Annotated in this window: 49 protein-coding genes (2 of these 49 running past the window's edge); 32 read left to right on the top strand and 17 right to left on the bottom strand. The window is 58.0% G+C overall.

All coding sequences use genetic code 11. The features are described from left to right. The 3 genes from RQ935_RS01765 to rpmB form a co-directional block, all read right to left on the bottom strand. On the bottom strand, positions 1-508 hold the 5' end (the start) of the coding sequence (locus RQ935_RS01765; RefSeq protein WP_311496944.1) for an inorganic phosphate transporter. It extends 989 nt beyond the left edge of the window; the window shows 508 of its 1,497 coding nt (coding positions 1-508); its start codon is at positions 506-508; its stop codon lies off the left edge, out of view. 232 nt (positions 509-740) lie between these two features. After that, positions 741-2,039 (bottom strand): hypothetical protein, encoded by a 1,299-nt coding sequence (locus RQ935_RS01760; RefSeq protein ID WP_308535680.1) that lies wholly within the window; start codon positions 2,037-2,039, stop codon positions 741-743. A 457-nt stretch (positions 2,040-2,496) separates the two neighbouring features. Then, positions 2,497-2,694 carry a 50S ribosomal protein L28 gene (gene rpmB, locus RQ935_RS01755; protein ID WP_036324183.1) on the bottom strand — a complete coding sequence of 66 codons (198 nt, stop codon included), beginning with the start codon at positions 2,692-2,694 and terminating at the stop codon, positions 2,497-2,499. A 270-nt stretch (positions 2,695-2,964) separates the two neighbouring features. Between rpmB and aspA the strand changes: the two genes are divergently transcribed. The 4 genes from aspA to RQ935_RS01735 all read left to right on the top strand — a co-directional run bounded on the left by aspA (position 2,965) and on the right by RQ935_RS01735 (position 11,217). Continuing rightward, positions 2,965-4,410, top strand: coding sequence for an aspartate ammonia-lyase (gene aspA / locus RQ935_RS01750; RefSeq protein ID WP_311496943.1), 1,446 nt, complete (start codon positions 2,965-2,967; stop codon positions 4,408-4,410). Between the two features lie 172 nt (positions 4,411-4,582). Further along, positions 4,583-6,202, top strand: a complete 1,620-nt coding sequence (locus tag RQ935_RS01745; RefSeq protein WP_311496942.1) for a DAK2 domain-containing protein — start codon at positions 4,583-4,585, stop codon at positions 6,200-6,202. 86 nt (positions 6,203-6,288) lie between these two features. Beyond that, positions 6,289-8,739, top strand: coding sequence for an ATP-dependent DNA helicase RecG (locus tag RQ935_RS01740; protein ID WP_311496941.1), 2,451 nt, complete (start codon positions 6,289-6,291; stop codon positions 8,737-8,739). Between the two features lie 42 nt (positions 8,740-8,781). Further along, on the top strand, positions 8,782-11,217 hold the full coding sequence (locus RQ935_RS01735) for a tellurium resistance protein TerC (RefSeq protein ID WP_311496940.1): 2,436 nt from the start codon (positions 8,782-8,784) through the stop codon (positions 11,215-11,217). Here RQ935_RS01735 and rsmD read toward each other — a convergent pair. Then, a complete protein-coding gene (gene rsmD / locus RQ935_RS01730) occupies positions 11,189-11,749 on the bottom strand; it encodes a 16S rRNA (guanine(966)-N(2))-methyltransferase RsmD (RefSeq protein WP_311496939.1) in 561 nt (186 codons plus the stop codon). The two genes, RQ935_RS01735 and rsmD, sit on opposite strands and share 29 nt — an antisense overlap. A gap of 38 nt (positions 11,750-11,787) precedes the next feature. Between rsmD and coaD the strand changes: the two genes are divergently transcribed. The 6 genes from coaD to RQ935_RS01700 are packed head-to-tail and all read left to right on the top strand — an operon-like array spanning position 11,788 to position 16,131. Further along, positions 11,788-12,330 (top strand): pantetheine-phosphate adenylyltransferase, encoded by a 543-nt coding sequence (gene coaD, locus RQ935_RS01725; RefSeq protein ID WP_311496938.1) that lies wholly within the window; start codon positions 11,788-11,790, stop codon positions 12,328-12,330. A gap of 8 nt (positions 12,331-12,338) precedes the next feature. Beyond that, positions 12,339-13,106, top strand: a complete 768-nt coding sequence (locus RQ935_RS01720) for a hypothetical protein (RefSeq protein ID WP_311496937.1) — start codon at positions 12,339-12,341, stop codon at positions 13,104-13,106. Next, positions 13,099-13,740, top strand: a complete 642-nt coding sequence (locus RQ935_RS01715; protein ID WP_311496936.1) for a YceD family protein — start codon at positions 13,099-13,101, stop codon at positions 13,738-13,740. The genes RQ935_RS01720 and RQ935_RS01715 overlap by 8 nt, the downstream gene beginning before the upstream one ends. Further along, positions 13,737-14,501, top strand: a complete 765-nt coding sequence (gene rnc / locus RQ935_RS01710) for a ribonuclease III (RefSeq protein ID WP_311496935.1) — start codon at positions 13,737-13,739, stop codon at positions 14,499-14,501. The genes RQ935_RS01715 and rnc overlap by 4 nt, the downstream gene beginning before the upstream one ends. After that, the gene (gene mutM, locus RQ935_RS01705; protein WP_311496934.1) at positions 14,494-15,456 is read left to right on the top strand and encodes a bifunctional DNA-formamidopyrimidine glycosylase/DNA-(apurinic or apyrimidinic site) lyase; all 963 of its coding nucleotides are present in this window, start codon (positions 14,494-14,496) and stop codon (positions 15,454-15,456) included. The genes rnc and mutM overlap by 8 nt, the downstream gene beginning before the upstream one ends. Positions 15,457-15,468: 12 nt before the next feature. Further along, the gene (locus tag RQ935_RS01700) at positions 15,469-16,131 is read left to right on the top strand and encodes a response regulator transcription factor (protein WP_311496933.1); all 663 of its coding nucleotides are present in this window, start codon (positions 15,469-15,471) and stop codon (positions 16,129-16,131) included. A 33-nt stretch (positions 16,132-16,164) separates the two neighbouring features. Here RQ935_RS01700 and RQ935_RS01695 read toward each other — a convergent pair whose 3' ends face one another. From RQ935_RS01695 to RQ935_RS01675, 5 genes are all read right to left on the bottom strand, one after another. Next, positions 16,165-17,436, bottom strand: a complete 1,272-nt coding sequence (locus RQ935_RS01695; RefSeq protein ID WP_311496932.1) for a histidine kinase — start codon at positions 17,434-17,436, stop codon at positions 16,165-16,167. A gap of 49 nt (positions 17,437-17,485) precedes the next feature. Beyond that, positions 17,486-19,432 (bottom strand): thiol reductant ABC exporter subunit CydC, encoded by a 1,947-nt coding sequence (gene cydC, locus RQ935_RS01690; RefSeq protein WP_311496931.1) that lies wholly within the window; start codon positions 19,430-19,432, stop codon positions 17,486-17,488. Beyond that, positions 19,429-21,213: a thiol reductant ABC exporter subunit CydD gene (gene cydD, locus RQ935_RS01685; protein ID WP_311496973.1), complete on the bottom strand. Its 1,785-nt coding sequence runs from the start codon at positions 21,211-21,213 to the stop codon at positions 19,429-19,431. The genes cydC and cydD overlap by 4 nt, the downstream gene beginning before the upstream one ends. A gap of 136 nt (positions 21,214-21,349) precedes the next feature. Then, positions 21,350-22,504, bottom strand: coding sequence for a cytochrome d ubiquinol oxidase subunit II (gene cydB / locus RQ935_RS01680; RefSeq protein ID WP_311496930.1), 1,155 nt, complete (start codon positions 22,502-22,504; stop codon positions 21,350-21,352). Between the two features lie 15 nt (positions 22,505-22,519). Next, positions 22,520-24,127, bottom strand: a complete 1,608-nt coding sequence (locus RQ935_RS01675) for a cytochrome ubiquinol oxidase subunit I (RefSeq protein ID WP_311496972.1) — start codon at positions 24,125-24,127, stop codon at positions 22,520-22,522. A 981-nt stretch (positions 24,128-25,108) separates the two neighbouring features. On the opposite strand from RQ935_RS01675, the gene RQ935_RS01670 reads away from it, so the two are divergent. The 9 genes from RQ935_RS01670 (at position 25,109) to RQ935_RS01630 (ending at position 37,258) form a co-directional block, all read left to right on the top strand. Continuing rightward, positions 25,109-26,890 (top strand): Rne/Rng family ribonuclease, encoded by a 1,782-nt coding sequence (locus tag RQ935_RS01670; protein WP_311496971.1) that lies wholly within the window; start codon positions 25,109-25,111, stop codon positions 26,888-26,890. Between the two features lie 68 nt (positions 26,891-26,958). Continuing rightward, a complete protein-coding gene (locus RQ935_RS01665) occupies positions 26,959-28,761 on the top strand; it encodes an ABC-F family ATP-binding cassette domain-containing protein (protein ID WP_311496929.1) in 1,803 nt (600 codons plus the stop codon). Positions 28,762-28,816: 55 nt separating this feature from the next. Beyond that, positions 28,817-29,752, top strand: a complete 936-nt coding sequence (gene rapZ, locus RQ935_RS01660; protein WP_311496928.1) for an RNase adapter RapZ — start codon at positions 28,817-28,819, stop codon at positions 29,750-29,752. Between the two features lie 18 nt (positions 29,753-29,770). Next, entirely contained in the window at positions 29,771-30,796 is a 1,026-nt protein-coding gene (gene yvcK / locus RQ935_RS01655) for a uridine diphosphate-N-acetylglucosamine-binding protein YvcK (RefSeq protein WP_299294270.1), read from the top strand. A 73-nt stretch (positions 30,797-30,869) separates the two neighbouring features. Beyond that, the gene (gene whiA, locus RQ935_RS01650; protein ID WP_311496927.1) at positions 30,870-31,850 is read left to right on the top strand and encodes a DNA-binding protein WhiA; all 981 of its coding nucleotides are present in this window, start codon (positions 30,870-30,872) and stop codon (positions 31,848-31,850) included. Between the two features lie 73 nt (positions 31,851-31,923). Beyond that, complete coding sequence (gene uvrC, locus RQ935_RS01645; RefSeq protein ID WP_311496926.1) at positions 31,924-34,005, top strand: excinuclease ABC subunit UvrC; 2,082 nt, start codon at positions 31,924-31,926, stop codon at positions 34,003-34,005. A gap of 3 nt (positions 34,006-34,008) precedes the next feature. Continuing rightward, positions 34,009-35,280, top strand: a complete 1,272-nt coding sequence (locus tag RQ935_RS01640; RefSeq protein ID WP_311496925.1) for a methyl-accepting chemotaxis protein — start codon at positions 34,009-34,011, stop codon at positions 35,278-35,280. Next, positions 35,277-36,458: a methyl-accepting chemotaxis protein gene (locus RQ935_RS01635; RefSeq protein WP_311496924.1), complete on the top strand. Its 1,182-nt coding sequence runs from the start codon at positions 35,277-35,279 to the stop codon at positions 36,456-36,458. The genes RQ935_RS01640 and RQ935_RS01635 overlap by 4 nt, the downstream gene beginning before the upstream one ends. A 50-nt stretch (positions 36,459-36,508) precedes the next feature. Then, positions 36,509-37,258: an HAD-IIB family hydrolase gene (locus RQ935_RS01630; RefSeq protein ID WP_311496970.1), complete on the top strand. Its 750-nt coding sequence runs from the start codon at positions 36,509-36,511 to the stop codon at positions 37,256-37,258. Here the strand turns inward: RQ935_RS01630 and RQ935_RS01625 are convergent. Then, positions 37,255-38,142: an RNA methyltransferase gene (locus tag RQ935_RS01625; protein WP_311496923.1), complete on the bottom strand. Its 888-nt coding sequence runs from the start codon at positions 38,140-38,142 to the stop codon at positions 37,255-37,257. The two genes, RQ935_RS01630 and RQ935_RS01625, sit on opposite strands and share 4 nt — an antisense overlap. A gap of 206 nt (positions 38,143-38,348) precedes the next feature. Between RQ935_RS01625 and RQ935_RS01620 the strand changes: the two genes are divergently transcribed. Then, on the top strand, positions 38,349-39,008 hold the full coding sequence (locus RQ935_RS01620) for a hypothetical protein (RefSeq protein WP_311496922.1): 660 nt from the start codon (positions 38,349-38,351) through the stop codon (positions 39,006-39,008). A 46-nt stretch (positions 39,009-39,054) separates the two neighbouring features. Here RQ935_RS01620 and RQ935_RS01615 read toward each other — a convergent pair whose 3' ends face one another. From RQ935_RS01615 to RQ935_RS01605, 3 genes are all read right to left on the bottom strand, one after another. Continuing rightward, a complete protein-coding gene (locus tag RQ935_RS01615; RefSeq protein WP_311496921.1) occupies positions 39,055-40,101 on the bottom strand; it encodes a quinone-dependent dihydroorotate dehydrogenase in 1,047 nt (348 codons plus the stop codon). A gap of 36 nt (positions 40,102-40,137) precedes the next feature. After that, on the bottom strand, positions 40,138-41,142 hold the full coding sequence (locus tag RQ935_RS01610; protein WP_311496920.1) for an aldo/keto reductase family protein: 1,005 nt from the start codon (positions 41,140-41,142) through the stop codon (positions 40,138-40,140). Positions 41,143-41,238: 96 nt separating this feature from the next. After that, on the bottom strand, positions 41,239-41,874 hold the full coding sequence (locus RQ935_RS01605) for a DUF3043 domain-containing protein (RefSeq protein ID WP_311496919.1): 636 nt from the start codon (positions 41,872-41,874) through the stop codon (positions 41,239-41,241). An 83-nt stretch (positions 41,875-41,957) separates the two neighbouring features. On the opposite strand from RQ935_RS01605, the gene RQ935_RS01600 reads away from it, so the two are divergent. The 6 genes from RQ935_RS01600 to RQ935_RS01575 all read left to right on the top strand — a co-directional run bounded on the left by RQ935_RS01600 (position 41,958) and on the right by RQ935_RS01575 (position 47,046). Further along, on the top strand, positions 41,958-43,331 hold the full coding sequence (locus RQ935_RS01600; protein ID WP_311496918.1) for a dipeptidase: 1,374 nt from the start codon (positions 41,958-41,960) through the stop codon (positions 43,329-43,331). A gap of 10 nt (positions 43,332-43,341) precedes the next feature. Then, positions 43,342-43,851, top strand: a complete 510-nt coding sequence (locus RQ935_RS01595) for a hypothetical protein (RefSeq protein WP_311496917.1) — start codon at positions 43,342-43,344, stop codon at positions 43,849-43,851. A 122-nt stretch (positions 43,852-43,973) separates the two neighbouring features. Further along, positions 43,974-44,318 carry an iron-sulfur cluster insertion protein ErpA gene (gene erpA / locus RQ935_RS01590; RefSeq protein WP_311496916.1) on the top strand — a complete coding sequence of 115 codons (345 nt, stop codon included), beginning with the start codon at positions 43,974-43,976 and terminating at the stop codon, positions 44,316-44,318. Positions 44,319-44,521: 203 nt separating this feature from the next. Next, a complete protein-coding gene (locus RQ935_RS01585; RefSeq protein WP_311496915.1) occupies positions 44,522-45,406 on the top strand; it encodes an FKBP-type peptidyl-prolyl cis-trans isomerase in 885 nt (294 codons plus the stop codon). Positions 45,407-45,458: 52 nt separating this feature from the next. Next, on the top strand, positions 45,459-46,514 hold the full coding sequence (locus RQ935_RS01580) for an FKBP-type peptidyl-prolyl cis-trans isomerase (protein WP_311496914.1): 1,056 nt from the start codon (positions 45,459-45,461) through the stop codon (positions 46,512-46,514). Between the two features lie 127 nt (positions 46,515-46,641). Then, entirely contained in the window at positions 46,642-47,046 is a 405-nt protein-coding gene (locus RQ935_RS01575) for a DNA-binding response regulator (RefSeq protein WP_311496913.1), read from the top strand. 5 nt (positions 47,047-47,051) lie between these two features. On the opposite strand, the gene RQ935_RS01570 is transcribed toward RQ935_RS01575, so the two are convergent. Further along, positions 47,052-47,396: a hypothetical protein gene (locus RQ935_RS01570; RefSeq protein ID WP_311496912.1), complete on the bottom strand. Its 345-nt coding sequence runs from the start codon at positions 47,394-47,396 to the stop codon at positions 47,052-47,054. A 45-nt stretch (positions 47,397-47,441) separates the two neighbouring features. On the opposite strand from RQ935_RS01570, the gene RQ935_RS01565 reads away from it, so the two are divergent. From RQ935_RS01565 to RQ935_RS01555, 3 genes are all read left to right on the top strand, one after another. Then, positions 47,442-48,251, top strand: a complete 810-nt coding sequence (locus tag RQ935_RS01565) for a lysophospholipid acyltransferase family protein (protein WP_311496911.1) — start codon at positions 47,442-47,444, stop codon at positions 48,249-48,251. Between the two features lie 36 nt (positions 48,252-48,287). Next, positions 48,288-49,487 carry a pyrophosphate--fructose-6-phosphate 1-phosphotransferase gene (locus RQ935_RS01560; RefSeq protein WP_311496910.1) on the top strand — a complete coding sequence of 400 codons (1,200 nt, stop codon included), beginning with the start codon at positions 48,288-48,290 and terminating at the stop codon, positions 49,485-49,487. 102 nt (positions 49,488-49,589) lie between these two features. Continuing rightward, the gene (locus tag RQ935_RS01555) at positions 49,590-50,984 is read left to right on the top strand and encodes a class II 3-deoxy-7-phosphoheptulonate synthase (RefSeq protein WP_311496969.1); all 1,395 of its coding nucleotides are present in this window, start codon (positions 49,590-49,592) and stop codon (positions 50,982-50,984) included. Positions 50,985-51,069: 85 nt separating this feature from the next. Here RQ935_RS01555 and pknB read toward each other — a convergent pair whose 3' ends face one another. Beyond that, positions 51,070-53,187, bottom strand: a complete 2,118-nt coding sequence (gene pknB, locus RQ935_RS01550; protein ID WP_311496909.1) for a Stk1 family PASTA domain-containing Ser/Thr kinase — start codon at positions 53,185-53,187, stop codon at positions 51,070-51,072. An 80-nt stretch (positions 53,188-53,267) separates the two neighbouring features. Here pknB and RQ935_RS01545 point away from each other — a divergent pair, with 80 nt between their 5' ends. Then, positions 53,268-53,639: an Rv2175c family DNA-binding protein gene (locus RQ935_RS01545; protein WP_311496908.1), complete on the top strand. Its 372-nt coding sequence runs from the start codon at positions 53,268-53,270 to the stop codon at positions 53,637-53,639. Here RQ935_RS01545 and RQ935_RS01540 read toward each other — a convergent pair. Then, entirely contained in the window at positions 53,636-54,721 is a 1,086-nt protein-coding gene (locus tag RQ935_RS01540; RefSeq protein WP_311496907.1) for a polyprenyl synthetase family protein, read from the bottom strand. The genes RQ935_RS01545 and RQ935_RS01540 overlap by 4 nt on opposite strands. A 97-nt stretch (positions 54,722-54,818) precedes the next feature. On the opposite strand from RQ935_RS01540, the gene RQ935_RS01535 reads away from it, so the two are divergent. Beyond that, complete coding sequence (locus RQ935_RS01535) at positions 54,819-56,645, top strand: RNA polymerase sigma factor (RefSeq protein WP_311496906.1); 1,827 nt, start codon at positions 54,819-54,821, stop codon at positions 56,643-56,645. A 103-nt stretch (positions 56,646-56,748) separates the two neighbouring features. On the opposite strand, the gene RQ935_RS01530 is transcribed toward RQ935_RS01535, so the two are convergent. Continuing rightward, positions 56,749-57,225, bottom strand: a complete 477-nt coding sequence (locus tag RQ935_RS01530; RefSeq protein ID WP_311496905.1) for a GNAT family N-acetyltransferase — start codon at positions 57,223-57,225, stop codon at positions 56,749-56,751. Positions 57,226-57,360: 135 nt separating this feature from the next. On the opposite strand from RQ935_RS01530, the gene RQ935_RS01525 reads away from it, so the two are divergent. Further along, on the top strand, positions 57,361-57,671 hold the start of the coding sequence (locus RQ935_RS01525; RefSeq protein WP_311496904.1) for a DNA topoisomerase IV subunit B. Its footprint extends 1,801 nt past the window's final position; the window shows 311 of its 2,112 coding nt (coding positions 1-311); the start codon lies at positions 57,361-57,363; its stop codon lies off the right edge, out of view.

Raw genomic sequence — 57,671 nt, 5'->3', positions numbered from 1 at the left:
GGGCAGTAGCTGTGGCGGACACGCCGGCCGCGATGAGGGGAGAGACCACGGCAGGAATCACAATCTTGCCCAGGATAGAACCCCATTCCACGCCCCCGGCACCCATCGCCGCGAACGCCGCGCCAATCATGCCGCCGAACAGGGCGTGGGAGGAACTGGAAGGCAACCCCAGCAGCCACGTAAACAGGTTCCAGATAATGGCTCCTATCAGGGCGGAAAACACCACCATCAACAGGTTGATACCCTCGGCCTGGTTGGTGAGGTCATAAGAACTCAAATCGACAATGCCGCTGGCGACTGTGGCGGCGACGTTCACGGAGAGGAACGCTCCGACCATGTTCAAACCGGCAGAAATCGCCACCGCTTGAAAGGGCTTGAGGGCACCGGTCGAGATAGAAGTGGCCATAGCGTTGGCGGTGTCGTGGAAGCCGTTGGTGAAATCGAAAGATAGCGCCGTGATGATGACGATTGCAAGCACAATAGTGGCAGTAATTTCCAAAATTAGCATCCTTAGGATTGTGAGTGTGACTGTCGGAGGCTCAAGCCGTCGTATTAGGCCTGCGGCCCGCGCCCGGCAACCAGAGAAACTCTACCTTTTGACTGTTAACTGAACATTGCACGGATGTTAAATGCGTGTAAATTTTGGGCGGAATTTCTGTTAAAAATCTTTTGGGGAGGCTCGCCGTGGCGAACCTCCCCAAAAGATTATTTTCTAAGCAAATTTTTGCATACAGGCAGGCTTAGAAAACCCCCAGATTTGCTTTGGCTTTGCGGCCATCAGTCAGGGTGACACCCAAGGTGCGGGAATCCAGGTAACGGTCATTGCTGATGGAAACATCTTTCGCCAGGCGACCCAGCTGAGAAACCTCAATCCAGTTCTGCAAGCGCTTGTGTTTGCCATTCGCGCTGCCGATGTAGCCGTCGCCGAAGTTGAAGTTAGCGAGCAGCATCTCCTGCTGGGGCTTAATCAGGTTAGACATCGTGACGCGGAAGGTGCGCGTGGAGGAGGCGCGATCGAAGCCCAAATCCTCAACGGTAGAACCCTTGAACCGGCCGGTGGTGATGCGACGGTCAACGCCCTGCGGGCCGGAAACCTGGTGAACCTTCACCAAGAAAGACACCGTCGGGAACTCGCCATAGTAGTTTTCGGTACCCACGTTCTTGACACGCAGAGCTACAGTACCGGCGTAACCGGCAGCCTTAGCGGTTGAAACCGTGAGGAAGGGAGCCAAGTCGAGCTTGCCGTCGTTTACGGCGTCCGGATCAACGGGCTTCAGCTCGGTGGAGGCCACGAACTTTTCGGTGGGTTGGGGGTATCCCGCGTCCTGAGAAGCGTTGGTGTCGCCGTTGCCGCCCAGAGCGCCGTCCGGCGTGGCGTACATCTTGACGACAACTTCGTTCTTAACCGGGGCTTTGGAGGTCCAGGCGAAAGCATGGCCCCAAGTCCCGTTAGGCTTGCATGCCTGCTGAGTGCCGGTCATGGTGATGGTACGGAAGCCGTAGGTGGCTTCACCAGTGTTGCCGGCAGGAACCTGGTAAGGGCCAATCTGTTGACCAGCGGTGTAGGACAGGGAGTACGAGATGGAGTAGCCGATAGTCTTGGCCAGTGAAGCGGTGATGGAAGCGTTGGGGCCCTGACCTGCGGGTGTGTTGGTCGAAGCGGTGGCGCTGACGCCCGCGTTCAGGTCACTGTGGTAAGTGAAGCTAATCGACTCGGTCTTTGACAGAGTCTGGGTCAGCGGTACCGAAGCGTTGGTGCGGTTGGTGGTGGAAATCGTACCTTTCGGCTCGAAGTTGGTCGAGACTTTGTAGATGACGGTACGCAGATCCTCGCCGGCGTTGCACACCGGGTAGGCGTTCAAAATGTTCGCCTTGAGGTAGTTGTTTGCCCGGTAGGTGTTGACCACGGGCAGCTTGTCGTTATTCTGAACTGTTTCCGGAGTGAAGTCCTGGAAAGTGTCGGCCTGAGCCGGAACTAAGAAGGCGCCGCCCAATAACGCTGCGCCCGCCACAGAGGCGAGAATGTGTTTTGCTTTCATATTTTTCTCCATACTTAGTAGCTATATTCACCGCTGAATGTTTAGAGTCAGAGAAGTCCTGCCGCCGCGCACCCAGCTTACGGAGAGACTATCATCAGGCAACGCTCAGGAAAAATTCAGAGAAATTTGCCTGTTAAATGTTCGGGATACAGTGAGTAAACCGCTAAATAATGCGGAAAAATCAGGGTCTGAGCGAGGTGAAAATCTGATTTTTGCGAAAAATCGACGCGGGGAAGCCTAATCGCCTGAAATGGCCACAAAATGCCGATTGAACTGGTATTTTGCTCAATTTTACGGGAGTTTATGAGGTGAATACAACTGTACGAAAACTCATAATTTATTTACAAGAATTTATCATTCAGAGCTACGGCAGAAGCGGGTTTGTACTGACGATGCGAAAAAACAAAAACCGCGCCAAGGAAAAACCTTGACGCGGCATTCAAGAAGTGAATCGGGTTTAGCGACCCGTGTTGCGCACCACGCGATTGGACTTGATGCACTTGGTGCACACGTTCAAATGCCGGGGAGTACCTTCGACGATGGCGCGAACCCGCTGAATGTTCGGGTTGAAACGACGCTTGTTACGCCGGTGAGAGTGAGACACACTCATCCCAAAACCGGGACCTTTTCCACATACATCGCATACCGCAGCCATGTTCTTACCTCTGATTTCCTGTAATTCTTCAAAGTCGTTCACGGGCTTTGAACCCGCAGCTCTCAACGAGCAACCTCACTATGATAAGGCAAACCGGACCGATTCTCAAATCGAACCCCGCTTTTGAAAGCACTTTCGTCACGTGTACCTAAGACGTCGGTCGTTCGGAAACACGACGCTGAACCCGCAGATTAGAATAGAACTACCAGAACGCCGTTGTTCTGGCAAAACGGTGGACAAATCCTTTTTCCGGGGAATAGATTAGGAGCGATGATGGCTGGACGTATCGAAGAGGACCTGCTGGGGAAACGTGAAATTCCTGAGGATGCTTACTACGGGGTGCAAACCCTGCGGGCAATCGAGAATTTCCATATATCGGGCAAGAAAATCCAAGACGTTCCCGAATTTGTCAGAGCCATGGTACAGGTTAAGAAAGCGGTGGCACTGGCCAATGAAGAGCTACACGTACTTCCGCACGACATTGTCGCCGCTATCGTGGCGGGCTGTGACGAAGTGCTAGAGAAGGGCCGAGCCATGGATCAGTTCCCCGTGGACGTGTTCCAAGGCGGGGCAGGCACCTCGGTGAATATGAACGCTAACGAAGTCGTGGCGAACCTGGCTCTGGAACTGTTGGGCTATGAAAAAGGCCGCTACGACATAATCAACCCCAACGATCACGTGAACAAGAGCCAATCGACCAATGATGCTTACCCGACCGGGTTCCGGGTAGCAGTGTACACCCTGCTTTTAGAAGTCGAGCGGGCGGTGCAGGAGCTGTCTGACGCCTTTGCTCGCAAAGGTGAAGAATTCAAAGACATTCTTAAGATGGGCCGCACGCAGCTGCAGGACGCTGTCCCCATGACGTTGGGCCAGGAATTCAACGGTTTTTCGGTCAACATCGCCGAGGAACTGACGCGCCTGAGTGTCGCCGGGGCTTTGCTGCTGGAAATGAACTTGGGAGCGACCGCTATTGGCACCGGCGTGAACACACCGGAGGGCTATCCGAAAGTCGCGTGCCAAAAGTTGGCTGAGGTGACCGGCTACGACATTGTTCCGGCGACGAACCTGTTGGAGGCCACTTCGGATAATGGCGCCTACCTGGCAGTCCACGCGGTGCTGAAACGGCTGGCATCCAAGCTATCGAAAATTTGTGACGACCTGCGTTTGCTTTCCTCGGGACCGCGCTGTGGCTTACATGAAATTAATCTTCCCGAGATGCAGCCGGGTTCCTCGATTATGCCGGCAAAAGTTAACCCGGTCATTCCCGAGGTCGTTGACCAGGTTTGTTTCAAGGTCATGGGCAACGATGTCGCCCTCACCCACGCTGCCGCCGCTGGTCAGCTGCAGCTAAACGTCATGGAACCAGCCGCAGCTCAGTGCATGTTTGAATCCATTGAGCTGCTGACCAACGCTATTAACACCTTGCGTACCAAGTGCATCGACGGTATCACCGCCAACCGCGAAGTCTGCGAGGCTTACGTGCATAACTCCATCGGAATCGTCACCTATCTAAACGACATCATCGGTCACCATAATGGTGACTTGATTGGGAAAGAAGCCGCGAAGACCGGCAAGTCAGTCAAGGAACTGGTCATTGAAAAAGGCTTGATGAGCGCTGCGGAAGTCGACGAAGTCCTCAGCGTAGAGTCCCTCATGAGTCCCCACTATACCGGCAAGGTTTGGGGCGACGATGAACGGGGTCTGCCCCAGCGTTGATTCCGTGGAGAGGATAATTCCCAAGTTTGGTTGGTCCCATTGTTGCTTCGGGTAGCGGCAGTGGGACCAACATTTAATTCCAAAATATGCAAAGCCGCCCCGAATCGGGATGGGAACCGATAAAACTGGTCTGCGGCGGGTAACTTGGGAGGAAAGCAGGGAGGAAACAAGTTTGGATACCGCGCGACAAAAGCTGGAGACTAACGACCTTCGCGAATGGTGCGTGCGCACGGGGGAGATCCTGAATCAGGCGCGGGATTTGCTGGACGACCTCAACACTTTTCCGGTGCCGAATTTCAACACTGGAGCCAATTTGGCGAACTCTTGGGCGGCGGCTACGCGTGCGGCGCAAGCCCTGCCCCTCTCCCTACGTCCCGCCGAATTTATGGCGGCGCTGAGCCGGGAAATCGCGAAATTCCCCTACGGTTCGGTCGGGATTTTCCTTGCTTCCGGTTTTGCCGCCTGTGCCGAGGCCTGGGGGGATGCGTCGGTGGTGCGCCCGGCTGATTTGCTGATGTCCATCGATGCCATGGATAGGGCGTTCCAGGAAGTCAGCGGGTCGGATACCTGTGAATTCGGGTTATCGCGACTCGTTTCTACCGTCTCGGAACAGCTTTCGGAACTGGAACTGTTGACGTTGTCTCAAGTCGTGGACACGGCTTTGGTTTGCGCGCAGGAAGCCACCGTTGATTCCGCTGATGCTCACGGCGGGGTGGGGGATGCCGGTCTGGCGGGGGCGTGTCTGATTTTTGCGGCCCTGGCAGATTTGGCCGCTGCAGCCGAAGGCGACGCCCCCACAAATGTTTCCACGGTGCAAGCCATGTTGAGCGATTGGGCTGATCGGTCGCGTATCGTTGCGGAAAGTCTGCGGCACACGGTGCCGGGCGGTGAATTTGCCGCCACTTTCCATTTTGAAGCCTTGGATATGCCCACCGGAAAACTGTGGGAAAGCCTGCGAGCGGCCAGCTCCGAAGTGCTGGTTTGCAAGATTTTAGATGAGATCGGAGTGGGACGTTTCGTGGCTCACGTACATACGCCCTCGCCTCTGGCAGCCCTGCCATACCCCCATGGAGCTGTGCTGATTCATCATCTCGGCTTGCGTCCCGAGCCTTTTGAAGGCGACGAAGACCCCCTAACTAGACTCACTGCAGATTTTGACAACGTGGTGGTTTTGTCTGACTTTGCTGCCCGCCAGGCTCCGCTGGTGACTCCGGGCTTGCTGGTCCTCAGCACCGCGCCGGCACTGGTAGAGACCTATGCCAGAGCGGGAGCCACGGTCCTTTTAGGCACGGAAAATCCCGAACAGATTTGTTGGGCGTGGCGCGCCCTCCCGAAAGGCCGCTCTGCACTCATCATCCCCGCCACCCCTGAATCGCGCGAAATGGCTCTGACAATGCGCGATTCCTTGGGTGATACCGAATTTTCCGATGCTCCGGTAATAGTGGCAGACACCGAAGATGAACTGAGCGCTGCGTGGCTGGTGCAATCTCTGCAGGGAAAGCGGTTTCGTGGTGCAGGCGCGGAACAGCTGCGCGATTTGGAAACCGCTTGCCGGGAGTTGAAAGCCAGCATCCGGGTTGAACCCCTGTCAGACCATGACCTGGACACCCAAATCCGGGACCTTGCCAATGACGTGGGGCCAAACCGAGAACTCCACGCGGTCATCAGTTCCGAAAACGTCAGCACGGACCGGATGAATCTGCAGCTTGCTTTGGCGAACTATGCCGACATTGAGCTGGTCGCCTACTACGGAGGTCAACCCGGCCCTACCTGTATCGGAGTTCGTTTTTGAAGTCTGGCGTTTCTTTGTCTGCATTGACCTTCGAGTTCCCCAAACTTCCGAATTTTCACCGACAGGCTCCCTGATAAGGTGAAACCATGGTGAACTTGCAGACCCCTCTGGAACGGATAGTTAAGGCGAAATCCGTCGTCTCCAAGTTTGCTCACCTGGGGGTGTCGACTTTAGGTGACCTGCTGTGGTACCCCCCGCGGCGAACCTATCGATGGGGGGAGCTGACCCGTTTTGACTCGCTGACACCCGGGGCGGATGTCACAGTGTTTGCAGTGGTGATGGATTCACACTTGGGCTGGACCCGCCGCCACGACAAAGCCATGCTCTCGGTAACCCTGCAGGACCAGCTGGAAACGGGCGCCCCCGACCAGGGGGGCTTCCGTCCGGACTTGTGGGGTCGGAGAGCCAACCGCCTGACCGTGCGTTTCTTTGCGAAACATCCTAACGCTTTGAATATGCACGCAAATCGCCTGGAAAAGGGGACTTTAGCGGTTTTTGCCGGGCGGCTTTCGGGCAAGCCGGGCAGCCGAGCCAGTGAAGCTTTCCTGGCGCATCCGGAATACCGGGTGCTGGCCGATTATGACCCGGAAGTGGTGAAAACGCTCTCGACCCGACCCCAGCCGCTCTATCACGCCACCGCGGGTCTGCCCTCGTGGAAAATTGGGAAAATCATCGACGCGCAGCTGCTGATGCTAAACCCCGCGGAGATTCCCGAAGCAATTCCAGTATCCCTGCGCAGCGAGAGGAACCTTCCCGACGCTTACACAGCCTTGCTCGGTTTGCACCACCCGGAAACCGATGCCCAATACCAGGCCGCGGTGGATTATCTGCGGTTCCGCGAGGCGTTTACCCTAGGGGCGGCTCTGGCGAAAGCCCGCAACCAGATCCAATCGCATCCCGCCTGGTCCTTGCCGGTTTCCTGGGAAGTTTCCCCGTCGAGTTCGGGGGAGCGCGGGGAGCCTGGCGATTTGGTTTCACGAGTCGTGGCGGGGCTACCTTTCCAGCTCACTGCCGGGCAGCGCCAAGTTTGGGATGAAATCGCCGGGGACATTGCCCGCGAAGTCCCCATGAATCGGCTGCTGCAGGGGGAAGTTGGGTCGGGCAAGACCGTGGTGTCGGCTTTGGCGTGTGTCGCCGCGGTACAAAACGGTTTTCAAGCCGCTTTCATGGCTCCCACCGAAGTCCTGGCCCAGCAGCATTTTCAGACCCTAAATCGGCTGTTGGGGTCGCTGGCGGATCCTCTGAGCGGGCTATCGGGGTCACAGCCCGGTACGGATAGTGTTCCGCTGCGTTTGTTGACCGGGTCGACGCCCACCCCGGAAAAACGAGAAATTGCCGACCGGGGCGCGGCCGGTGAGCCGATGCTGGTGGTGGGCACCCAGGCCCTGCTGACCCAGTCGCTACAATTTTCTCGCCTTGCCCTGGTTGTGGTCGACGAACAGCACCGTTTTGGGGTGGAACAGCGCGGCGCTCTGCTGGCCAAAGGGGAGCGAGCCCCGCATTTCTTGACGATGACAGCTACCCCGATACCGCGAACCGTCGCCATGACCGTGTTTGGGGACCTGGATGTTTCCGTACTGCGCCAGCTCCCCGCGGGACGCGCCGAGGTTCAGACGTTCCTGGTCAACGAGGCAAATGTGCGGTGGGTTACGCGCGCCTGGAGCCGAGCCGCGGAAGAAATCAAACAGGGAGGGCGAGTTTATGTACTTTGCCCCAAGATAGCGCCTAATGCCTCCGAACAGGACCCCGCCGCCTCCGCTGAGACTCAAAATCCGCCGGAACCCGGGCGGAAAACGCGAAAAACCGCTGCACAAACCAGCTGGGGTGACGATTTAGCCGGGTTTGGTGAACTCGAGGAGTTAGAGCCTGGCCGGATTCTGCACACCGTCACCCAGACTGCGGCGCAACTGGCTGCCCTGCCCGTATTTAGGGATATTCCTATCGGAGTGGCACATTCCAACCTGGATTCCGGCGCCAAGCAACAGGCCGTGGCGGACTTTGCCGCGGGCCGCACCCCGCTGCTGGTGTCCACCACGGTTGTGGAAGTCGGCATGGACGTGCCCGAAGCCTCCATGATGATTATTTTGGATGCCGACCGTTACGGGATTTCGCAGCTGCACCAGCTGCGGGGGCGGATTGGGCGCGGTTCTCGCCCCGGCGTTTGCCTAGCCATTGCCCCCCTGGATTTCCCGCCCGCGTCGGATAACCTGGCGGATTTGATGGCACAAGCGGGGTCGGGGACGCTGTCTCCGGCTCAGGCGCGCCTGCTGGCTTTTGCGGCGAGCCGGGACGGATTCGCGCTGGCTGAGGCTGATTTGAGTATCCGGCGGGAGGGCGACGTGCTGGGGCAAAGCCAGTCGGGCCGCCGCTCCCGGCTAAAGGTGCTTTCTTTGGTCAGCGACGTGGAAGTCATCACGGCCGCGAAAGCCGCGGCGGCCGCGGTGGTGGCGAAAGATCCCCAGCTCAGCAAGCATCCGGAGTTGGCTCGACTGGTGTTTGACCTGGGAGAAGGAGCCCAGAATCTCACAAAGTCCTAGGGGAGTACGGTAGGTGTGTTTAAACTTGGTAAAATTCCACCTGTGTATTCATGGTGGCGGCGTCTGGGAGCATTTATCGCGATGCTGACAGTGACGCTGGTGGCACTTCCTCAGGCCAGCGCGATACCTGCCGCTGCCCGCGAGCCACTGGCCACACCCGACCTGTGGACGCAGAACGCGAAGACCGCGGAGCCTTCCCCCGACGCACCCGGCGTGCTGTTTTTGGGGATGAGCGGCCTGAAGCCCAGCGACCTCGATTTACAGGGTAATCAGCTGGGGGAAATGCTGGTTCCGTTTACGTTTTCGGCGCTGAGTACGCGGTCATTTCGGATTTACACCTGCCCCACCGAAGGGTGGATGCAGCTGCGCGCCAGTGGCGATGTTGCTGACGAAGAAGGGCGTCGTCTGGCTAAAACCGTAGGGTCGCAGTGCCTGGGGATGAAGCTGTTGAAGGGCGATGGCACAGTCGCAGAAACCCCGGTTCGGGTCGGGTCCGGTGCTGCACCTTTGCCAAAAGCCGCAGCCGTCACCTACGCCCAGTTCAAGGGTCGCACCGAAAACATTACCTGGCCCGCTCGCGGGATTTTCGCTGCGGACGCTTGGGCGATAGGACGAAATGCGGGCATACCGTTAGCGAATCGGCGCGGTCAGGTCGCCCATTGGCAGCCACTGCCGGTTATCCCCGAAATGGCGCGGATTAACCCTTCCGCACTTGATTCCCTCTATAACGAGCGAACCGGTGCTGGCGCCAGAGCCGCCCTTGATGCCAAAGCGCAACAGCCTGCCTTGCCGCTGGGCGAGACTCTGCAGAACCGGGTGGTCCTCGAATCCGCGTGGCAGGACCTTCTCGCCGCCGCCCCCAGCGACGTCGTGGTGGACTTGGACACAGTCGACACCGCCGTGCTGAACCAGAACACCTACGACACGGCAAAGACCCTGTCCCTACAGCAACTGTCCGCCATTTTGCGCGCAAATCAGGGGGCGGCGCACCCTCGGCCGGTGATTATCGCTTCGTTGGGTGATTTTGAAGGGGCCAGGTCCCTGCAGCTGTTGGCGGCTCAGACTCCGGGATTGGCGCTGACGGGCGGGAAACCGGCCGCAGTTTCTGGCGCCGGAACTGCTGGCACCACGGGAGTGCTCTATACTTCCACGACTCGCGCTGCCGGTTTAGCCACCATTGCCGACGTGCGCGGTTTAGTTCTCGATGCTCGCACCTACCTGAACCCGAAACTCGTCCCTCCGGCGAATCTCACTCTTCCGGAACTGAGCGTGACCCCGGTCGCCAGCGTTGCCGAGGCCTGTTCCATGATTACCGAGCAGCAACGTCACGCTACCTCCGCCCTGCGCGCCAACTCGCCGTGGTATCAGGTCTTTCACCTGTTTTCTTACCTAGCTATCGGGGCGTTGCTAATCTGGGCTTTCGCATCGCGCGGAGTGCGACGGTTGTCAAGCAGTTGGTGGGTGGTACGACTCCTGGGTCTTATCGCCTTCGCTATGCTGCCCGCGGCGCTGATTCTGAACTGGATTCCGTGGTGGAATTTGCCTGTGGTTGACTCGGCTGTTGGAGCAATCGGGGTCGCTCTAGCCTTGACTGCGGTAATTGCGGCGGTTTTGGTGGCTTCCCTGTGGCGCAGCTCTCACGCGGTGGCCATCCTAGCGGGGATTTCGTGTTTTATTTTGGCGCTGGACATCGTTTTGGGTTCAGCTCATCAGCGCAACGGATTCATGGGTTCTCTGGTGCTCAGTTCGCGGCGCTACTACGGCATCTCTAACCGCACTTACATCATTCTCATTGCCGGGGCCCTGCTGGCGTTACTGCCGGTTCTGCAACGGTTTTGGGGTCAGCGCCGGGCCGCATGGATCACCGCGGGGCTCGGTGCCGCTGTTCTCTTGGTCGATGCCTTGCCCCGTTGGGGCGCGGATTTTGGGGGGCCTCCAGGAATTATCTTGGCTTTCGGCATTGTCGCCCTAATGGCGTCTGGAGTGCGACCGCGCTGGTGGCACGCCGGTGCTTGGGTGGTGCTCACGCTGGGGGTGATGGGGACTATCGGCTGGTTCTCCCGCGGTTCAGGCACTCATATCGGGAACTTTTGGTCCAATCTGGGCAGCAGCGAAAGTCAGGAGTTGATTGCTGGAAAGGTACGTGACGTGCTGCGTTCCTTTGTGAATAACCTTGGGGTCGTCATACTTTTGGTGCTGGTAGCGGCGGCGCTAGTGGCGTTCACGGTGATTGTAAAACGTCGCCAGGTATCCTGGCCGCGGTGGGTGTCCTCCTGGGACCAGCTCACTGACCTGCCTGCCCTGCGTGTGGTGGCTTTAGGTATTTTGCTGGGCATGGCGGTGGCGGTACCTATCAACGATTCCGGGGTAATGATTGTGAAAGAAGCTATCTATCTGGTGCTTCCGGCTCTTGGCGCCGTCATTGCGCAACGCGCCGCCCAACTCAACCTCAGCCCTGAGCCTGCTGCAAATAAGTGACCAGGGTATCGCCGTAGCTCTTAGCGGCGTAGGCTTGCAGCCCCGAGGGAATCTCAGGAGGGGGAAACTTCTTCGACGTCTCCAGGACCATGACGCCCTCCGGGCTGAGATGTGCGGTTAGACCTGCCAGAATCTCTGAGAGCACGTAAGGCGCCAAAGCGTAGGGGGGGTCCAAGAAAATCAGGTCAAAGCAATCCGCGGGTTTCAGTTCGGAAACAAACTTGGCGGCATCTTTCACCAGGACACGGACGCGGTCCCGGTAGTGCAGGGCATCTATGTTCGCACGCAACACTTTTGCTGCCGATCCGGCGGCATCTACAAACACCGCGCTAGACCCGCCGCGGGACAGCGCCTCCAAACCGAGGGCTCCTGAGCCGGCGAACAAATCCAAAACCATGGCACCTTGTGGGAACCCCGAACAAAGCAGGTGGGAAAACATCGCTTCGCGAACCCGCTCCGAAGTGGGACGGGTCCCCGACTTAGGCACATTCAGGCGCAAGCCCCCTTTTTCGCCAGCAACAATTCGTGTCACAGACGACAGCCTAGCCGAATTGCCGGTAATCTGGATACGTGACTCAAGCGCTTTGCCCCGGAACTTTTGACCCATTCACCTATGGGCACCTCGATATGGTGCACCAATGCTTGACCTTTGCCGACGTCGTAGTGATTGGAATTGCCAAGAATTCAAAGAAAACCCCGTTGCTTTCGCTGCCGAAACGTATCGAACTGGCCCAGACCACTATCCGGGAAGCGAAACTCGATACCCGCGTCAATGTGGAAATTGTGGATGGATTGTTAGCTGATTTTTGTAAAGAACATCATATTGACGTCATCGCTAAGGGGTTGCGCACTTCCCAGGACTTTGACTATGAAAATCCGATGAGTCAGATGAATCGCCAGATTGGGGCTCCTCCGACCGTGTTTGTCGGCTGCAAACCGGCGTTGATTCACGTCTCAAGTTCTATGGTTAAGGAAGTCGCCAGTTACGGAGCCGATGTCTATACGATGGTCAGTGCCGACACCGCGCAGGCTCTGTATGAGGCGTACCAAGTCAGACCCCCAAACCGGGATAATAATGTCATAGCAGCCCGTTTCGACAAGTACAACAGCTAGGGAGAACAATGAGCGAGGAAAACAGGGACGACCAAATAATGGAATCGGTGGTTTTGCCTACCGCTGCTGAGGACAGCTCAGACGAACCCGCTGTCGGGCAGGAGACCTCCGCGGCCCTCAGTCCGGATTCGGACTCGACAGCGGCGGATGACGCTGGCGAAGCGGAGTTTGTGGAACCCGAAGCCTTAACTTCAGAGCAAATGGTGGCTGCGCTGAACGCTCAGGATTACAAAGGCTCCGAGCTGATGGACGTATTAGCCCAGATGGAAGCGTTAATCTCACAGGCTCGTTCCCTGCCGATGAGCTCGTCCGTGCTGGTCAATAAGGCCCAGGCCCTTTCCCTGCTGGAGTCGGCGCGCGAGGCGATGCCGACTGATATCCGCATCGCGAACCAGATTGTGGCCGGAGCCAATGCGGTCATTGCCCGCGCCCAAGAGGAGGCTGAGACAGCCTTGGCGCAGGCCAATTCCACTTCTGAACGTATCCAAGCCGATGCCCATGCAAGGGCCGACGAATTGGTCAACCAAGAACGCATCGTCGTCATGGCTAAGGAACGTGCCGAGATGATTATTGAAACCGCGACCCGTCAGGCGACCGACCTGGCTGCGGGCGCCGACCGCTATTGCGAGGAAAAGCTGACAGAGTTGGAAGGAACCCTGGACAAGCTCAAGGAACAGTCCGCGGCAGGGCGGCGGGTCTTGAGCGAACGCGCCCGGTTTAACCCCGACGATTTGCCCCAACCGGAGGCGGAAAACCCGGAGGCCAAACATGACTAGCAGCTCCAAAGCGCAGGGTGCCGGGAAAAAGTCGGCTCGGTTAGACAATCACGAGGCTGCGTCCGACTATCGCATCGGCTTAACCTCCCTGCCGGGCAATCCCGGAAAGACCCTCGAACTGCACGATTACCTGTTGCCGTTGCCCGACACCTGGACGAACGGAGTCGTGACCCCGCGGGAGTCCGAAGGCCGTTTCGAGGTCAGTTTGCAGTCCTTGCACGAGGGGATTTTGGTCACCCTGCGGGGCACGGTACCGACTGATGCTCAATGTTCGCGCTGTTTAGACCCGGTTGCTGGAACGGTAGAAGTCAACGAAACCCAGATGTTTTTCTATCCCGGTGCGCGCGAAGCGGCTCGCCAGGAAGGGGACGAAGAATGGGAGGATATCCTCGAGGTGAGCGCCGAGGACGAGGTCGACCTCGAGCCAGTGCTGCGAGATGCCCTGGTACTGGGCATGGAGACTTTGCCGCTGTGCCGGCCCGACTGCCAGGGATTATGCCCAGATTGTGGGGAAAAGTTTGCGGATTTGCCCCCCAATCATCATCACGAAGTCTTGGATCCCCGCTGGGCCGTGTTGGGGGATTTAGCCAATGAGCTGCGAGCCCAGGAAGCCGGAGGGAACGAAGCCTCGTGAACCAATCCCCACAAAACACAGACGACACCGGCGAACCGGGTCAGAGCCGAGCCACTCTGGAACGTTTACTTGCGGACTGGGGACAACCGGTCGATAAAGAACTTTTGGTGGTCGCGATGACCCACCGGTCTTTTGCCCACGAACACGGGAAAACCGGCTCGACCGGCACGAATGAAAGGCTGGAATTCCTGGGGGACGCGGTGTTACAAATCGTGGTCACCGAATACCTGTTCCGTAACTTCCCCGATGTTCCCGAGGGCGAGTTGGCCCCAATGCGCGCCGCCACCGTCAGCCAAACCCCGCTGGCGGAAGTCGCGCGACGGCTGCACCTGGGCGACTACATCTTGCTGGGAATCGGCGAGGACCGTCAGGGAGGCCGAGAAAAGGACTCCATTCTGTCCGACACGTTAGAGGCCCTGATTGGCGCGTCCTACCTCACGTCAGGCTTGGAATCTACACGGGTCACCATAGAGCGTCACCTGAGGCGACACTTGCGCAACGCGCCGCGCCGGGCGGTCGGCATGGACTGGAAGACCCATCTCAGCGAGTTTGCGGCCGCCAACTCCTTGGGTGAACCGGAATATGTGGTGCAGGGCAGTGGGCCGGATCATGCCCGCGTGTTCAGGGCCGAAATTCGCTTGGATGGTGAGGTTCTGGGCGAAGGCCAGGGCACTTCCAAGAAATCCGCCGAACACAGCGCTGCCGAGGCCGCTTTCGAGGCGCTGCAGGATCGTTTCGGGGATCAGGTGGCTGATGCCTGAGCTTCCCGAAGTGGAAACGATTCGCCGGAATCTGGAACAAACCGTGGTGGGATCGCGGGTCCTGAGCATCAGCGACCCGACCCATGAGCGGACTTTACGCAATCAACAGGGGGGAATCGCCGGGTTGCGTGCGGGACTGGAGGGGATGCGTCTGGGCGCAGCAGTCCGGCGCGGAAAGTTTTTGTGGTTTCCCTTAGCGGGGGATGTCACAAGTGCAGAAGGCTCGCTTGCCCTCGTGATGCACCTGGGCATGTCGGGCCAGCTGCGAGTCGAATCCGGGGATGCGGCTCTGCACAGCGCCGGTTCAGCCGCGCCACCGCCAGCTCAGCAAGGCCTCGGGGAGGCTCGTCCCTTCGCCCATGAGCGCCTCCGTTTCGCCCTCGACAACGGGAAAGACCTGGTGTTTTGCGACCAACGCACCTTTGGACACGTCGAACTCAGACCGCTGCGGCCCACAGCGGACGGTGCGCCCGGAGGGATGGGGGCACCGGAACCGCTGCTGCCACAGGGCGTGGAACATATTGCCCGCGATGTGCTGGATTCATGCCGCGACACGACGAAATTCGTGGAAAAAACCAGCTGTAGCGCCAGAGCGATAAAAACCAAGCTATTAGACCAAAGCATTGTCTCCGGTATCGGCAATATTTATGCAGATGAGGGCTTATTTGCTGCCCGGATACATCCCGCTGCCCCCGGCCGGTCACTGAGTGACAGGAAACTGCGGAAATTACTCGGTGCGGTGGCGGCGGTGATGGAGCAGGCTTTAGACTTCGGCGGTACTTCGTTTGACCGCCTGTACGTGAATTCTTGGGGTAATCCAGGCGAATTTGCAAAAGAATTGCAGGTTTACGGTCGGGGCGGCCAAAGTTGCCGCCGCTGCGGGACCCGGCTCGATAAGATGATTATTGACGGCCGCTCCAGCGTGTTTTGTCCACGTTGCCAGCGAAAGCGTTAGGAAGGACCAAAGATGACTGAGCAGTCGGAGATTCGCGTCATGATTGTTGACGACCACGAGATTGTACGCCGGGGAATCGCCGAGCTCGTGGATAGAGCAGCGGACTTGCGAGTCGTCGCCGAAGCCGGTTCGGTTGCCGAAGCCCTGTCGAGGGCCGAGTTGGCCAACCCGAACGTGGTCTTGGTGGACTTGCAGCTACCCGACGGCACCGGTATCGATTTGATTCGCCAACTGCGAGTTATGACGCCAAACGCCCGCATGGTGGTGCTGACCTCCTTTGACGATGACGAGGCGCTAGCGGAATCCCTGGAAGTGGGGGCGGCCGCTTATCTGTTGAAAACCGTCGCCGGGGTGGAAATTACGAACGTCATCAAGGCCGTGGCGGCGGGGAGGACCCTGCTCGATGAGCGTACCGTGACCCGCACCAGCGCAAACCGCAGCGACCCTACCGAACACTTGACCCCTACTGAAAAGAAAATCCTGGGATTAATCGGCGATGGCCTATCTAACCGGGAAATTGGGGACACCCTGGGCGTGGCCGAAAAGACCGTGAAAAACCACATTACGGCACTGCTGTCGAAAATGGGTCTGCAGCGGCGCACCCAGGTGGCGGCGTGGGTAGCATCGCAGCGTTCTGCAGAGTGGCGCAAGAACTCTCCGCGTCCGGAACTGTGAGCCCGGCAGGCAACCGGCAGCAAAATCCCGAAATTAACTAAGCGGAATACACCACGTCAAAAGGGTTCCGCTGGCGCCGTCGGGGCGTTTACCGATGCGCATCATCCCCAGGTGAATCGTGGCGCGCGCGGTCATATTGGCTAAGCCCGAATGGTGGTCAATTTTGGAATTAAGTCCGCACCCGTCATCTTGAATCTCCACTCGTAGCAGTCCGTTGGGCTGGGTTGGCGTGGGTACGCTCGCGTCGGTGAGGGCGCATCGGGGTGGAATCAACTCAGGATTGAACCAAATATCGACTTCCAGACGAACCTCGGTGGCGTGGGCGTGGCGAGCCACGTTCGTCAGGCCCTCGCGCACGACTGCCAACACATCCGAGATGAGGGTTTCCGGTAGCCTCCGGCGCAGCAGTTCCTCCATTCGTTCCATATTGTCCAGGGTGCAAACTTCATCGTCTACGCGCACAATGAGCGAGGGCGCGAATCCGAGGGAACGCCGAGATAGTGAGGCCTCCATCCGCAATCCGCCCAACAGCTCCGGTTCCGCGCTGTCTTGATCTTTTAGTTCGCTGACGATCCGGCGGATTTCCCCCACAGAGTCGCCCACTGAACGCAACGCCTCATCCAGGGTGGTGCGAATCGTCTGAGCTGTGAGTTCCTGATCGCTGAGGTCTTCTTTTAAGGCTTCGAGGTGCAGGGAGGTCGCGAACAGCTGCTGTATAGCCAGGTCATGCAGGTCACGAGCAATGCGCTGGCGTTCTTCCAGCAGCTCCGCGCGGTCCTCGGACTGTCGCACGCCGGACAGGCGCAGCGCCAAAGTAGCTTGTGCCGCAAAATTCTCGGCGGCTCGCAAATCCGGCACGGTAAATTCGGGGCTGCCAGGGTTGCGAAACAGGATAATGACCCCGCTGGCGGCTCCGCGCTCGCTCATCGGGGCATAGAGAGCCGGACCAAAAATGGACAGTTCGGGAATCCGCAGTAAGTTGGCGCGTTCCATAGACTCCACGATGATGCCGACATTGTTGCGAATGACCGCCTGGGCGCGCCCCTCGGGAGGAAATTCCATCCCAATCATCTGTGTGGCAGCTTCGCCGTCAGCAATTTCACAAATGTATTTTCCGCCCAAGCTGGGTAGCACAATCAGGGTCGTATTGGCTTCCGCCACCCGGCGCACAGAAGAGGCGATAAGGGACAGCGCTTCCTCTTCATCGGTGTCATCCAGCAGCGCCGTGGTAATGCTTTGGCTCATGCGGTTCCACCGCTGCAAAGTTTCGAGCTCCAAGTTCAGCGCATAGATTTTTTCACGCAAAACTGCGTGGCTTTCCCCCAAATATTTATTAACCTTGAGGCTTCTTAGCTCAGACGTAGCTCTTCTCCTGTTCTAGGTTCCAACGGTAGGTGGGGTTGGTTTCGACCAAACTGGCGTGCGTTCCGCGAGCGGTGATACGGGTCACGTCGTCCTCGTCTTCGCTATCCAGCTTACCAAGAACGATGACTTCATCGGCTTTGTCCAAGGCACTGAGCCGGTGGGTGACCAACAGCACGCCGCGTTCCCCGCTCTTGCCGGTCGCCAATAGATCCGACACCAGCTGGTCGGCTAGAGCCCCGTCCAGGTGCTCTCCGGGTTCGTCCAGGGCGAGGAGCTGCGCCGGGGTCGCCAAAGCCCGCGCCAACAGGATGCGTCGACGTTCTCCACCGCTCAGTGCGGCTCCGTCCATGCCGAGCACAGTTTCCAGGCCGTCCGGGGCGGCCTTAAGCCACGGTCCCATTCCTGCCTCTTGCAGCAGCTTTTCTGCCTCCACGGTTCCCACATTGGCTCGCGCTACCCGAATGTTCTCTAGGGCGGTGGTGGCAAAAATATGGGCGTCCTCCGCGGTCATCACGATTTTTTCGCTCACGGTGGGGCGCGGAAGGGTGGTGATGTCGATTCCTCCCAGCGTCAGGCTGCCACCCCGCGGTGGAATCAAACCTGCCAAGGTATAAAGCAGCGTGGATTTGCCGATTCCGGAACGACCCACAATCGCTAAAGCCTTGCCGGGGCGCAGTTCCAGGTCAATTCCGCTGGCAATAATCGGCCCGCCGGGCCACCCAATCTCCAGGTCTTTGGCCACCAGGTGAGCCTCAACTTCGGTGACGGGCGAGAGCTCCGTGCGGTGCCCCTCTGCGTTGACTGCCACCTCCGGGACGGCATCGCTGTTCGGGGTGGCGTCCGCTGCGTAAATCTGCTTCAGGGCGGCCTCGACATAATCAGCTCCCCCCATCAAATCCACCAGACGGGTCGCGGCGGCTCCGGAGGACACCAGCTGTACCGCGGCGGCAGCCAGTTGGGAGGTCCCTTCAAAAGCTGCTAGGGGAGCCAGCACCAGAATCGCCAGGTTCACGTCCCACAGCTGGCCGCTGACGACCAGGGGAGTGCCAATCAGGAAACCGCACAGGACGGCCGCCCCCATCGAAATATTGTCAATAAAAGCGGCGATGGCAGAAGGGCGGGCGGCCTTGTCTTTCAGGCGTTGAATGACTTGTTCGACTTGGTTGAGGTGGTCTTGCGCGGCCTGCAGACGCCCGGAAACCGCCAGTTCGCTGGCGTTCATCATGAGGTTTTGGGCGCTGGCAGTCAGCTCAATCTGAGCCTGCTGGGAAGCCAACTCGGCGATACGGGCCGACCGAATCGTCAGCAAAGGCCCTACCACTCCGGCCATCAGCAGGCAGATCAGCAGCGTGAGCGCCGCTAGGGGAGCCAGGAACCAGAACAAAATAACGGTGGCGATGGCGGTGATAGCCGTAACCATTCCGGGAAGGACAGACTTCACCACGAAGTCTCCGACCGAATCGACGTCGCCGCCCGTGCGGGCCAGGATTTCCCCGCGCCGCAAGGCCGCGATGTTCTTGGCCGGACGACCTGCCAGAATCCGGTAAACCGTGTGCCGCAAATCGGCTACTCCCAACAGGGCGACTTTGTGAGACGCTAGGCGTTCCAGATAGCGGAACAGCGCCCGGCCAATCCCAAAGAAACGCACGGCTACGGCCGCGACCGCCAAGTCCATCCACAGAGCGTCAATCTGGGCGGCACGGGCAATGAGCCAAGCCGCCACCACCGACAGCCCGATGGCGCAGGCCAACGTCGAGACGCCCAGGAGGATAGCCAGAGCCATATTGGCGCGATTCAGACGCATCATCCGATAGGTCAGGCGCAGGTTGCGCAGCTCTTCGCGCGATATAAACGCCGTGCTTTGCATGGGGGGACTATAGGACTCAGCAGAGGATTCCATGACTTCAGCGGGGAAAGTTGACTTGTTGCTGCTCATGCGCGCACCTCGTTATCGGCAAAATCTAGATTCAAAATTAGCGGGGGCAAATCCTCACGCCCATCTGGTTTGCGTTTGCGTTCCCGCGGTTTCGGTTTCGCGTCGGCTGCCGCCTGGGCTTCCTGTTCTGCTTCGGCTGCGGTGAAAGTTCTGGTTTCGACCGGAATAGACACGTCGGCAACATTCAGCACAGCTTGGCGGTGGGCAATGACGACCACCGTTTTCCCTTGGGCTTTCAGGGCTTTAATCCCGGCAATGACCTGGGTTTCCAGGTTCGCATCCAGGTGCGCGGTCGGCTCGTCCAACACGATGAGCTGCGCTTTTTGGGTTAGGGTGCGGGTCAGTGCCAAGCGTTGCCGCTGACCGACTGACAAACCCAAGCCGCCAGCGCCAAGCTGGGTCAGCCAGCCTTTTGATAATCCCTGCACCACCGTATCGAAGTGGGTGATACGGCTGGCTTCCATCAGGGCGGGGCTGGGGGTGTCCCCGGTCTCGCCCAGGTTTTCCAGGACTGTACCGGGCAGAATAGCCGGGTTTTGGGGAACCCAGGCACATTGTTCCCACCACGATGCCGGGTCGATGTCGTACAGGGGTACGTCTCCCGCGGGTCCGCTCACCGTCAGCTCGCCCTGATCCACAGTTTGCAGCCCCAGAAGGCTCATAGCGGTGGTCGTTTTCCCGGAACCGCTGGCGCCGGTCAGGGCGTAAATTTTTCCCGGTTCGAGGCTGGCCGTGAGGCTGGCGGGAGCCCACATACCACGAGCTTTCACGCCTAGGTCATGCAGCTGGATGGTGGCTTTGGTCAGGTCAGGAGCCGCGAGGTGCCCGGTTTTCGGCAGCGGTTCCTCAAGGATGGCAAAGGCTGCTTCCGCGGCGGTGACCCCGTCGGAGGAAGCGTGGAATTGTTTGCCGACTTCGCGCAGCGGGCTAAAGACCTCTGGAGTCAGCATAATGACCAACAGTCCGGTGAACAGGTCGAGTTGGTTATTCAGCAGGCGAATCCCGACTTCTACCGCAACCAGCGCCACGCACAGGGTGGTCAGGAATTCCAGGGCGCCGCCGCTCATGAACGCGACGCGCAACGTTTGCATGGTGGAACGGGAGTATTCGTAGCCGACTCGTTTCACCTGCTTGGCGGGGTCTTGCTCGCGTCCCAAGGATTTCAGGGTTGCTAGGCCGGCCAGGAGGTCCACCAGTTGACCGCCCATGCGTTTCATGGAAGCTAGGCGTTTGTCGGAGTATTCCTGGGTCAAAATCCCGATGAGAATCATGAACAGGGGGATGAGTGGAATGGTGGCTAGCACGAAGATGGCGCTGATCCAGTCCAGATAAACAATCACCAACAGGGTCAGGGGAGTGACTGTCACCGAGAGCAAAAGTTGGGGCAGGAAAAAAACGAAGTAAGCGTCGAGGTCTTTCAAGGCGCGCACGACCGTGGTCACGGTGTCTTGACCGTGCTGAGTTTGCCAGCGAGGGCCGAGTTTGGTGGCGTGGGCCAAAACTTTTTCTCGGATTTCTTTGATGGCGCCCGTTGCTGCCCGGTGTGCAAACCACTGCCTAATCAGCAGGGACAAGCCCCTCCCCAACAGGACCAAAACCAACACGCCGAGGGTGGGAAGGATGAAAGACAAGGGCTGGTGTTCCATGATGACCGGGGTCGCGGCCTTCGAGATGAGCCAGTCTTGAGCGATGATGAAAACTGCCGAGAAAAAACCAAAAACAGTGATGAAGATAATGTATCCGCGTGCAGTTTTAGCGTATTTCAGCAGTCGGGGGTCCATGGGTTTCACCCCCTCAGCTTTCCACATTTCAGGGAAAATCTCCACAACGCGGGAGGGGCGAAACCCCGGTTAAACTGGTGCGGGCGGGCCACCGTAGTGACCCGCCCGTAACGGTTTCAGACCGTCGTCGCTTTATTTAGCCAACCAGGAAGTTCGCGCCTTCGCGAATCTTATCGGGCTCCAAGCCGCCTGCAGGAGCCACGCTGATACGAGCGCGGAACATGTAGACAGACCAGATGGTGTAACCCAATACGATCGGGACCAGGATGATGGCCGCTACGGTCATCACAACCTGGGTTCCGGCGGAAGCCGCAGACTGAGCAATAGTCAGCGAATAAGCCGGATCAATCGAGGACTTCATCACGTTGGGGAAGAGCATGGCGAACACCCAAGCCACAGCCATAGCAATGGCGATGGAATTGAAAGTGAAAGCCTTTGCCGAAGCACCCTTGAACGCGAAGAGCAGGCTGATAATAAGGCAGAGTGCCGCGATAACCAGGAAGATCAGCGCGAAGAGGAAACCAGCGCCCTTGAAGGCGAAGGTGCCCCACACCGCAAAGACTGCGGTCAGGACGGTCGAGATAAGACCCAACTTCGGGGCAATCGCGACCGCGCGTTCCTGAACAGCTCCGTCGGTCTTGAGAGCCAAGAAGTTGGCCCCTTGAACCAAGGATAGGGAGGCAATCACCAAACCGCCGAGAATCGCGAAGCCGGAACCGCCAATCAGCAAGCTCACCAGCTGGCTGAAGGGGAATTCGCCCAGACCGATGAAAGAGTGAACCTGAGACATGCCAGCATTGGCAATGTCAACGTTCTCAGGGCCAACTTCGGTGAACGGAGTCTTGGGATCGGCCACGATAATCTTCATGCCGGCCACCAGGTTGCCGAAGGCTACACCCAGCAGAATCGGAACCAGCCAAGCCGTGATGGTTTGGATGGTGTCCCAGGTGCCGCGCCACTTCAGCGTGTCCACCTTGTTGCGCCATTCGATAGCCGCGATACGGCCAATCAAGCACAGCAGGACCAGGAACAAAGCGATGTACATACCGGAGAACATCACGGCGTACCACTCGGGAGAAGAAGCGAAGGTCGCGCCACCAGCGGTGAGCAGCCACACTTCGTTGCCGTCCCAGTGCGGGCCGATGGCGCGAACCATCTGACCGCGCTCGTCATCGGTCTTACCGATGATACGCAGCAACATACCGGTGCCCAAGCCGTAGCCTTCCAGGACGAGATAGCCAGCCCACAGGACCGCTACGAGGATAAACCAAAGGATTTGCAGAAAAGTCATTGTCTGATTTCCTCCTTAGTAAGCGAACGACAACTCTTGAGAGGCAGCGTTCGGGCCACCATCGGAGGCCGGGGTGTTGATGCCCTCTTTGGAGTAACGGACCATGAGCTTGAACCAGATGATACCGAGCACCAAGTAAACCAAGGTGAACAGAATCAACGAAATCAAGAACTCAAGCGGATTGACTACGCCAGACAAGCCGTCGCCAGTCAGCATGAACACGCCGGCGGCGTCTGTCTTAACCGCAAGGTCAGAACCGAAGGCATCCTGGTTCGGGTACACGATGAACGGCTGACGACCGAACTCGGTCATGATCCAGCCGAAGGACGCCGACAGGAATGGCATCGGCAGCGTAATCAGGGCGAGACGCTTCAGACCCTTAGAGGTCGAAACCTTGCCGCCGCGAGTCTGGTACAGACCGACCAGTGCCAAGGCTGCACAGAACAGACCCAGGCCCATCATCAAGCGGAAGGACCAGAACACCAGCAGGACGGACGGTGAATAAGGAGCCCAGCTGTAAACGCCGGTTTCGCCCTTAATCCCAGAAGTGCCAGCGGTGTCGATGTTCGGAGCCTTGTCGCCGTACTTGTCCGCGGCGTTCTCTAGCATGGTCTGGGTGCGCTCGGAGGAGTCAGCCATACCGGCGATGGAACGGGAGAACGAATTGTGCGCGACAAAACCGAGCAGACCCGGAATCTTGCCGACACCGACTTCGGTTAACGGCCAAGAGCCGTCGTCGTTCTTTTGGATGTCCTGCGGGCAGTCCGAGAAAGCCACCAGAGCCAGGGCGCCGGATTCACCAGCGCACAGACCCTCAGCGGCAGCCATCTTGGCCGGCTGGTAGTAAACCAGATGCTGGCCCTGCAAGTGGCCCGAAGCAATGGTCAAAACGCCAGCAACCAGCATAATGGTCATGCCCCAGCGGGCAATCGGACGCCAGACTTCGCGGGCTTCGGTGTCACCAATACCGCCAGCGTTGGCGGCGCGAACCATCCACCACAGAGAAATGCCGGCCACGATGGTGGAGGCCAGCAAAATAGAAGAAGTTACCACGTGGAACACCGCGAGCCACATGGTGGAGTTGGTAACAACTTGGAAGAACGCGGCGGCGCCGTTCAAGGTAGCGCGACCGGTAGCCGGGTCAAAGACCGCACCAACCGGGCGCTGCATCCAGGAGTTAGCGCCGATAATCCACAACATAGAAGTGTTGACGCCGACCATTACCAGCCAAGACACGACAACGTGAGCTTTCTTGGAGATCTTGCCCCAACCGAAGATCCACACCCCAAGGAACGTGGACTCCATAAAGAATGAGAGCAGAGCCTCAAAAGCCAGAGGAGCGCCGAAGATATCACCGACGAAGCGGGAGTACTCGGACCAGCCCATGCCGAATTGGAATTCCTGCACGATACCGGTTGCAACGCCCAAGGCAAAGTTAACAATAAACAGCCTTCCAAAGAACCGTGTCGCCTTTAGCCAGTATTCCTTGCCGGTGCGGTACCACAATGTTTCCATCAGTGCTACCAGCAAGGACATGCCAATGGTGAACGGAACCAGGATAAAGTGGTAGACGGTTGTGATACCGAACTGCCACCGCGCCAAATCGAGGCCTTCAAGCCCCATTGAGACGACGGTCACCTTTTCCGCCTTTCCGTAGATTTATAGAAATTGCATTTAGGAACAGATTTACTTCGTGGTCACATAGCGTAATCGCCAAGCGAACCTGAGCCACTTCCTAAATCTACCCTAAAATTTTACCAACTTGTACATTTCGCACCCCATCGGAGGTTTTTCTGGGCAAAAAATCCGACTGTGCGATAGGATGTTCCACAGAGATAGGAGTGTCTTGAGCAGCCCAAGTCGGCAACTCGGAACCTTTTGTGAGCCCAGTCTCACGGTTTCATTAGCCCGGTCTATCCCTTATCTCTCATAGACTTTCCACCGTTTGGTGATGACTGACAACTAAATAGATCGGTTGGTTGCTGGCCGGTCTCTTGCAGGAGCTTTAAAGTGAATAAGACAACAGAATCCGAAAAAACTGCGGTTGCAAAGAAAACATCGCGTAATTCCGGTACGGCACGAACTCGTACCCGGTCCTCCGCCGCTAAAGATACGAAAGACGAGACTTTTCAAAAAGTAAATGCTTCCTCAAAGAAGGTAAAGGACCCCAGTCCGACTTTCTCGGCTTCAGAAGCGTCGTCTGCCGCCAGCGCCCCCAGCGCGGGGGTGTCTCTGCCGGCTGCTAGCCTGCTGTTCCAGGCTCCGGACCTGTCCACCTTTACTTCGGCGCCGCCAGCGGAAGAAAAACCGGCTCGCAATACTCGTTCTAATCAGAGTGCCACCGCTGAGCCGGAAAATCGCAGCCGGAGAAAATCCTCGACCACTAAGGGCGAGTCGACGTCGAGCTCTCGGTCCGGTTCGAAAACCTCTAGCCGTAAGAAAACCCCGGCGCACAATAATGCGTCTGAGAGCGGGAATACCCCCGCCGCTGAGAAAGACACGACCCCGGAGGATGAAAACAGCACAACCCGCCGGCGGCGGCGCCGGACTCGTTCCGATGGTGGAGAAGGTGAGGAAGTCAAGACTCTTGACGGTTCCACTCGGTTGGAGGCGAAACGGATTCGCCGCAAGGCGGGACGTAAGGAAAGCCGCAAACGGACTCCGATCACAGAAGCGGAGTTCCTGGCGCGTCGAGAAAACGTGAAACGAGAGATGGTCGTGCGCGAACGCGACGGTTTGAACCAGATTGCCGTTCTCGAGGACGGGTTGCTGGTTGAACATTACGTTTCCCGACACACACAAGAAACTGCCGTGGGTAACGTTTACCTAGGTAAGGTGCAAAATGTCCTGTCCTCGATGGAGGCGGCTTTCGTCGATATCGGTAAGGGACGCAACGCCGTGCTCTATGCCGGGGAAGTGAACTGGGACGCTGCCGGTTTGAATGCTAAAACCGGGCGTATCGAGGATGCGCTCAACCCCGGTGACCTGGTTTTGGTGCAGGTCACAAAGGATCCGATTGGTCATAAGGGTGCCCGTTTGACGTCTCAGATTACTCTGGCCGGTCGTCACTTGGTGTTGGTGCCCAGCGGCGCGATGACCGGAATCTCGCGCAAGTTGCCCGAGGAGGAACGCAAACGTCTCAAGGCCCTGCTGAAAACGATGGTTCCGGCCGGTTACGGAGTTATTGTTCGGACTGCCGCGGAGGGAGCCACGGAAGCGCAGCTGCGCGCCGATGTGGAACGTCTCACCCGAATCTGGCAAGAAATCGAGACGAAACAGCGCAAGACCCGCAACGGACCGGTGCTGCTGCACGGGGAACCGGAACTGGCAGTGCGAGTTGTACGCGACATTTTTAATGAGGACTTCCGTTCCCTGACTATTCAGGGCGATACCGCGTGGAAGACCATTTCTAAATATGTGCGCGATCTGTCTCCGGAGTTAAAAGACCGCTTGAAGCATTGGGAGGGCGAGGACGACATTTTTGCCGCCCACCGCATTGACGAACAGCTCGCGAAAGGCTTTGAACGCAAGGTGTGGCTACCCAGCGGCGGTTACCTGATTATTGACCGAACCGAAGCGATGACGGTTATTGACGTTAATACCGGGCGGTACATCGGCGCGGGGGGAACTCTGGAAGAAACCGTCACTAAGAACAACTTGGAAGCAGCCGAAGAAATCGTGCGCCAGCTGCGGCTGCGCGACATCGGCGGCATTGTGGTGATCGACTTTGTCGACATGGTGATTGAATCGAACCGTGACCTGGTGTTGCGCCGCCTGGTGGAATGTCTGGGACGCGACCGGACTCGTCACCAGGTCACCGAAGTGACTTCCCTAGGCCTGATTCAGATGACCCGCAAACGGGTCGGTCAGGGGCTGGTAGAGGCATTTTCGACCCAGTGTGAATGCTGTGATGGACGCGGCTTCATCGTTCACGATGTGCCTGTCGAGAACAACGGTCAGGCCCCGGAAGACGTGGTGTCCCGTCCGACCGCGCCTCGGCGTGCATCCACGTCTTCGGCCAGTTCGAAGCGTGGTCGATCCCGTGCGAAATCCGTGAAGGAAACGAACCCGGAAGTGCGTCAAACTATGGCGGCTATCGCTACCGCCGCTCACTCCTCCGAGGAACACGAGCCGCCCGCCCCCGAGCAATCGCGTTCGTCCAAAACTCGGGAACCGAAGCTATTGACGACACCGCAGGAAAAGCCCTCCTTGGAAAAGGCCAGTGAGAAACCTGCTCTGGATGGGGCGCAAACACGCCTGGAAATCACAGGTTCAGACGCTCCTACGGAGGGTACCGCACCGCGACGCCGCCACCGCCGGGCGGCCTCTACCGGGGTTATCAATACGGATTCGGCGGATGCCGATATTGTGGTTTCACAAGGGTAGTTCCCGGATTTTTCCGCAGTTCGCCCGGTCCACCGGGGGTCTGCCGACAGTTTTTGGAGTGAGGCGTCTTGGGTAACCTTCTGGGCGGGCAAAACCTGCACGTGGAGTATCCGGACAAGCTCCTGCTGGACGACGTCACGGTCGGGGTAAGCGCCGGGGACCGTATCGGGATTGTCGGGCGCAACGGAGACGGCAAATCAACGCTGCTGCGGGTGCTGTTCGGAACCCAGCAGCCGCATTCCGGGCTCGTCACCCGGCGCAACGGGCTGCGGGTGGCTTTGCTGGGACAGGAAGACGCTCTGAGCGGCTGTGACACGGTGGAAACAGTGCTGTTGGCAGGCTCCAAACACCACGAAGTCCTCAGCGACCCGCGGATTCGCGAAGTGCTGGAGGGGCTGTTGCCCGCAATCGCGTGGGAATCGCCGGTCGAGGCCCTGAGCGGGGGACAACGCCGACGCCTCGCCCTCGCGAAGCTCCTGATTGGCGATTGGGACGTCATCGGACTGGACGAGCCCACGAACCACCTGGATATGGAGGGGGTGGCGTGGCTGGCGCAGCACCTCAATCGCCGCTGGTCCGCACGGGAGGGTGCCCTGTTGGTGGTGACCCACGACCGATGGTTCCTCGATGCGGTGTCGCGTGATACTTGGGAAGTCCACGACGGCATGGTGGAACCTTTTGAAGGGGGGTATGCGGCCTATATTTTGGCTCGCGTGGAACGTGACCGGCAGGCCGCTCTCGCCGCCGAAAAACGCCAAAATCTGTTACGCAAAGAACTGGCTTGGCTGCGGCGCGGAGCCCCGGCGCGAACTTCCAAACCGAAGTTTCGCATCGACGCCGCCAACGCGCTCATTGAGGATGTTCCGCCGGTGCGCGACACGGTGCAGCTGGTGAAGCTGGCTACCGGAAGACTCGGGAAAATCGTTGTGGATCTGGTGGATGTGGATTTTTCCTATGGCGCACAAGGGGATTCCCCTCCGGTTTTACGTGATGTCACGTGGCGGGTGGCGCCAGGGGAGCGCGCCGGAATCTTGGGCGCCAACGGAGCCGGAAAGTCGACCCTGCTGGGTTTGCTGGCGGGGGACCTTACCCCGACTCGGGGGCGACGCCGCGAAGGCAAGACGGTGCAAATCGGCATCCTGGACCAGGAATTTCGGGCGCTGCGCGAGATTGCGGATTACCGTGTCTACCAGGTGTTGGGCAAGCTCAAAGGCTCTTTTGAGGTGGAAGGCAAGGAACTGAGCCCCGCTCAGATGCTGGAACGTTTGGGGTTCAACTCCTCCCAGCTGCAAGCCAAGGTAGGGGCGTTGAGCGGGGGACAGAAACGGCGTCTGCAGATTCTGCTGTTGCTGCTGGAAGAACCGAATGTGATGATTTTGGACGAGCCCACCAACGATATTGATACCGATACGTTAACTGCTTTGGAAGACGTATTGGACGCCTGGCCGGGAACGTTGCTGGTCGTCTCCCACGATCGCTACCTCATTGAACGGATTACCGATAACCAGTATGCCGTCATTGACCACGGTCTGCGCCACCTTCCCGGAGGCGTGGACGAATACTTGGAGTTGGCCGAACAGGCGCGGCAAGCCAGCCGACCCAAGTCGGACGAGTCGTCAGCCCCGCGGGGGAACCTTGAGAACGGGAAAACTAGTTCCAAAGCCGATTACGAAACCCAAAAACGTCTGCAATCCGTGGAACGTAAGCTTGACAAGGCCAGCGCACAGGCAGCCCAGATTGAATCGCAGCTGGCTGAGACGAACCCCGCCGACTACGAAAAACTGGCGGAATTGGCCAAAGAGCTGCAAACCGCCCGCGGCCGGGTCGAACAACTTGAGGCACAGTGGATGGACGAGGCGGAAGGGCTTTAGATTTGGGCTTACGCAAAGCCTGAACTTCCCTCCATCAACTCGATAAGCTGGAAACATGAGTGAAGACCCCACCCCAACTGTACCGTCGGGCATTCCTGAACTGGATGCCCAATCCGTGCGAGACGTCAGCGAACGCGCCCAGATGCTGATTATCACCGGCATGAGCGGGGCCGGACGCAGCCAAACCGCTCAGGTCTTGGAGGATTTGAACTGGTATGTGGTGGACAATCTGCCTCCCCGGATGCTCGGTCCTCTGGCGCGGATGATGACCCCCGGAGGCGAAGGCGTGCACCGCCTAGCAGTGGTGGTTGACGTGCGTTCGCGCAGTTTCTTTTCAGAATTCATGTCCACTCTGGATGCATTGCGGGAAGCCCAGGTCGACCTGCAAGTTTTATTCCTCGATTGTTCCGACGCGGTGTTGGTGCGCCGCTACGAGCAGGTGCGCCGCCCCCATCCCTTGCAGGGCGAAGGGCGGATTATGGACGGGATTGCCTCGGAACGGGAGCTGCTCGGGCCCATCCGCGACCGCGCCAACATCTATGTGGACACGACCCACATGAATGTCCACGACTTGGCTAGGCGAATCCGCGAACTCGTGTCCGGGGAGGCCATAAATGGATTGAATGTGACGGTGATGAGTTTCGGGTTCAAATACGGTCTGCCCATGGATGCCGATCACGTGGTCGATGTGAGATTTTTCCCCAATCCTTACTGGGTGACGGAGTTGCGACACCTGACCGGCCGGGATGAGGCAGTGGCGAAATACGTATTAAGCCAGCCCGGGGCCAGCGAGTTCGCCCAGAACTACGTTGACACTTTGGCGCCGGTACTGAACGGCTACCTGCACGAGTTAAAGCCATTTGTGACGATTGCCGTGGGGTGTACCGGGGGGCAGCATCGTTCGGTGGCGATGGCTGAACGCCTGTCCAACCTGCTGCGATCTAAAGGTTTCCAAGTACGCACCGTTCATCGTGATATCGGCAAGGAATAATTCGGGGGTGTTACAGATATGGATTCACAAGGACATTATTTTGAGCCTCCCCAAGATTCCGTGTGGCCGGGGCGCGCGACCGGCCCGAAAGTGGTGGCTTTTGGTGGAGGACACGGGCTGTACGCCACCCTTTCGGCTTTGCGCCACCTCACCACGGACCTCACGGCGGTCGTTACCGTGGCCGATGACGGAGGTTCCAGCGGACGTTTGCGTCAAGAGTTCGACCTGCTGCCGCCGGGGGACTTGCGCATGGCGCTGGCGGCCTTGTGTGATGAATCAGATTGGGGTCTGACCTGGCGTGATATTTTGCAGTTTCGGTTTAAATCGAACGGGGAAATGAACGGACACAACCTGGGTAACCTGTTGCTGGCCGGTTTGTGGCAGATCCTGGATGACCCGGTCGCGGGTCTGGAATGGATGACCCGGCTGCTGGATGCGCAAGGTCGGGTTTTGCCGATGTCCACTGTCCCCATGGCTATCGAAGCTGACCTGGAAGTTGACGGCCGGATTCAAACGATACGCGGTCAATCCAAGATTGCGAAAGCACCGGGGGTGGTGCGGGGAATCCGCTTGGATCCTCCCGACGCTCCGGTTACTCCCCAAGTCTTGCAGGCGGTCGCAAGCGCGGATTGGGTCGTGTTGGGTCCGGGCTCCTGGTACACCTCGGTGATGCCGCACCTGCTGATTGCGGATTTAAGGGAAGCACTGGTGCGCTCGCCGGCACGCAAGGCCCTGGTGTTGAACCTCAGCCGTCAACGCGGAGAGACGCAAGACCTGACTCTGCCCGATCATCTGCGGGTTTTACATCAGATAGTTCCTGAGCTGCGGCTGTCGGTGGTGATTGGCGACCCCGTTTCGGTGACGGATATTGACGACTTGCAAAATGCCGCTAACGACCTGGGTTGTCAGGTCATGTTGCGTCAAATTTCGGTCGGAGACGGCACCGCGCGTCACGATTTCTTGCGGTTAGCGGCCGCCTTCAGGGACGCCATGAGCGGAAACTGGGGAGATTTGTCCAGTATCGAAGAGCTCGACAATCATTAGCTAGAATAGTGATTGAACTCACTAACCGGCTCTCAACCGTGCCGGTTTTTCACAACCAGGAGGAAGTTACACTATGTCCCTGACAGCAGTCGCGAAAGACGAACTCGTGGGGGTTCGCGTCGAATCGCGAGCTGATTTTCGCGCTGAAATGTCTGCGTTGCTGCGGTTTGCGGGGGGAATCCACCTGGTGGCAGGCTCCATAGTGGTGGAGGCGGAACTGGATCACCCGGATTGCGCGAAACGGCTGCAGCACGCTTTGCGGAGCCTGTACCACACGGCCTCCTCCGTGGTGGTGGTCAGCGGAACCGGAATCCGTAAAGCGGATCGCTACGTGGTGCGGGTGGTGCCGGGGGCAGAAAAACTGGCGAAAGAAACTGGGCTGTTGGACAAACAGGGCCGTCCGGTGCGGGGGCTGGCCCCGGAAATCGTGTCCGGGCCCCTATCCGGCTGCGTGGCCGCGTGGCGCGGAGCCTTCCTGGCTCGCGGGTCGCTGACAGAACCAACGCGGTCTTCGGCGCTGGAAGTGACGGCACCCGGTCCCGAAGCGGCTCTCGCCTTGGTGGGCATGGCTCGGCGTATGGGGGCGAACGCCAAGTCACGAGAGGTGCGTCAACTATCTCGGGTAGCCGTGCGGGAAAATGACTCTATTAGGGCTTTGCTGACTCAGATGGGCGCATCAGCGGCTTTGCGTGAGTGGACAGATAAACGCGAAAGGCGCGAGAAACGCGGGGAAGTCAACCGGTTGGCGAATTTTGATGATGCCAATATGCGCCGGTCCACCCGGGCTGCCGTGTTGGCGGGGGCACGCGTGCGTCGGGCTTTTGAAATCCTGGGGGACGACATTCCCCCGCACCTCATTTCTGCGGGGCGGCTGCGTCTGGAATACAAGCAGGCTTCGCTGGAAGAACTCGGCCAGCTCAGCGAACCGCAGCTGACGAAAGACGCGGTGGCGGGCCGAATCCGCCGCCTGTTAGCCATGGCTGATAAACGGGCGGAGGAGCTGGGAATCCCCGACACCGAATCCGGGTTGAATCCCGAAATGCTGGAATCATGAATGCCGCCGGTCATGCCGCTTTGAGCCCGGTTCACAAGGGGGGTAACCCCGTTTGCGGTGACGTTAGGTTCCTATGAAAGCGCCAGATTTTCCCCAGGCCTCCGAGATTCCTACGCAACCGGGGGTGTACCGGTGGCGCGACGCCCGCGACCGGGTCATCTATGTGGGTAAAGCCAAAAATCTGCGCAATCGGCTGACGTCTTACTTCGTAGACCCCGCGCGTCTGCATCCGCGCACCGCGAAAATGGTCGCCAGCGCCGCGTCGGTGTCCTGGGTGGTGGTTGGCTCCGAGGTTGAGGCTTTGACCTTGGAATACACCTGGATTAAGGAACACGACCCCCAGTTCAACGTGATGTTTAAGGACGATAAGTCCTACCCGTACTTCGCGGTGACGATGAACCAGGAATATCCGCGCATGGGAGTGCTGCGTACCGCGCATCAACGCGGAGTGCGCTATTTCGGGCCCTACACGGCGGTGTGGGCGATTCGTCAAACCCTGGAGCTGCTGCAAAGCGTGTTTCCCGTGCGGACCTGCTCTGATGGAGTGTTTGCCCGAGCCCAAGCCGCTAACCGCGCGTGTTTGCTGGGTTATATCGGACGTTGTGCCGCGCCGTGTATCGGCCGCGTCAGCGCCGCGCAGCACCGTGAACTGGCGGAAAAAGTCTGCGACTTCATGAGCGGGCGCGACGCCGGGTTCTTGCGCGAAATCGAGACTGCCATGTGGGACGATGCCAAGTCTTATCGTTTCGAGGACGCGGCGCGGAAACGGGACCAGCTGGAGGCGCTGCGTAAGGTTTTGGAAAAAAATGCTGCGGTGCTCAGCGACGACACGGACGCGGATTTATTCGCCCTTGAGGCCGATGAACTCCAGGTTTCCGTCCAGGTATTTTATGTGCGGGCGGGGCGGATTCGCGGGCAGCGCGGCTGGGTGAGCGCGCGGGAAGAGGACCTGGACGAACCCTCCCTGATGGCGCGGGCTTTGGAGCAAATCTATGGAGAAGTGGCGGCAGACCTCGCTCGTGAGGGAGGCGGCGCGCGGCCGCGGCGAGTCGGCCCCAGTTCCGCCAACGATATGGCTCATTTTGATACTTCCGTCATTCCCAAGGAGATTTTGGTTTCCGTTTCCCCAACAGATGTGGACGTGTTGCAGCGCTGGTTGAGTGAGTTGCGGGGCTCCCAGGTGAGTATTCGGGTTCCGCAGCGCGGGGCGAAACGCGAAGCCCTGTCCCGGGTGCAGCTCAATGCGGTGGAGGGGCTGCGTCTGTACAAGACCCGGCGAGCTCGGGATTTGACGCAGCGGAACGTGGCCTTGAATGAGCTGGGACGCCTGCTCGACATCGATCCGCCGTTGCGCATTGAGTGTTACGACATTTCCCACACACAAGGCACATTTCAGATGGCTTCCATGGTGGTGTTCGAGGACGGCGCTCCCCGTAAAAATGCCTACCGGAAGTTTTCGATTCGAGGCGCTGACGGCACGGGCACCCCCGACGATACGACCGCCATGAACGAGGTGCTGCGTAGGCGCTTTGAACGCCTCATCCAAGAGGAAAACGGCTCGGGCGCGGCGCTGCCCGAGCCTACCGCAACAACTTCAGCGAGCGGCACGGCCCTTGTCGAAACGAAAAACCCTTCCACCCAGACGGCACAATCTGGCGCCATACCCCCCTTGGGAACAGAAAAAGAACCGCGGCGGTTTTCCTACCGTCCCGATTTGGTTGTGGTGGACGGGGCGCTGCCCCAAGTTCATGCCGCCCGGGCGGCGATGGATGAGGTCGGGGTGTGGGACATTCCGGTCATCGGGCTGGCCAAACGCTTGGAGGAAGTCTGGCGGGTAGATGATGACTTTCCGGTCATTTTTCCGCGTACCTCCGAAGCCCTGTATTTGCTGCAGTATTTGCGTGATGAATCACACCGTTTTGCCATCAGCGCGCATCGCAAGAAACGCGCCCAGGCTATGACTCGTTCAATTCTGGATGCGGCTCCAGGAGTCGGTCCCGCCCGTCAGAAGGCGTTGCTCAAACATTTCGGGTCGGTCAAGCGTTTGCGTGAGGCCAGCGCCTCCGAGATTGCCCAAGTCCCCGGTTTTGGCTTGAAAACAGCGGAAAACCTCGTGGCATTTCTGAACAATTCCGCGAATTCTGGTAAGAATTAACGCATGTCCGATAACCCGAACGAGCTGCGTCTGCGCGGAATCAGGTTTAACCTTTTAGCGAAAAACCTGGTCAGCGGGGTAGCCGTGTTACTGACTCCGGGCTTGATTTTTTTAGTTTCTCTGGTGGTTTTGCTTCGCCTGTTAGGGCGGGTCGCCAGCAGTTCTCAAGGTGCGCTCAGCGTTAACCTGCCCGTGGTGGTGGGAGCGCTGATCGTCGTGGGAGTGGCCGGAGCCGCGGGGGCGTGGGCGCTCATCAGATTCATTTCCCGTTCCATTACCGATGCTGCCAGCTCGGTGCGGAGCAGTGCCCAGGCGATAGCGGCAGGAGATTTTACGGTGGCAGCGCGGGGAGTGACTAATGACGAGCTGTCCGATTTGGCGCGGGTGATGAATGAAACTCGTTTAGCTCTCAGTCAGCTGATGAATGAAACTCGCAGCGTGTACCGTCAGGTTTCTGAGGAACAAACCGGATTGCACAGTGCGGTTGGCGTCTTGGGTGAGGCCGGTGGCAAGGTCGGCCAGGAAGTCGATACGGTCACGCCCCAAGCTCAGATGCTCACCCAGTCGGCAGCGGAACTGGCTGATGCCGCTGCCGAGATTTCCTCCTCCCGAAGTGACATTGCCCGCCACACTGAGGAAGCCCTAGCAATTGGGCACAGCGAAGTGCAGGACTTGGCGGAAATTTCACAAATTATTCAAGATTTTCAATCCCACAGTCAAGAAATTTCTGTTTCTGTGGATCAGATTGCCCAAATCGCGGAACGAACCAGCCTGTTAGCTTTGAATGCCACCATTGAATCGGCGAAAGCCGGGGAAATCGGGGCCGGTTTCGCGGTCGTGGCCGGACAGATTAAAGAACTTGCGGTGCAAACCAGCATCGCGGCGGCGGCGGTTACCCAGGCTTCTACAGAGATCCAGGAACGTTGCAATCGGGCGGTGGGGGTGACTGCCGACGTCACCGAAAAATTGAACCAAATCAACGATTCTCAGCAGGTTTCCGCCCAAGCCGTGGCTGACCAGGCCGCGGTCGTGGCCTCGATGGAGGCAGCCTGTGCGGGAGCACTTGCCCAGGCTCAGGCCTTGAGCGAGGAAATCGAGACTATCACCGAGGCCGCCACCCAGTCTCAGACCAGTTTGCAAAACATCGACTTCGGATCCGACAAAGTGGAGGAAATTATTTCTTCCACCCGCACCATGATTCACAACCTCCAGATGATTGAGGACGCGGGGGAACGCAATCCGGAAAGCCCAGAGGAATCGGTGGAACAGTCATGAAACAAAAGCTGATCTCCATCGCGGGGCAATTCCGGTTCACCGCGTTCTTGAGTTTTGGGTTTTCGGCGCTTTCTGTGGTGTTACTGCTGGTGGGGTTGAAGCGAATCCTCTCTCTGGGAGGTCAGCCCCAGGTCCAGCAGCGTGAAATTTTCACCCAAATCATCATCCAAGTCATTTTGATAGTGATTTTGGCCATCCTGGGGACGGTCATTGGTTTTACCATGCGGGCCCGAATCCGCCGCTCGGTGAAAGCTGTATCCCTGACCCTAGCGGACTGCGCGGCGGGCAATTTTACGAAACGTGCCGAAATCTATACCAAAGACGAAATTGCGGATTTGTCCCAGGCAGTCAACGAAGCGATGGCATCGCTGTCCTCCCTGGTGGTCAATCTGCGCAGCGGGGTAGACGGACTGCGGAACTTTGCCGCGCTTGCCGGCAGCCAGGCCAAAATCGTCAAAACGGGCAACGACCGGGTCTTAGAGAGCAGTAACCGATTGTCTGAAACCGGGACAGAACTGGGACAGACGGCGCAAACTCTGACGGACAACGGCACCGCGGTAGCGGGAGACATCGCCAATTTGTCCGAAATTGCCTCCAGCAACGAAATTCTGCGTTCCGAAGGTATCACGGCCGCACGCAATCTGAACGCCGCAGTCACCGAGCTGAAAACCTCGGTGGAAAACATTATGGCTTTGATGACGGATATTTCTGTTATCTCGGAACAAACCAATATGCTGGCACTGAACGCCACCATCGAGGCTGCCCGCAGCGCGGAAGCCGGGCGAGGTTTCGCCGTGGTCGCCAACCAGGCCAAAGATTTGGCTTCGCAAACTGCCCAAACCACCGGTGAGGTTCTCAGCCAGGTCGCCCAGCTCCAGACCCAAGCGATAGACGGGGTACAGCGCATCGAATCTCTGTTGACCCAGCTGGAGGCGTTGAGTGCCTCTCAACAGGCCGTCACCCAGGACGTGAACCGTCAAGAAGCCGCTTTGTCCAAAGCTAATACTGGCATCGACGAGGTGCGTTCGTTTTCTGACGAACTGTTCACTCATTCGCAATCCTTAGCGTCCCTCTCCCATAGTGCCCATACTGAATCTGAGCAGTTCCAAGAACACATGAGCGTGGTGCAAGACGCCGTCTCTACCTTGGACGAGCGGATGGCTCGGTTTACGGTTTAGCCCTCTGTTCAGGATTGCCCGTGAGCTTGCACGTTACCCCCTCTGAAGCCCTGCGTCTGGTCGCTTTCGATCTGGACGATACGCTGGCAGCCTCAAAAATGCCCCTTGACACCGAAATGGCGGCGACCCTGGCCAGACTGCTGAACAGCTACGAAGCAGCCATAATTTCCGGCGGCCAGCTCTCTCAGTTCCAAACCCAGGTTCTTTCCCGACTCGTCGACCAGCCGGCTCCAAAGCACACGCTGCATCTGCTGCCCACCTGCGGCACCCAGTATTACCGGATGGAACCGGGCAGGGGACCGGAAGAATTGGTGCGCGTCTACCGTCGAGACCTCGCGGATTACCTGCGGCGACAGACTGTTGAAACTATCGAAACAACTGCTCGTGAACTTGGCTTTTGGGAATCCTCACCGTGGGGAAACATCATCGAGGACCGCGGCACCCAGGTGACCTTTTCCGCCTTGGGTCAGCAAGCGCCCCTCGCGGCAAAACGAGCCTGGGACCCCGACGGCTCGAAGAAAGCCGCGTTGGTGCAGGCGCTGGGAAAGCAGTTGCCCCAGCTGGAGGTGCGCAGCGGCGGGGCTACCTCGGTGGACGTCACGGCACGCGGAGTGGATAAAGCTTACGGCATCCGCTCCCTGCTGGAATCGACCGGATACACCCCGCTCAACCTCGTGTTCTTGGGGGATCGTCTCGACGAGCGGGGCAACGATTATCCGGTACTGGCGACCGGGGTACCGTGTCAGGCGGTGAGCGGTCCCGCGGACACTTTGGCCTGGCTGCGGCGGTTGCTCGCCTAGCGATCCCAAGTTTCGGTTGGTGATGAGCCGTTTACAGGCGGTTTCGCGGCCGTCGCCCAGCAGGCGATAGCGATAGCCCCGGCCACATTCAGGGAATCGACCCCGTGAGCCATCGCGATGCGCACCACTTTATCGGCGCGGGCAATCGTCCGCGGTTTCAATCCATCCCGTTCAGCTCCTGCAATGAAAGCCACCTTTCGAGTCGGGTCAGTGGCCAGTTCCGCTGCGTAATCTCGCAAGTCCTGAGAGTCCTCGCGCAGCGCCAGCGCGACCAGTTCAAAACCAGACTCGTGAAATAACGCCGGGTCGGGCCAGCGCTCCAACCGGGTCCAAGGCACTTGAAAAATCGTGCCCATCGAAACCCGTACCGCCCGGCGATACAGCGGGTCAGCGCACGAGGGCGTGACCATGATGGCGTCGTAGCCGCAGGCCGCGGCACTGCGCACCGCTGCTCCCACATTCGTGTGATCGACCAAATCTTCCAAGATTAAGACTCGGGACGAACGGTTCAGGATTTCACGCGGATCCAGGGCCGGTTTGCGTTGCATGGCCGCTATCGCCCCGCGGTGCAGATGGAAACCCACCAGGCGCTCCAAGAGGGCTTCCGGGGCCACAAACACCGGAATGGGTCCGCCGTCGTCCGCAAATCCGGTGGCGGGACTGGCGGCCAGGAGCGGACGGATGAAATCCAACCAATGCGGGGCTAAAAGCACGGAGCGCGGGGTATATCCGGCGCGCAGAGCTCGGCCGATGACTTCGTTCGATTCCGCCATGAACAGCCCCTGTTCCGCTTCCAAACTGCGGCGCAGATTTACGTCTTTTAACTGGGTGTAGTCATTGAGATATTCCGGGTAGGCGGTGAGGGAATCCAGGTCAATCAGCACGCTTAATTGTGCCTTTTAATCCCCAAAATTCCCAACTTTAGACCGAAAACAAGCGGATTTACAGAGTTTTCCACAAGGGGGGCGAAATCGGGGTTTTCCACAGGTAAGAAAAACTTATTTCGACACCCGCCCTGGTTGTGAGAACACTGAAAACTAAGAAGGAACGGCGCCAACCGGGTCTTGGGGGAAAACAGAAAGGAATATCTATGGCGACTTTGGAAATTATGCAAGAACTGCGGAATTGGAGGGCTCAGGAAGTGCCGCATCATGACGTCAGCTGCGATTGCGAGCGCTGTAACTTAGCAAAAACCATGTCTTTAGAAAGTTTGCGGGGACTAATCGGCAATCCTCAGCTGGATCCGGGCATTTATGGGCCGCGAGGCTGGACGGTGCTGGAGGGGGTCACCACCCTGACTCTGCCGTATTCGGACTGGATGTGGTTCGATATGGCTCGTGAATATCCTGACGTGGATGTAGAGGAAATGGTTGACTATCTGCCGTACTCGGACGGGGATGAGTGGTTAGCCACCCAACTGTTGAAAGTGATACCGCCCAACGCATTGGACGAGCGGCAAAACTATGCACCTCGGGTGGAGGATTTGCTGCAGTTCGTCGTTAAACATCCCGGTGAAGCCTTCTTTTCCGGATACATGATCGGTCCCCAGCGCTTTGATGAGCGTTTGAGCATAGATACTATATTTGTGTCCCCGCACCTGTTGGGGCTCAGTCCCGACGATGAGGATCCGCACGCGGCTTATGCCGGACTGAAGCGCTTTGAGTTGGGTGAGGACGCCTGTCCCGATGAAGTCAGTGTCTTTCATAACAGGTACCTGAATCGGCAGCTGTGGCGGTTCTGGTGGGATTAGTTAGGCTCAACGCGAGGCAAGCAGGATGTCTTAAGCTGGTCGAAAGCTAACTGTGGGTTAGCTCCCGATTCAATTGTGCCGGCCAGCCGGGGCCTTCATAGATGAACGCGGAAAACCCCTCGATGAGGTTCGCGCCGGCAGCCAGCATAGCGCGGGCATCATCAAGGGTCGAGATGCCACCGACCCCGATAATGGTTTTCTCCCGGCTCAGGTTTGCTCGCAGCACCTTCACGACCTCCAGGGCGCGGTTTCGCAGCGGCGCGCCAGATACTCCGCCGGCACCCAAATCGTGCTTGATGGTCGTGTTGGTCGCCACCACCCCAGCCAAGCCCTCATCCATAGCCAGCCGCGCTACCGCAACGATGTCCTCATCGGCCAGATCCGGGGCAATTTTTACAAACACGGGCAGCTCGGATAATTCTTGGAACTCCAGTTCGCGTTGCACCGCTTTGACGATGGGGCGCAGGGAGGAAACTGCCTGTAGGTCACGTAATCCGGGGGTGTTTGGCGAGGATACGTTGATGACCAGGAAATCTACCAGGGCAGCCAATACCCGCGTGACTTTACGGTAATCTGCCGGGGCTTTTTCGGGGGGAGTGACCTTGTTCTTCCCGATATTGGCTCCGATGATGATTCGTTCACCGTATTCGGTTCGCCAGCGCCGTAACCGGCGAGCTGCCACTCGGGCGCCTTCGTTGTTGAAGCCCATCGCGTTGCGCAGGGCGCGTTGTTGCGGGATACGCCACAAGCGAGGACGGTTGTTGCCGGGCTGTGGCAGGGGAGTGATGGTGCCGATTTCCATAAAACCAAAGCCCAGCGCGTCCCACATGGCGACCGCGCGGGCTTCTTTGTCCATGCCTGCCGCCAAGCCGAGAGGGCCGTAAGTGCGGAATTCGATTCCCGAAAGGTCGGGGTCAAAATTAGTCCGGGGCAGGGGCCAGGTAAAACTCGGTTCCCCGCGCCGCACTATCCGGGAAACTGCCTGGCGTGCCAGGCCAAAACGTCCCCAAAATGCTAGCCAGTCGATAGCGCGACGATGCACCCATTCAGCATCGAGCTTCACGAAAAGGTGACGAAACACAAACTTGTACATAAAGGCAAGTCTAGTCGGGACGGGAGAGGAACCGCGCTAGGGACGCTTCAACGGAGACTTGGGATAATCATCGGGCTGCGTATGAACCACAAAATCCCCCAGCACATCGTCGATGAGAGCATTCAAATGGTCGTCAATAGTCACGTCCAGAGCTCCCAAATTGTCCTCAATCTGAGACGCTTTGGAAGCGCCGATAATGACTCCGGAAACGTTGGGGCGAGCCAGTAGCCAGGCCAAAGCCAGCTGATTCATACGACACCCGGCTTCTTCCGCGACCCGGCGCAATCCCTGCACCGCGGCCAGCAGGTCGTCCTGCATCCAGCGGTGCATAAACTTGGCGCCAACTTTGCTGGCCGCGCGCGTTTTTTCTTTAGGAGTTTCCCCCGGACGGTACTTCCCGGTCAACACCCCTTGTGCCAAAGGAGAAAAGCACAGGTGTCCCATGCCGTTGTGTTCACAAGACTCGACGACCCCGTCCTCGACGACTCGCCACAGCATAGAGTATTCAGCCTGATTAGAGACCAAGGGAATCTTTAGCTCACGGGCCAGATGCGCCGCGTCGCGAATCTGGTCTGGATACCACTCGGAAACCCCAACGTAGAGAATCTTTCCGGCCCGCACCAGGTCGGCAAAAGCCAGCATGGTTTCTTCCAGTGGGGTTTCATAATCGAAACGATGCGCCTGATAGACATCCAGGTAATCGGTGCGCAACCGCTTCAAAGAGTTGTGGCAAGATTCAAAAATATGTTTGCGGGACAGCCCGGCATCGTTCGGTCCGAAGCCCTTAACCGGCCAATAAACCTTGGACATCAGCACCAAATCCTGACGATCCACGTCCCGCAAAGCCCTCCCCAAGACTTTTTCGGCATCGCCGTTGGCGTAAACATCAGCGGTATCAAATGTAAAAATTCCGTTCTCCAGGGCGGTCCGAACGATTTTTTCCGCAGTTTTGTCTTCTATTTGGGCTCCGTGAGTGAGCCAGTTTCCGAGAATTAGCGAAGAAATCTTAAGTCCAGAGTTACCTAAATAACGTGTATCCATGATGCCCAGTCTATAAGTTATAGGGCCTTGACCGCGACTCTTAACGAGCGGTAAACGCTGAATTTACGCTGATTTAACAATAGAACAGCGCGTTTATCAGGAATTTCGCTGCTGTTTAGCGGACTTGCCGCGCCCCACCTGAGGCTTCGGGCTGCGCCACCGGCGAATCATGATGGCGCGCGTAAAGGCATACCAGCGTAAACCGCGCGGCACGTTGTCCGCACCCAGACGCTTCACCACCTTCCGCCGGGCTTGTCCCGCGATAAAACCGGCATCTAACATACCCAGAATCAAGACAGCGTAAGAGCCAATCAAAGTCCAGGTATTGACTTTTTGAGCCAAATCCGAGTCTTGCCGGTTCAAAATGGAAACAGCAATCAAGCTGAGGGCCATGAGCGCCAGCATCGTCACAATCATGAATTCAGCGAAACTGTAACGTCCGTCAATATAGTCCCGGGTCATCCGGCGAGCCTGGCCACGATGTTGATAAGGCAGCAAATCTTCACGCCCCGTGCGCAAACCTTCCTGTTCGCGTTCGTAGCGGCGGCGTGATTCCGCGCGCGCCCGCTCTTTCGCGACCTTCTTGTCAACCCCCAGCAGTCCCTGGTAGTTGCGGGCTTCCTGCTGTTTACGAGAAGGGGTGGGCCCCTTCTTTTGGCGTGGGTTGGTGGTGGTTTTCGATTCGCCCGTGTTTTCAGCTTCGCTTGGCTGCTGCTTTTTTAATAGACTCATGATAGGCAAATCATGCCACAGATTTTTTATGTTGGAAAACCGGCAAAGTGACCGGCAAACAAAAATAGGGAAAGGAAAATGCGGTGGAGGAAGTAACCTTGCGTGAACGCGCAACTGCCGATTTCAACAATGTAGTCGAGTTCTTGAAAGGCTTGGTGCGGATTCCCGCGGTGTCCTCTCTGCCGAAACATGCCTCGGATATGCAGGCCAGCGCGGAATACATTGTGAAGAACCTGGAGGCAGCTGGAGCCACGGCGCGCATTGTGACCGTGACCGATTCGAAAACCGGTTTGGTTTCTCGTCCTGCAATTTTGGCTGAAAAGTCCGGACCAGCTGGCGCTCCTACCGTGCTGCTCTATGCACACCACGATGTGCAGCCCACCGGGGACTTGGATAAGTGGGATTCGGATCCGTTTGAGCCGGTGGAGCGCGACGGCCGTCTCTATGGCCGCGGTGCCAGCGATGATGGAGCCGGGGTGGCCACCCACTTGGGAATGCTGCGGGCGTGGGGCGATGAACTACCCGTCAACGTGAAAATCTTTATCGAAGGCGAGGAGGAAGTCGGCTCTCCAACCTTTACCGCCTTCCTGGAACAGAATCGGGAATTCTTGCAAGCTGATGTCATCATTGTGACGGATTCCGGAAACTGGGACGTGCACCAACCAGCCCTGACCACCGGCCTGCGCGGCGTGTTGAGCGTAGACGTGAGCGTCAAGACTTTGGACCACGCCGTGCATTCCGGGGCTTTCGGCGGGGTCACCTTAGATGCCCTGACCTGCCTGTGCCGGCTCATCGCTACTTTGCACGATCACAAGGGCAGTGTGGCGGTTCCGGGATTGGTGACGAATACGGTGGCGGACGTGGACTACCCAGAAGATGACTTGCGGAAACAAATGGGTGCTGTGGCGGGGCTGGAACTGACGGGAACTGGTGACCTTGCCTCCCGCCTGTGGACCCAGCCGGCTATCAGCGTCATCGGGATTGACGCGCCCAGCGTCGCGGCCAGCTCGAATACGATTATCCCGCAGGCGAAAGCCCGCATTTCTATGCGGATTGCCCCCGGTCAGGACCCTCAAAAGGCAGCTCAAGCGCTGTCGGATTACCTGGTCGCCAACGCTCCTTTCGGAGCCGAAGTTAGCGTGGAGTGCCTGGAAGCCGGTCCGGCCTATGCCGCCAACCTGGATTCTCCGGTGCTGGCTTTGATGCACGGAGCCCTGACCGATGCGTTTGGGGTCAAGAGTGTCAATATCGGTCAAGGCGGCTCGATTCCATTCATTGCCACTTTCCAGGATTTTTTTCCCGCTGCCGAAGTCCTCGTGACCGGGGTAGAGGATCCCTACACCAACGCCCACTCGGAAAACGAATCCCAAGATTTAGCTGATTTGCAAGGGGCAGTGCTCGCTGAGACTCTGCTGTTGGGGCGGTTAGCTAATGGCTCCGCACAGGCGCTCAACTAGGTTCAGCCCGGTGCGAATCCAGATTCTGGCGACCCCCGAATTCGCCGATTTTGCCCAGGACTTTTGCGGCGCGTGGAGCCAGTACCATCCGGCTGACACCCTGCACCTGGACGTGGCGGATTTACAGCCGGCCAAGCCGGCACGAGCTGAGTGCACGAGTCCTGCCGCGCTCAACTCGGCCGTTCCCAACCCGGACAGCACCGGCACGGCGCTTGTGAAAGGACTGACCATTGTCAGCCCCCGGCAAGTCAGGCTGGACGCGCAGGCGGATCTGTACCTGGTCATCCAACGGGAAATCACCGATGCTCCCGGCCCGGCTGACTTGGCGAACCTAGTTGTAGCACGGGCGGCTCGGCACGGCATTCAACCAGTGGTGGTGTTGGCTGCGGATTCCCCGCTGTCACGTCGCCAGCTGCAGGAATCGGGCATCGCGCAAGCCTACTTTCTCACCGAACACCCCGCACGTAGTGCCGCGCAGTGGGGCCGTATCCTGGGTCAAACCTGGCATTTGCCCGATTGAGAGCAACGACTGCCCGACAGGTGGTGATATGCCCAGGTCAGGGCGGTGCCAAAACTGAGGAAGAAAAAACGACATAAATAAGGTTAGACTAAGTTGCAGTGTTTTTTCATGAAGGAATATAGATGGAGACAGCTTCTTTGACCCACGAGGTCACTTTGACGGATGCCGCAGTAGCAAAGGTTAAATCCTTGCTGGAACAGGAAGGCCGTGATGATTTGCGGCTTCGCGTGGGCGTAGCTCCCGGAGGCTGTTCCGGTTTGATTTACCAGCTCGAATTCGACGATGAACTCTCCGATGACGACGCGGTACGGGATTTCGATGGCGTTGAGCTGGTAGTTGACAAAATGAGCGTGCCCTATCTGGCTGGCGCCACGGTTGATTTCCAGGACACCCTGGCTCAGACCGGGTTCGTTATCGATAACCCCAATGCGGTCAATACCTGTTCCTGCGGAGGGTCCTTTCACTAGGGCAGTCCTGTTAGGCGTCGCGGCGATCTCGGTTTTCCGAGCTCGCCGCTTTTTTAGCGCCACGAGGCGCGGTTCATCGGTTTAGGGCGGGGCACTGAAATAACAAACTCGAAAAGTTGGTAACAATCAGGCCCGAACGAGGACTTATTCACGGTAAAATCAAGTTTAAACAATTCTGAACTTGAGTATTCCTGGGGAGTATCGTGTTACGAAAAATTGCCTTGGCTCTGACGGCTGCCAGCCTCGCACTGTCGCTTTCTGCCTGTTCTAAACCTGCTGGCAGCGAAATGCCTACCGTGGCTTCGCCCCAGTTCGGGACGGTTCCAGAGATCAATTTCCCGGCAGCCCCGCCGCCGGAGGCTCCCGTGATGAAGGTGCTCGATGACGGCGATGAGAAAGGCGAGACGGTCAAGGACGGTGACCTGGTCGTAGTGGACTACTACGGCAAAGTCTGGGGCGGCGATTTGATGCCCGATTCCACCATCACCGACGCGGCGGGACCGCGCGCGATTTCGCTGGCTCATCCGCCGATTGAAGGCTGGAAAGAGCTTAGTGGGGTCAAGGTCGGTCAGCGGGTTCTGCTCATTCTGCCCCCGAACAAGGCTTACGGCGATATGGGTGCCAGCAGTATTGGTGTTAAAAAGGGCGACACGCTGGCCTACGTGGTAGACGTGCGTTTAGCGGTGTCCGCGGACGCGGCCTCCAAGTTCCAAGTTACCCTCACCAATAACCCGCTGCCGGCTGGCATCAGCATTGGGGCGGACGGCCAAGGTGCGTACACCCTGAACACTGCGGCGGCAGGGGCATATCCCTCCAAGCAAACCACCGCGGTTTACGCCACTGGCGACGGTCCGGCAGTCGAATCGGGACAGGGCGTCATCGTGAAACGGGTCAGTACGGATTGGAATGGACAGACCACCGCCGCTGACTGGAATGCCGGCGAGTTACTTTCGGTTTCAGCTGACTCATTGGGTTTGGCTGATTTGCCGTTGGGCAGTCTGGTGCTGGTTCTCACTCCGGCTACGCCCACAGCTGACCCCCAGGTGGAATTGTTGCAGCTGGTTTCCGCTTACGATCCCAACCGTTAGCACCGCGGTGCGGGGACACGAAACCTAAATTTTGGTGAAAAGAGGAGCAATATTGCAACGCCTACAGAAACAACTAGCGGTACTTTCCCTGTTTGCCTTGGCCGCCGCGGGTTTGACGGCGTGCCAAGAGACCCCCAAAGAGGATAACGCCCCGCTGGCCAACCCGAAAAACTGTGTTAAGACCATTACCCCGGCCACATCTGCGGAACCTGCGGCGGTAAAACCGGTAGAGAACGGACCGGTTCCAGCGGTGAATCCCCCCGATGGCTTCGGGACGGAACCGAGCATTGCGGCAGGAACGGGACCGGCTCCCAAGGATTTCATTCGCACCGTGCTGCATGAAGGTACCGGGACGGTTGTTTCGGCAAATGCTGACGTCATCGTCCACTACAAGGGGCAAAAGTGGAACGGTGAAGTCTTTGACGATTCTTGGCAAAAGGGCGAACCTGCCCACTTTTCTCTGGGCAACAACATTATCGAAGGCTGGACTTGGGGTTTGGCCGGGCGCAACGTCGGAGATCGGATTGAGCTCGTCATTCCGCCGCGCTTGGCATACGGGGAGCTTACGGAACGGGAACAAGCCGCTAAAGACGCCGGGCAGCCCTTGCCGGATCAGGTTCACCCGCTAGCTGGCGAAACTCTGGTGTTCGTCATAGACATTTTGTTCGCGCCTCCGGTGACGGAAGAAACCCAGTTGGCGGCCTACACCCAGCTTTTGGCGCAGTCCCAACCTACCGGGGCGAAACTTCCCGACGGTCTGCGCATCTATTGCAGTCCCGGCACCGAACCCCAGCCGGCGTATGTTGAAGGGGCAAAAGTTCCCGGCAAGGCCTTCAACGTTTGGACTTTGGAAGGCCAGGGACAGCCTATTCAGGCCGGCGACCAGGTCGGATATGTGGTTGTTTCCGGTTCTTGGGGAGACAAGCCCACCTCGACTTGGATTAACGGCCAAGGCGTGCTGTGGGCGGATGCGGAGACCATGAAAGCGGTGGGCAAAAACGTCGGCTCTCGGCTGGTGATGGTGGGGCCTCCGAACAAATCCGCGCCGCGCGGGGTCGTCCAGATTGTCGATATTGTAGACGCTATCGCTCTTCCAACTTTGGAATAGGCAGGTACAGAGGATTCATCTGGTTGGCAGGCTCGGGCTACGCCCGCCGGTGGGCGCAGCTGAACTGTTTGGCGTGCACACCATCGGTAGGTAAAATGTTCATGTCCTCAGTAAAGGAGCAAATTCTATGGAAGCAATAGCAGGCACCGATGCCGTGCAAGTCATGCTTTTCAGTGGCAATCCCCATACCCGTCAAACTGTCATGGATGCGGCCGGACTCAGCGGTAGTTTTGATATACCGCCGATAGAATGGCAAGAAGTGGCGACCCCGGATGCGGTGAAACAAAATTTCGCTGAGAACCGCTATGCGGCTCTGGTGCTTGACGCTGAAACCTATCAGGAGGGCGGGCAGTCAGTGGCCCGTTGGCTCAATATCCATGCGGATAAAGTTCCGCCTATCATCATGCTGGTGGCTCGCCAACAGGACGAATGGATGTCACGCTGGTCAGGGGCCAGCTATACCGTGCCGGCCCCCTACGAGGCGGAAGCCATGATGGCTGCCTTAAAGCAGGCTCTTTCTGCGGCGGCTTGAGAGCCCTAGCGTCGGCGGATGGGCAACAGTAAACCCATACCCACCGCTAGTGCCAGCAGGCACACAATGGCGGCTACTGCCGAATAAGCAGGTTGCGTAATCCCCAGGATTATGAAGCCGATGATGGCGGCAACCAGCAGCAGCCAACCGACCTTGGTGCGTGTCCGCAAAGTCGGTAAAGGGGGATTGGGAGCCACGAAGCCTTCAGTGTCTTCCGCTGGAGTCCAGTCCCGAGGTCCGAAACCTCCGAGTTCGGGAGTGGCCGCCGCGAGTTGCTCGAAACGGCGGTTGACTTCCTCAGGGGTTTCCTCATCGCGATCCTTGTGACCGCTTCGTTTACGAAACGTCATATTTGAACTATACATGAAGCCCTGTGGGCACTGGAGGTATCGACTGTGTACAGATTCTCAAAGTTTGTCGCCGGACCGTTGTTGCGCCTCTTGTTTCAGCCGTGGATACGCGGAGCGGATAACATTCCCGAAACCGGACCGGCAATTTTGGCTTCCAATCACCTCGCCGTCATCGACTCGGTGTTCCTGCCGCTGATGAGCAAGCGGGAAATTACTTTTGTAGGGAAATCCGATTACTTTACCGGCACCGGCTTTAAAGGCTGGATTATCAAGCATTTTATGCAGTCCGTGGGGGTCATTCCGGTAGACCGTTCCGGCGGCAAAGCCTCCCAGGTCGCTTTGGATAAAGGTCTGCAGGTTTTGGAACGCGGCGGGCTGTTCGGTATCTATCCCGAAGGCACCCGCTCCCCGGACGGCAGGCTTTACCGAGGCAAAACGGGGATTGCTCGGCTGTCTCTCATCAGCGGCGCCCCGATTATTCCGGTGGCGATGGTGGGAACGAACAAATCGCAGCCTATCGGCAAGACCATCCCCAAGTTGGAGCGTATTGGGGTCATCATCGGAAAACCTCTGGATTTCTCCCGATACAAGGGTATGGAGAACAACCGCTATGTGCTGCGTTCCATTACCGATGAAGTCATGTATGACCTGATGCTGCTGTCCGGCCAGGAATATGTCGATGAATATGCCGCCAATGTAAAAAAACGCCTGGAAGCGCAACGGAAAGCCGGCAGGGAAACCGGCAAAGACTCCGAAACAGCCGCAAGTGAGGCGGGGACTTCGGATACTTCCCCTTCCGAGGAACAGCCGGATACCACACCAGACTTAGCCACCCAGCCAGGCGATGAATCTTAGAATGTTAAGGAATAGGACAACGAGAAAGGCAGAAATATGGCTCTGAAGCGAGTAGCTCTGTTGACGGCCGGCGGTTTTGCGCCGTGCCTGTCCACCGCGGTGGGCATGTTGATTGAACGGTACACCGAGTTGGAACCGGAGGTGGATATCATCGCTTATGAGCACGGCTATCACGGTCTGCTCACCGGCAAGTATTTGCGGATTGATGATGATGCCCGGGCTCATGCCGCCCGTTTGCAGCTCTATGGCGGTTCACCCATCGGTAACTCCCGGGTCAAGCTGACGAATACAGCCGACCTGGTGAAACGAGGTCTCATCAAGGAAGGCGAGAACGCCCTGAAAGTCGCCGCGGATCAGCTGGTGAAAGATGGTGTTGACGTGCTGCACACCATCGGCGGGGATGATACGAACACGACCGCCGCGGATTTGGCTGCTTACCTCGAGGAGCACAGCTATCACCTCACGGTGGTGGGCTTGCCAAAGACTATTGACAATGATGTGGTGCCGATTCGTCAATCTTTGGGTGCCTACACGGCGGCGGAAAATACTTCGCTATTTGCCCAGCACATTATTTCTGAATCTCGGGTATCTCCGCGAATGCTGATTGTGCATGAGGTAATGGGGCGCAACTGCGGATGGCTGACGGCGTACTCGGCAAAGCTGTATCGCGAGTGGTTGGATCAGCAAACCTTTGTGCCGTCGGTGGGCCTGGATCGCAAACACTGGGATATTAACGGTATCTACGTGCCGGAGATGCACATGGATATCGAAGCCGAAGGCAAACGCCTCAAGAAAATTATGGACGAAAACGACACCGTCAACATTTTCCTATCCGAAGGCGCCGGGGTCATGGACATTGTGGCCGAGATGGAGGCTCAGAACCAGGTCGTCAATCGTGACGCGTTTGGGCATGTGCGTCTGGACGAAATCAACCCGGGACAATACTTTGCCAAGCGTTTTGCCAAGGCCGTAGACGCCGAAAAAGTCCTGGTTCAAAAATCCGGTTACTTCGCGCGTTCTTCACCGTCCAATCAAGCTGACTTGCAGCTCATCAAGGGCATGGTTGACCTCGGCGTGCAGTGCGCTATCGCCGGAGAATCCGGGGTCATTGGACACGATGAGGAAAATGGCAACCGTTTGAGCTGTATCGATTTCCAGCGCATCAAGGGCGGCAAGCCGTTCGACGTGAATCTGCCGTGGTTCCGCCAGATGCTCCAGGAGATTGGCCAAGCCTAGGCTTTTCAGGTTTTCTCACCTGCCTCGCTCCGGGTTAAACTATAGGAAAGTTGCCCGGAGCGAGGGCTTTTAATGGCAAACACACGAAGTGAGAACGCGGAAATGGTCTTGAATACACTACGGGATTTTGAAACTGTCTGGCGCGGCGCAGCTGCTTTCCAGCAGCCGCACTATCCTGACCCAGCCAAGGTCGCCGAGGTTTGTGCCGCTTTGAAACAGCGCCCGCCGCTGGTTTTTGCCGGAGAGGTCAACGAACTGCAAAACCTGATGGCACAAGCTTGCGTCGGGGAGGCTTTCGTGCTGACCGGCGGGGATTGCGCCGAAACGTTCGCGGAGTCCACAGCCGACCACCTGAAACTAAAAATTCAGACGATTCTGCAAATGGCAGTCGTTCTGGCTTACGGCGGGGGACTGCCCATCATCAAAATGGGCCGCATGGCAGGCCAATACGCCAAACCCCGCTCTTCTGATACAGAAACCCGCGACGGGGTGACTTTGGAATCCTACCGGGGTGACGCGGTCAACGGACACGAGTTCAACACGGAGTCGCGCACTCCTGACCCGCGCCGGCTCATGTCCTGCTACCAGTATTCCGCCGCCACGCTGAACCTGATTCGGGCTTTCACCCAGGGCGGTTACGCGGATATGCGCCGGGTCCACGAGTGGAACAAAGGCTTTATGCGCAACCGGGCTTACTCGAAATTTGATGACGTGGCTACCGCGATTGATGCAGCCATGCAGTTTATGAAAGCCACCGGGGTTCCCTCGGACGCGCTGCGAACCACCGATTTTTATGCCTCGCACGAAGCGCTCCTCCTAGAATACGAAAGCGCCCTGACCCGCGTGGATTCCATCAGCGGGGATCTGTACGACACTTCCGCGCACTTCCTGTGGATTGGGGAACGCACTCGCCAGGTGGACGGGGCACACGTGGCTCTGCTCTCCCAAGTGAAAAATCCGCTGGGAGTTAAGCTTGGGCCGAACTCGACTCCTGATGACGTGAAAGGGCTCGTGGAACGGTTGAACCCGGAGGGGTTGGCGGGACGTTTGACCTTCATCACCCGGATGGGAGCCAGCAATATCCGGGAAAAACTTCCCCCCCTGCTGCAAGCCGGCAAAGACACCGGCACTCCTCTGGTGTGGATGTGTGATCCGATGCATGGCAACACGGTAAAGACCGGTTCGGGATACAAAACTCGTCACTTTGAGACGATTCTGGACGAGGTGCGGGGGTTCTTTGCCGCGCACGAGGCCGTGGGGACGATTCCCGGGGGCATTCACGTGGAACTGACGGGCGAGGACGTAACCGAAATCGTTGGCGGTACGGAAACTATCGACGAATCCGCCCTGGCGAACCGTTACGAAACCTTGGTGGATCCGCGTTTGAACCACCAACAGGCTCTGGAACTGGCTTTCCTGGTAGCACAAATGCTCGCTCAGGCGAAGCCGGGAATCCAACCGGCAGACTTAGAGAACTTTCCGGCACTGGGTTTTTAATCCGCGCCTTTCGGGTCGAGTGCGGCGTTGATTGGGTAGCGATTTTTCGAGGGGGCAGCCCTCGGTTCGCCGGGTTTAAGTGTGCTTAGAACAGGGTAATAGTCACCGCGGAGCCGACTTTTGCCATGGTTCCTGCGGAGGGATTAGAGTTCAAGACTCGCTTGGAATCCCCGAAAGTCCGTTTCACGTTCACCGTAAACCCGGCGGATTCCAGGGCGGCGCGGGCATCACCTTCGTTTTTGCCGAAAACATTTGGCACCGCCACCATTTCCGGGCCTTTAGAAACCACCAAGGCCACCTGATCCAGCCGGTGAACCGTGGTATTGGGGGCCACGCTTTGGCTGATGACCTTACCTTTGGGCACACTATCCGAGAAATCTTCCGTGACTTGAGGCTGCAAACCGACCCGGGTCAACTCGTTTTGAGCCTCCTGGCTCGGTTGACCAACCAAATCTGGCATCGATACGGGTTGGCGTCCCTTGGAAAGCGTAATTTTCACAATAGTGTTGTGCGCTACGCTGGCATTTGGAGCCGGATCTTGCACGGAAACCTGCCCCTGGGGCACGGTGTCGTGGAAGTCCTCGCTAATCTGCGGGGTGTCAAAGCGAGCTTTCCTCACCAGCTCCAAGGCTTCCTCTCGCGTTTTTCCGGTCAAATCGGGCATTGTCAGCATTTCGACGCCCTTGGAGACAAAAATTTTCGCGGTCTGGAAACGTCCCAGCGGCTTGCCGGGCGCAGGATTGGTGCGAGCCACGTTACCGGCGGGAACGTTGTCGTCGAACACATCCACACGTTCAAAAGGCACATCGGCAGCGGTGAGGGACTTGGAGGCGTCCGACCACTGTTGATTGACCACGTCGACCATGGGTCTAAACGAACCCGGACCCCACAGGAAGAACCAGGTCAGGATAGCCGCCAACAGGACTATGGCACCGATTATCGCCGCAATCACAGGCCCTCGCTTCTTGTGTGGGGTGCCTGTATCGCCGTCCGCGGGCGCAACGGCAGGCGTCGTGGGGGTCGTTGGGGTCAGTGCGGCTCCTGCCTTACGTTCCCGGCGGCGTTTCCACCAGGACTTTCGATGCGTTGGAGAGCCGGGAGCGCCGGGCAGCGGAACTTCGTTGAGAGTTGGGGTCAGTTCCTGGTCCAAGTCTGCATCGGGGGTGCTGGGTGCCGCTGGAGTATCTCCGCGCAGCGCCATCTCGGTTGGGTCCAACTCGGCAATGGTTTGGTTGACCAGTTCCAGGGCAGCATCACCGTTCAAAGGCCGTTTGGCAGGGTCTCGCGTCGTGAGTTTCGCAATCAGGTCGTCGACGGGCTGCGGCACCCAAGGCTCGGTATCTTTAATGTGGGGAACATCTTTGTTCACGTGGGCGTAGGCAATTTGGATGGGGGAATTGCCGGAGAACGGGGGAACTCCAGCCAAAAGCTCAAAAAGCATGATGCCGGTCGCGTAAACGTCTACGCGGGAATCCGCGGCAGCCCCCGAGACGGTTTCGGGAGACAGGTACGCTACCGTCCCCAAGATTGAGCCGGTGGTGGCAGCGGTGACTTCGGAGGCGGCGCGCGCCAAACCAAAATCGGCGACCTTTACCTGGCCGGTTTCCGGCAACAGCACGTTTTCTGGCTTCACATCGCGGTGAATCAGGCCGGAGCGGTGGGCGGCGGCCAGGGCTTGGAGGATTTCTTTGGTAATTTTGAGGGCTTCGCCCACCGGCAGGCAGCCCTGCGAACGTAGGTAAGTACGCAGGTTAGGACCTTTGATCAGTTCCATAACCAGGTAGCTGGAGCCCTGGGCGCTGCCCTGGTCATACACCGCAACCACGCCGGGATGGGTCAGCTTTGCCGCCGCACGAGCCTCGCGGCGGAATCGGGCCACAAAGTCCGTTGACTCCGCCAGGTGCGGATACATAATTTTCAAAGCTACCGGCCGATCCAAGCGCGTGTCTCGCGCCCGGTACACGGTAGCCATCCCGCCGCGGGCAATTCGCTTTTCAATGACATAACGGGCATCAATAGTCTGTCCCACCAGGCGATCCGGGGGATTTTTCGGGGCTTGCGGAGCTGCGGCAGCGGGCAGGGAAGGCGCGAAAGAATCAGGCATCTCTCCGTTAGAGTGGCGTCCCGTGGAAGTCGGTTTTGGTGCCGGCACCGCGGTCGTGGCTCCGGTACCGTCAAAATTTTCCTTTTCTTCGTCACTCACGCCCAAAAGTCTAGGTTAAATTGCTCGGTATTTCTGTGTCCCTCCCCGTGATGCGCCGCTTTTTGCATTAGTTTTGCATTGTGAGTGAAATCTGGAAGGAATATAACTGGCTGACTATCAGTGAAGCGGCGGCTTATCTGGGCGTGGAAGCGAAGGCCATTCGCTCCTGGCTGAAAGATGTATCCCTGCTGGCCCTACCTTCGCCAGAGGACGGAAAGCTGCGTATTCCCCAGGTTTTCCTGGTAGCTGACGAGTCTGAAGGGGGTTACCGCGGCCCGCTGGAGGTTCTGCGCGGCACCCTGATACTGTTGCGCGACGGCGGGTTCAGCGATGCCGAAGCGATGAACTGGATACTCAGCGAGGACGACAGCCTGGGGGACACCCCGTTGAACGCGTTGCGGGCAGGACGCAAGAAAGCTGTGCGCCGCGTGGCGGGAGCCTTGGCTCTCTAGTTGGCGCGGTTCACCAGGGAGGATCCGAAAGCCGCGAGCTGCCGTTTCACTTCCGTGTCGCATGGCATGGCGTCAAGGTATCTCTGGGATTGTTCCAGATGCTCATTCATCAGGTCGGAAATGGCGCGCCGTGCTCCGGAACCGGTGATGATGGCACAAATGTTGTCAATGATAGGCGGGGTCAAGTCCGGCGCCCCCCAGTAGCGCATCAGATAGTCTCGTCCCTGGTCATCAGTCATTTCCCAAGCGAGGGCGAGTTGCACCGTGCGTTTGCCAGAACGAATATCATCCCCGGCCGGTTTCCCGGTCAGTTCTTGGTCGCCAAAAATTCCCAAATCATCATCGCGCAACTGGTAAGCCACGCCCAGGGGAGTGGCGAACCCCTCCAACTGTTCTATCAGGAAATCGCTGGCACCCCGCAGTGCGGCCCCCAGCAACAGCGGTATCACCACTGAGTAACGCGCGGTCTTGTGCTTGATAATCTCCATAGCGTCTTCTTTGCGCGGCGGCAGATTGGGCGAAATCTCGCGCGTTTCCGCGGAAAGGTCGAGGAACTGTCCATAAGCCACTTCAGCTTGCATAGAGACATATAAATCGCAGGCCTTTTGGGAATTCTCATTAGAGAGCGTGCTGATGGACTGGGAAAAGTAAGAGTTTGCTGCCGCATAGAGCAAATCGCCCCAGAGAATGGCCGCAAATTCCCCGAAGCGAGGTCCACCAGAGAGGAAAGAAGTCATAAACGCGATTTGCGCTGACGGCAGGCCGCGGCGTTTCATCGCTTCATCGATGATGTCGTCATGAACCAGAGCCGAAGCCTGGAACAGTTCTAGGCTGGCACCCAGGTCCAGAAGCTGGTCGGGAATCTCGTCCGTTTTGAGGGGGCCAGCGGCGCTAATCCACCCCATGTAGGCGGCGATAGCCCGAAAACGCTTGCCGCGGTTCAGTAGTCCGATAGTGGGCGCGGAAAACTCGTCAAGCTGCGTGGTGGTGAGGGCTTTGCTGGTGCAATATTTCCACGGTTCAGCTAGGCGGGCGCCGACACCGGAGCGCACGTCAGCTATCAGGGAAATTTCCTCGAGCATGACCTAAATTTACCATGTCACAAGGAATTTTGTTAGTATGAAATTATAATTGTGCCTTGTACGTTTTGAAACAATCCCTCAATGCGAAAGGTTCTCGGTGTCTACCAGCGAAAAGACCATTGAAAATCAAGGCGAAACCACCTCTGCCACCACTCGTAAGACTGCCAGTAAAGCGGCAGCGGGCTCCAAGACTGGTTCCACCACTAGGAAAACTGCAACCAAGTCTGCTGCGGCAAAAAAAACTTCGACGACTACGAAAACTTCCGGCAAATCCTCGGCGAAGACCAAAGCCGCTGCCAGCGCCAAGAGTGCGGCGAAGACGACCGCAAAGGCTGGCGCGAAGACGACCGCAAAGACGAGTGCCAAGACTACGGCGAAGACGGCCACCAAGACTTCTGCGAAAACGGCAACCGGAACCACGGCGAAGGCTGGTACGAAAGCTCCCGCCAAGGCCACCGCAAAAACAACCGCGAAGACTGGCGCGAAAACCACGGCGAAAACGAGTACTCGTTCGACGACGAAAACCGCTGCCAAGACAAAACCGGCTGCTGCGGCTGAAAAAGCTCCGGCGCGCAAGCCTCGTGCCACCAAAGCCAGCGCCAAGCCGGCTGGTGCGGGTACGAAGAAGAGCGGGAAATCGGCAAAGAATGAGGAGTTCCCCGAAGAGTCTTTGGAGGCACAGGCACTTGACGCCGAGGACGAAGCTGATATCGAGGACGAAGCCGAAGAAAAGGAAAGCGAACCTGACGAAGGCGAACTGGAAGATACCGAAATCGCTGATGAGGACTTGGAAAACCTAGAGGGCGACGACGAAGACTCAGACGATGCCGAGGAATCCGAGGAAACGGAAGACGCTGAGGAATCTGAGGACGCAGAGGATTCTGGCGGCGAAAAGTCGAAAGACAGTGAAACTAAGTCAGGCGCTAAAGCCAAGGCTCCGACCAGCGCTGAGTACACGCTTTCCGAGAGAGACGACACGGACGAACCGGCTCAAAAAGTAACCGTGGCCGGGGCGACTTCTGACCCGGTTAAGGACTATTTAAAGCAAATCGGTAAGGTCGCGTTGTTGAACGCGGAACAGGAAGTGGACCTGTCCAAGCGGATTGAGGCCGGGCTGTATGCAGACCACTTGCTGAAAACCAGCCAGGAAACCATGACTCCGAAACAGATTCGGGAACTGCACTATGTGGTTCAGGACGGACAGATGGCAAAGAACCACCTGCTGGAGGCAAACCTGCGGCTGGTGGTGGCCTTGGCAAAGAAATATACCGGACGCGGTATGTTGTTCCTTGACTTGATTCAAGAGGGCAACCTGGGCTTGATTCGAGCGGTGGAAAAGTTCGATTATTCCAAAGGGTATAAATTCTCGACCTACGCCACCTGGTGGATTCGCCAGGCCATCACCCGTGCCATGGCGGACCAGGCGCGCACCATCCGGATTCCCGTACACATGGTGGAAGTCATTAATAAGCTGGCCCGCGTCCAGCGGCAAATGCTGCAGGACCTGGGACGCGAACCCACCCCGGACGAACTGGCGCAAGAGCTCGAGATGACCCCGGAAAAGGTCGTGGAAGTCCAGAAATACGGTCGTGAGCCGATTTCCTTGCACACCCCGCTGGGTGAGGACGGCGACTCGGAATTCGGGGATCTGATTGAAGACTCCGAAGCAGTGGTTCCCGCCGACGCGGTCAGCTTCATGATGCTCCAAGAACAGCTACAGCGTGTCTTGGACACCTTGAGCGAGCGTGAATCTGGCGTGATTGCGATGCGTTTTGGCCTCAAAGACGGTCAGCCCAAGACCTTGGACGAAATCGGGCGCCGCTACGGGGTGACACGCGAGCGCATCCGCCAGATTGAGGCCAAGACTATGTCCAAGCTGCGCCACCCGGCCCGTTCTCAGTCTTTGCGCGATTACTTGAACTAACAGCGACCCCCGTTAGCTAGTGCGTCATCGCGTTAACGCTGTATCTGTTTTAGTGGGGGCGCTTCGTCGCTGGGGGCGCTCCACATCCCGGTTCGGCTCGCGTTTAGTTCGGGTCAGACTCGCGCAGCATCTTGATATGGGGGATATTGTCCTCCAAGTAGGGCTCGGAAATCTGGCGGAACCCGAGGCTTTCATAGAAACCCTGGGCATAGACCTGTCCCTCCAGATAGATGGCTTCGGCGTGGAAACTCTCTTGGGCCACGCGTATTCCCGCTTTCATGATTTCTGAACCCAGACCCTGGCGGCGGCGCGCGGCAATGACGCGGCCGATTGCGACATATTCGCTCTCCACGCCGCGGTCCAAGACGCGCAGGTAAGCCAGAATCTCGCCGTCCTGTTCCAGCCACACGTGCAGAGAATCCTCATCGCGCCCATCAATTTCCGGGTAGGGGCAAGCCTGTTCGACCACAAAAACATCAACCCGCAGTTTCAAGATTGCATACAGTTCCGTGTTACTAAGCTGCGCAAAAGTCTTAACCTTCAGCTCCAAAGTTGACGCCTCCTGTGTCGTGGGTTTCATGCCTTATCGCCCTTTTAGTCTACCAGCAGTTTTACGGGGCCACGCAGAGCGAAAACCGAGAGCACGGGGGACAAAAAGCGGGTTGCTCGGCAAGGCAACCTGAACCGCGGCGCCGCTGCACATAGGATATAGCCCGTGGTTACTGCAAAAGATGTCTCTGATTACTCCGCCCACCACCTTTCCGTCTTGGAGGGGCTGGAGGCGGTGCGCAAGCGTCCTGCTATGTATATCGGCTCGACCGACAGGCGCGGACTTATGCACTGTCTGTGGGAAATCATCGATAACTCCGTCGACGAGGCTCTGGCGGGGTTCTGTGACCACATCGAAGTCGTGCTTTATCCCGATCATTCGGCGGAAGTGCGCGACAACGGACGCGGGGTGCCGATAGACGAAGTGCCTGGCACGGGCTTGAGCGGTGTGGAAGTCGTGTACACGAAACTGCACGC

It is taken from the genome of uncultured Mobiluncus sp. (assembly GCF_963511525.1).
Lineage (GTDB): Bacteria > Actinomycetota > Actinomycetes > Actinomycetales > Actinomycetaceae > Mobiluncus.
The sequence above is the reverse complement of the archived record's forward strand: the minus strand, read 5'-3'. Positions and strand labels throughout refer to the sequence as shown.

Excerpts from the sequence above, each read along its gene's own strand:
- RQ935_RS01615 (WP_311496921.1), bottom strand. The coding sequence starts at position 40,101 with ATGTACAAGTTTGTGTTTCGTCACCTTTTCGTGAAGCTCGATGCTGAA.
- RQ935_RS01640 (WP_311496925.1), top strand. The coding sequence starts at position 34,009 with ATGTCCGATAACCCGAACGAGCTGCGTCTGCGCGGAATCAGGTTTAAC.
- rapZ (WP_311496928.1), top strand. The coding sequence starts at position 28,817 with ATGAGTGAAGACCCCACCCCAACTGTACCGTCGGGCATTCCTGAACTG.
- RQ935_RS01760 (WP_308535680.1), bottom strand. The coding sequence starts at position 2,039 with ATGAAAGCAAAACACATTCTCGCCTCTGTGGCGGGCGCAGCGTTATTG.
- RQ935_RS01740 (WP_311496941.1), top strand. The coding sequence starts at position 6,289 with ATGGTGAACTTGCAGACCCCTCTGGAACGGATAGTTAAGGCGAAATCC.
- yvcK (WP_299294270.1), top strand. The coding sequence starts at position 29,771 with ATGGATTCACAAGGACATTATTTTGAGCCTCCCCAAGATTCCGTGTGG.
- cydD (WP_311496973.1), bottom strand. The coding sequence starts at position 21,213 with ATGGACCCCCGACTGCTGAAATACGCTAAAACTGCACGCGGATACATT.
- RQ935_RS01675 (WP_311496972.1), bottom strand. The coding sequence starts at position 24,127 with ATGGGGCTTGAAGGCCTCGATTTGGCGCGGTGGCAGTTCGGTATCACA.
- RQ935_RS01605 (WP_311496919.1), bottom strand. The coding sequence starts at position 41,874 with ATGAGTCTATTAAAAAAGCAGCAGCCAAGCGAAGCTGAAAACACGGGC.
- cydB (WP_311496930.1), bottom strand. The coding sequence starts at position 22,504 with ATGACTTTTCTGCAAATCCTTTGGTTTATCCTCGTAGCGGTCCTGTGG.
- RQ935_RS01560 (WP_311496910.1), top strand. The coding sequence starts at position 48,288 with ATGGCTCTGAAGCGAGTAGCTCTGTTGACGGCCGGCGGTTTTGCGCCG.
- uvrC (WP_311496926.1), top strand. The coding sequence starts at position 31,924 with ATGAAAGCGCCAGATTTTCCCCAGGCCTCCGAGATTCCTACGCAACCG.
- aspA (WP_311496943.1), top strand. The coding sequence starts at position 2,965 with ATGATGGCTGGACGTATCGAAGAGGACCTGCTGGGGAAACGTGAAATT.
- RQ935_RS01610 (WP_311496920.1), bottom strand. The coding sequence starts at position 41,142 with ATGGATACACGTTATTTAGGTAACTCTGGACTTAAGATTTCTTCGCTA.
- RQ935_RS01620 (WP_311496922.1), top strand. The coding sequence starts at position 38,349 with ATGGCGACTTTGGAAATTATGCAAGAACTGCGGAATTGGAGGGCTCAG.
- RQ935_RS01715 (WP_311496936.1), top strand. The coding sequence starts at position 13,099 with ATGACTAGCAGCTCCAAAGCGCAGGGTGCCGGGAAAAAGTCGGCTCGG.
- cydC (WP_311496931.1), bottom strand. The coding sequence starts at position 19,432 with ATGAGCAGCAACAAGTCAACTTTCCCCGCTGAAGTCATGGAATCCTCT.
- mutM (WP_311496934.1), top strand. The coding sequence starts at position 14,494 with ATGCCTGAGCTTCCCGAAGTGGAAACGATTCGCCGGAATCTGGAACAA.
- RQ935_RS01540 (WP_311496907.1), bottom strand. The coding sequence starts at position 54,721 with ATGCTCGAGGAAATTTCCCTGATAGCTGACGTGCGCTCCGGTGTCGGC.
- RQ935_RS01720 (WP_311496937.1), top strand. The coding sequence starts at position 12,339 with ATGAGCGAGGAAAACAGGGACGACCAAATAATGGAATCGGTGGTTTTG.
- RQ935_RS01700 (WP_311496933.1), top strand. The coding sequence starts at position 15,469 with ATGACTGAGCAGTCGGAGATTCGCGTCATGATTGTTGACGACCACGAG.
- whiA (WP_311496927.1), top strand. The coding sequence starts at position 30,870 with ATGTCCCTGACAGCAGTCGCGAAAGACGAACTCGTGGGGGTTCGCGTC.
- RQ935_RS01575 (WP_311496913.1), top strand. The coding sequence starts at position 46,642 with ATGGAAGCAATAGCAGGCACCGATGCCGTGCAAGTCATGCTTTTCAGT.
- RQ935_RS01555 (WP_311496969.1), top strand. The coding sequence starts at position 49,590 with ATGGTCTTGAATACACTACGGGATTTTGAAACTGTCTGGCGCGGCGCA.
- RQ935_RS01530 (WP_311496905.1), bottom strand. The coding sequence starts at position 57,225 with ATGAAACCCACGACACAGGAGGCGTCAACTTTGGAGCTGAAGGTTAAG.
- erpA (WP_311496916.1), top strand. The coding sequence starts at position 43,974 with ATGGAGACAGCTTCTTTGACCCACGAGGTCACTTTGACGGATGCCGCA.
- RQ935_RS01570 (WP_311496912.1), bottom strand. The coding sequence starts at position 47,396 with ATGACGTTTCGTAAACGAAGCGGTCACAAGGATCGCGATGAGGAAACC.
- rpmB (WP_036324183.1), bottom strand. The coding sequence starts at position 2,694 with ATGGCTGCGGTATGCGATGTATGTGGAAAAGGTCCCGGTTTTGGGATG.
- RQ935_RS01635 (WP_311496924.1), top strand. The coding sequence starts at position 35,277 with ATGAAACAAAAGCTGATCTCCATCGCGGGGCAATTCCGGTTCACCGCG.